We start from the raw sequence: 57,009 nt of genomic DNA, 5'->3' as shown, positions 1-57,009 counted from the left end.
TTGCCATTCTGGGCGGTGTTCGGGCGTATCGCGCCGTTTGGGGTCAGCTTGTGCCTGTCGTCGATTGGCTACGGCACGCTCACTACCTTTATCACCCTCTACTACCTCAATCGTGGCTGGCAAGGCGCGGCGTACTGCCTCACGGTATTTGGCGTGTGCTTTATCCTGTCGCGCCTGGTATTTATCTCGGCGATCAGTCGTTTTGGCGGGTTCAGCGCCGCCATCGCCTGCATGCTTATCGAGACCCTCGGCCTCACCTTGTTGTGGCTGGCGCCCTCCACCGGTGTGGCGTTGATCGGCGCAGGACTGACGGGCTTTGGTCTGTCGCTGGTGTACCCGGCGCTGGGCGTGGAAGCCATCAAGCAAGTGCCCAACAGCAGCCGTGGCGCGGGATTGAGTGCGTATGCGGTGTTTTTTGACTTGGCCCTGGCGATTGCCGGGCCGTTGATGGGTTTTGTGGCGCTGAACCTGGGGTACGGCTGGATCTTCTTCTGCGCGGCGTTGCTGTCGGTTACGGCGTTGGGTGTGACTTTACTGCTCAAGCGCCGCGCTTACTGATCAGCCGTCTGCAAACCCGCACGGGTGGACGTGCCAAGGGTACGAGTGAAAAAGCGCCCGGCTTCGGAAATCAGATCGCGGTGAATGCCTTCGCGGTCGACGCCATCGGCGTCAGTGCAGATCGCCGGCATGGCTGCCAGTTGGTCACTGTCGCACGGCGCCATGAACACGAAGTGCCCTGCCCCGGCCAGCAGCTTGAAATTCGGCGGCTCAGGTAATTTGCGCGCGAGTGCTGCGGCGTTCTTGTCCACGGCCACCAGCTTGTCGCCGTCGCCGCTGTAGAGCAGCACCGGCACATGCACGTCGGCCAAGGTGTGACGGCCGAACATCAGGCTCAACGGCGCCATTAGCATCAAGGCGTGGATGCGCGGGTCGGATTGGGGCTGTAAGTCGTCACGGTCCACCACCAACTCGCCTTTGGTGGTGCAGGCGTCGCGGTCTTCCGGGCGTTCCTGGCAATAGCGGCGCAGGCGATCGAAATCCGGCTTGGCGCCAGCCAGGATCAACGCGGTTTCGCCACCGGCGGAATAGCCGATTACCCCCACCTGGTTGATGTTGACGAACGGAGACAGCATCGGATCCGCCAGGGTGGCGGTGATCGCTTCGGATATCTGGATCGGCCGCCCGTACAGGTTGCTCAGCGTGCCCAGACGGCTATGGTCCTTGTAGTTGTCGCCAGGATGCAGCACCGCCACCACCACAAAGCCTTTGCGCGCCAGGGACGTGGCCAGGTCGTGCAGGGCCAGCGGCGTGCCGGTGTTGCCATGGGACAGCATCAGCATCGGGAAACGGCCGATGGCGATCTTGGAATCTTCGGTGGCGGCGACGTGATAGGCACCCAGCTGCGTGGTGTGCTCAAGGCCGGTTGACGGATAGAACGCCACGGCTTTCATTGGTTGCAAGTCGAGCGGATCGAGAAACGTCATGCGATGAAAGCCGACGCTCCAATGGGGGTGCGGCGCAGGCGCGGCGTGCACTGAAATCAGGCCGCCCAGCAGGGAAAGAACCATAACAGCACAAAGACGCATCATGGGGATGTCCACCTTTGCTGCGTGAGAACCGACATGTCGAATGAAAAGTCCAGGGCATTGACCCCATGCTTGCACAAGCTGGGCCACATCAAAGAAGACAGCGGGAAAACGAAAAAACTCCGTACTCCGGTCGCGTTCAGACGATCAGAATACAGAGTTTAGACACTCGGCTTCAGATTGAAACCGAGAGGAGGCGATATTTACTAAAGCCTTACGCGGCAGCGAACAATTGTTCGTTGATCAGTACGTTAGCGTCGCTCAGGGACTTGCTGCGCACTTCATCACCATAGGCCAGGCCTTCGGCCCGCACGATTTCGATGTTGGTGATGCCGAGGAAGCCGAACAGCAGTTTCAAGTAGCCTTCATGGGCAGCGCCCGACGCTTGACCGGCATGCAGGCCGCCGGCAGTGGAAACGATGATGACTTTCTTGTTGCCGCACAGGCCTTCCGGACCGGCTTCGGTGTAACGGAAAGTCTGACCAGCGACCGCGATACGGTCGATCCAGGCTTTCAGTTGGGTCGGGATAGTGAAGTTGTACATCGGCGCACCGACCACAATGGCGTCGGCAGCGAGGAATTCAGCCAGGGACGAAGCGCTCAGTTCAGCTTCGTGTTTTTGCGCAGCGTCGCGCAGTTCAGCGGCCGTGCCCAACGCACCCAGGGTGGCGCCGGAGAAGTGGTTGATGGCGTCGCTGGCCAGGTCGCGGTAAGTCACTTCCACACTCGGCTCAGCCGCTTGCCAGGCTTTAACTACACCAGCGCTGAGCTGACGGGAAGCCGAGTTGTCGCCGAGGATGCTGGAATCGATATGCAACAGTTTCATGATGGATCTCCGAGGTGGGATCGACTAGGGCGATCAGATGGCGGTGATGCTACGCATGAAACGAATAGTCGATAAGCCGCCTGTAATGCGATAGTTTGTCCCACTGACAGGACAATAGGCTCACCATGCAAGACCTCAACGACCTCTATTATTTTGCCAAAGTCGTCGAAGCCGGCGGTTTCGCAGCCGCCGGTCGGCTGCTGGGCATCCCCAAGTCACGGTTGTCGCGGCGCATTGCCGAGCTCGAAGAGCGCCTGGGCGCACGCCTGCTACAACGCACCACGCGCCAGTTGACCCTCACCGCCGTCGGCGAACGCTACCTGCGCCACTGCCAAGCGATGCTGCTGGAAGCCGAGATGGCCGATGAGGCCGTGGCCAGCATGTCCAGCGAACCCCGTGGACGTCTGCGGGTGACGTGCCCGGTGGGGCTGGCACAGAACATGATGCCGGACGTGGTGGCCGGGTTTCTGGCAGCACATCCTCAGGTGCAGTTGGAAATGACCCTGGTCAACCGCCGAGTCGACCTCGTGGCCGAAGGCATCGATGTGGCGCTGCGAGTGCGTGAGCAAGGCGATGAAGACGCGCTGCTGGTCACCAAGCGCCTGCGCCCGGCCCAGACCGTCCTGGTTGCCAGCCCGAACTTCATGCATGGCCGATCTATCAGCACCCTTGATGACCTCAAGCAGCTGCCGATACTCGGTGCATTGGAGGCGGACCGGATGGTGCACCAGCGCATCCTCGATCCCCAGGGCAACCCCCACGACCTGATCATGGAAGCACGCCTGGGCGTTGATGACTTCAACGTGCGCAAGGCCAGCGCCATCATGGGCCTGGGCTTTACCGTGCTGCCAATGATGTACTGCGAGGAAGAATTGGCCAACGGCCACTTGGTGCAACTGCTGCCGGAATGGTCACTGCCCGGCGGTTGGTTGCAGGCCGTCTACCCACACCGGCGTGGTGTGCTGCCGGCCATTCGTGCCTGGATCGATTACCTGGAAGAAGGCTTTAAAAGCTGCGGAGACCGCCTGCTATGAAGATGACCGAAGCGCAAGTCGCCACCTTTTGCCTGAGCCTGCCCGGCGCGCGGGAGGACTACAAATGGGGCGGCGTGCGAGTGTTCTCGATTGCCGGCAACAAGATGTTCGCCCTGCAAAACCTGCGCGGCGACTCGTTGGCGTTCAAGGTCGACAAGGAACTGTTTCTCGGCCACGTGGACCGCCCCGGTATCCACCCCGCGCCATACCTGGCGCGTGCGCAGTGGATCATCATGAACACGCCCTACCCGCTGGGCGCCGAGGAACTGCGTGGCTTGTTGCAGCGCTCCCACCAACTGGTGGTGAGCAAGCTACCCAAGCGCACGCAGATTGGTTTGTTGCTAGAGGACTGACAATAACGTGCCGCCAAGGAACAACTGGTCCAACCAGAACACTTGGTGCAACAGCACAATCACCCAGAACAGCACCTGGAAAGACACCTTGCGCGTCTTGTGCCGGAACACCTGCTGAGCAATCAACGCCCCGGGCCAACCGCCGGCCAACTCAACGGCGTGCAGGATGTTTTCCGGGGTGCGCCAGCTGTCGGTGCGCGCCTTGCGTTTATCACTCCAGTACAGGAAAAACGCGATCACGCTGACCACGCCATAGGCCACCAGCGGGATCACGGTTTCGCCGCGCTGCCACACCAGCACCGACCCCAACAGCGGCGCGGCGCACAGCAGCACAAAGATCGCCGCCTTCAAGCGCGGGTGCTGGATGATCATGCCGTTGCCGCCGCCCAGTCGATCCAACCGAACTGCCAAGTCGCCAGGATCAGTAGGCCAAACCCGATGCGGTACCAGGCAAACGCCGCGTAGCTATGGCTGGCGATGAACTTGAGCAGGCCCTTGACCGCGATCATCGCGAAGATGAACGAGGTGATAAACCCAATGGCAAAGACCGGCAGGTCCGCTGGCTGGAACAGGTCGCGGTACTTGTAGCCCGAGTACACCGCAGCACCGACCATGGTCGGCATGGCGAGGAAGAACGAGAACTCGGTAGCGGTCTTACGCGACAGGCCGAACAGCAGGCCGCCGATGATGGTCGAGCCGGAGCGCGAAGTGCCCGGGATCATCGCCAGGCACTGGGCAAAGCCTACCTTGAGTGCATCTTTCCAGGTGATGTCGTCGACGGTCTCGGCATGCACTTCATGCTCGCGGCGCTCGGCCCACAGCATGATGACGCCGCCCACCACCAGCGCTGTGGCGACAGTGATCGGGTTGAACAGGTAGTGGTGAATCAAGTCGGCGAAAATCACCCCAAGGACCACGGCCGGCAGGAACGCAATCAGCAGGTTGATCGTGAAACGCTGCGCATTGCGCTGGGTTGGCAAGCCGGTGACAACGTCGAGAATCTTGCGCCGAAACTCCCAGACCACCGCCAAAATGGCGCCGAGCTGAATAATGATGTTGAAGGCCATCGCACGTTCACCGCCGAAATCGAGCAAGTCGGCAACGATGATCTGGTGGCCGGTACTGGAGATCGGCAGGAACTCCGTCAACCCCTCCACTACGCCGAGAATCAATGCCTGAATGGCGGTCCAAAAATCCATGCTTCCCCCAAAGGTCATGCGCTATGGCACGCCTTGTTAGTCTTTTTTAATGGTTCACTGACGACGAGCGCGCTGAAGGCCCAGTGTTGATGATGATCAACACCAGTCTGCAAAAATTCTGTGAAAATCAGGCAGTACTCAGGTTTTTCGATTACGGGCCGAAAGCCTATCAGACAAGGCGTAAAAGTCGATGCGACGCCCACAATTATAAAAAGCCCGGAGTGACAGGACGATGAACAGTTTGCGCAATATGTCGATCAGCCGACGCCTATGGCTGATCCTGATAGTCGCCGTGCTGATGCTGCTGGCCCTGGGTTTGCTGATGCTCAAGCAGATCCATGACGACCTTTACCAAGCCAAACGCCAACAGACCCAACACGTGGTCCAGACCGCCAGCGGGATCTTGACGTTCTATCACGGCCTGGAAGCCACCGGTGTGATGACCCGTGACGCCGCCCAGAAACAAGCCCTGAGCGCGGTGCGGGGGTTGCGTTACGACCATGACGACTATTTCTGGATCAACGACCTCACGCCCGTGATGATCATGCACCCGGCCAACCCCAAGCTCGATGGCCAGAACCTTTCGGCTATCCGCGATCCCGATGGGTTTGCCGTGTTCAACGAGTTCGTCAGCCTGGCAAAAGCCAAGGGCGCCGGGATCGTCAACTATCGCTGGCCCAAGCCCGGCGCACAGGCCCCCGTGGCCAAGACTTCCTATATCCAGCTGTTCGAACCCTGGGGCTGGATTATCGGCTCCGGCGTCTATGTGGACGACGTGCAGGCCGAGTTCAGCGGCCAAGTGTGGAAAGCCTCCATGATCGGCCTGGGCATTGCGCTGGTGATGGGTCTGCTGGTGTCGCTGATTGCGCGCAGCATCGTGCGCCCGTTGCAGGCGGCGGTGAATGCCATGGGCAATATCGCCAGCGGTGAAAGCGACCTGACCCGCAGCCTTGACACCCACGGCCGTGACGAAATCACCCAACTGTCCCAGCACTTCAACAGTTTCACCGCCAAGCTGCGTCAGGTGGTAAGCCAGTTGCAGGTGTGCGCGAACGCCTTGGGTCAGTCCTCTACCGACCTGGGCAACAACGCCAGCTCGGCCCATGACCGCAGCCAGCAGCAATCGCAGCAGATGGAACTGGTGGCCACTGCCATCAACGAAGTCACCTACGGCGTGCAGGACGTGGCCAAGAACGCGGAACATGCCGCAAGCGAAATGCGCGATGCCCAGGCCCAGGCGCACCAAGGCCAGGTCAATATCGACAGCAGCCTGCAACAGATCGACCAACTCTCCAGCACCATCAGCCAGGCGGTGGAAGTGATCCGCACGCTGTCCAGCGAAAGCACCCAGATCGGTGGCGTGCTGGAAGTGATCCGCTCCATCGCCGACCAAACCAACCTGCTGGCCCTGAACGCTGCCATCGAAGCGGCTCGCGCCGGGGAGCAAGGCCGAGGGTTTGCGGTGGTGGCCGACGAAGTGCGCCTGCTCGCCCAACGCACGCAAAAGTCCACCGCCGAAATCCAGGTGATGATCGAGCGCCTGCAAGGACACTCGGAAGCGGCGGTCAAGGTGATCAGCGACAGCCACAGCGCCTCCCAACTGACCATTGAGCAGGCAGGTCAGGCCGGTGCCAGCCTCACTGCGATTGGGCAAGCATTGCACAACCTCAACGGCCTGAACGCGTCCATCGCCAGTGCCACCCTGCAACAGGCCCATGTGGTGGAAGACATCAACCAGAACGTCACCCAGGCGGCGGGCTTGTCCCACAGCACGGCACTGGCAGCGGAACAGTCCAGTGTGGCCAGCGCGCATTTGCGCGGGTTGAGCGAGCAGCTCGACGGCCTCTTGCGCCAGTTCAAGGTCTAACACTGCTCCAAATGTAGGGGGGGCTTGCCCCCGATGGCGATATATCAGTCTGCATAGGTGCAACTGACCTTTCGCTATCGGGGGCAAGCCCCCTCCTACATTTGCCCTACTGTGTTTTGAAGATTGCTGGCCTGTGGTTACAATCCCCGCCCTCTCCCACTCCCCCAAGGAACCGCCATGTCCGGGCTTGAATTGTTCGCCGCTGCCCTGGGGGTGATCGCTGTCTGGCTGACGGTCAAGCAAAACCCATGGTGCTGGCCCATCGGGCTGGTGATGGTGTTGCTGTACACCTGGGTGTTCTACGACGTGAAACTCTATTCCGACATGCTGCTGCAGGTGGTCTACGCCGCGCTGCAAGTCTATGGCTGGTGGCAGTGGACCCGCGCGGGCGAGGTCAAGCAAGGCCGCCAGGTCACGAGCCTGGGGGTGCCGGCAATCATGACCAGCCTCGCGATCGGTGCGGTGGGCAGCCTGCTGCTCGGTGCCGCCATGGCCCACTGGACCGATGCTGCGCAACCCTGGCTCGACGCGGCCCTCACCGGCTTCAGCCTGGTGGCGCAAATGTGGATGGCGCAGAAACGCGTGCAATGCTGGCCGTTGTGGATTGCCGTGGATGTGATCTTCGTCGGGCTGTTCCTCTATAAAGGCCTGTACCTCACCGCCGGGCTCTATGCCTTGTTCACCGTGATCGCCGTGCAGGGCTGGCGTGAATGGCGCGCCGATCCGGCGTTGCGCACATGAAAGTAGTGGTTTTGGCGGGGCCCGAATCCAGCGGCAAAAGCTGGCTCGCAGCGCAGTTACACGCGCACTTTGGTGGGTTGATGGTCGGCGAGTATGTGCGCTATTTCATTGATCACCATCAGCGCGATACCTGCCTGGCGGATATCCCGGCCATCGCCCACGGCCAACTGGCCTGGGAAGACGCGGCCCGCGCCGAACAACCTCGCCTGCTGGTTCTCGACACTCATCTGCTCACCAACAAGCTGTGGAGCCAGACCCTGTTCGGCGACTACCCGGCGTGGCTCGACGATGAGTTGTTGGCACGTCATTACGACCTGCACCTGTTGCTCTCCCCCGAAGATGTGGAGTGGACGGCCGATGGCCAACGCTGCCAGCCGGAACTGGAGGATCGTCGCGCGTTTTTCCAGCAAAGCCTGGACTGGATGCATCAGCATCAACAGCCGGTGGTGGTGATTCGCGGGAATTGGGAGGAACGCTGCAAAGCCGCGTTTGCTGCGGTAAAACAGCTGTTGCAGTGAGCGAGCTTGTCGAATCGTCGCATCGCGCGAACCGGGTGGCGAAGCCGCCCAAAAACAAACACCGCGATCTGCCTGGCAGACCGCGGTGTTTGTTTTTGGGAACCGAGACGTTTAGTAGCCCAGGGAAAGCCCAGTATTACGACGCGGGTCGTTAGCCCCGTAGAAGCGATTGTTACCCACCGGCTTGCCACCCAGGGAAGGCGCGCCTACCAGGATCGCCGCCAAGTGGTTGGCATCCTGCGGCCCTGCAAACTTATGGCCCCAGCTTTCCAGAAGCTTCTGGGTATCCGGGCTGACCGCAAAGGTCTCAAGGTTGGTGGTTTCCGGCATCCACTGCTGGTGGAAACGCGGCGCATCCACGGCTTCCTGGATGTTCATCTTGTAGTCGATCACGTTCAAAATGGTCAGCAGGGTCGCGGTGATGATGCGGCTGCCACCCGGCGTGCCCACCACCATGACGGCCTTGCCATCCTTGGTCACGATGGTTGGGCTCATCGACGACAACGGCGCCTTGCCCGGGGCGATGGCATTGGCTTCACCCTGCACCAGCCCGTACATGTTCGGCACGCCGACCTTGACGGTGAAGTCGTCCATTTCATCGTTGAGAATCACCCCGGTCTTGCTCGCCATCACGCCCGCGCCGAACCAGTCGTTGAGGGTGTAAGTGACGGACACCGCATTGCCCCATTTGTCGACGATGGAGTAGTGGGTGGTGTTATTGCCTTCATGGGGCGAGACCCCCGGTTTGATCGCCTGGGAATCACCGGCCTTTTGCGGCTCGATAGCATCACGCAGCTTGGCGGCGTAGTTTTTATCCAGCAGATGCTCGATCGGGTTCTTCACGAAATCCGGGTCGCCGAGGTAGCTGTTGCGGTCCACATAGGCGTGGCGCATGGCTTCGATCTGGTAGTGCAGGCCTTGGGCCGAGTGATAGCCCAGGTCGGCCATCGGGTAGCCTTCGAGGATATTCATGATCTGGCAGATCACTACACCGCCCGAGCTCGGCGGCGGCGCGGAAACGACGTGGTAACCCCGGTAGTCGCACTCGATGGGCGCCAGTTCGCGGGTCTTGTACTTGTCGAGGTCGGCCTGGGTGATGATGCCTTTGCCTGCCTGGCTGGAATCTACCAGGGCCTTGGCGACCCAACCTTTATAGAAACCGTCCGAACCTTTGGCGGAGATTTCCTTCAGGGTCTTGGCCAGGTCTTTCTGCACCAGTTTCTGTCCGACCTGCATCGGCTGGCCGTTGTGCAGGAAGATGGCGCGCAGGTCCTTGTCTTTTTCGAACTCGCCGGTTGCGGTGTGCAGCAGGTCGATGTCGCCTTGTTCCAGGGCGAAACCGTTTTCTGCCAGCTTGATCGCCGGGGCAATCACCTGGGCGCGCTTGAGGGTGCCGTACTTGCTCAAGGCCAGTTCCATACCCGACACGGTCCCCGGCACGCCTACAGCCAGGTGACCCTTGGCGCTGAGGCCTTCGATGACGTTGCCGTCCTTGTCCAGGTACATATTGGCGGTAGCCGCCAGCGGGGCTTTTTCGCGGAAGTCGAGGAAGGTCTTGCGCCCGTCCGCCAGTTGCACGGTCATGAAACCGCCGCCGCCCAGGTTGCCCGCCGCCGGGTACACCACCGCCAGCGCATAGCCTACGGCAACGGCCGCATCCACCGCGTTGCCCCCGGCCTTGAGCACATCCACGCCCACATGAGTTGCCAAATGCTGAGCCGTCACCACCATGCCATTTTCACCGGCCACCGGAGCTTGGGAAGCAGCTTGTACACCACTGACCGTCAACACCAGGGCAGTGGCAATCAAGGTACGGCTGAAGGGTTGGTATTTCATCCATGGCTACTCGGGTTGTTGAGATGCACCAAAATAGCTCGTCGGCAATTTAATCCCCAGCGCAATGGCGTTTTTATTACAGAACTTGTCGGTCATAGAACGGACCGAAAAAAGCCAATCTTTAGCTGACCCACTGCAATCGTGGGACAAGCTCCCCTCCCACACTTTTTTAACCGCGTTTAATCAGTGAGCGCCGGGGTTGGCTCGCAGAGTTGCGGTGGTGCACACCAATATCCGCTACCATCCCGGCCACTTCGTCGAGGGCGGGATCTAGGTCAAGAAGGCCTCGGTGATGAAAGACATGGTCGAAGGCAACCCATTGGCAGCGTTCTGCGCCGAGGTGTTGCCTCTGGCGCATGAAGCGGTGATTACCAAGCAGTACGCCAGCGCGCAGCTCGCGCCTACAACAACTGCCGACTGTATAAAAACCATAAGTCACCGCCAGGAGACACCCAATGCCCAGTGCGAATCCAGTGCCCGCGAACACAGTCGCCGACCCGGTCAACACGCTTTACCACAAGATCACTTGGAAGCTGATTCCCTTCCTGTGCTTCTGTTATCTGGCCGCGTACCTGGACCGAATCAACATCGGCTTCGCCAAGCTGCAGATGCTCGACCAACTGCACTTCAGCGAAACCGCGTTCGGCCTCGGCGCTGGCCTGTTCTTTGTCGGCTACATCATCTTTGAAGTGCCGAGCAACCTGGTGCTGGAGCGGGTCGGCGCGAAGATCTGGATCGCACGCATCATGATCACCTGGGGTCTACTCTCGGCCTGCACCATGCTGGTTACGTCCACGCCCCAGTTCTACATCCTGCGTTTTTTGCTCGGCGCCGCCGAAGCCGGGTTCCTGCCGGGCGTGCTGTACTACCTGACCACCTGGTTTCCCACCCATCGACGCGGGCGCATCATTGCGCTGTTCATGATCGGTCTGCCGCTGTCCAGCGTGATCGGCGGCCCGCTGTCCGGCTGGATCATGGGCCACTTCGACCACGTGGGTGGCCTGCGCGGCTGGCAGTGGCTGTTCCTGATCGAAGCGGTACCCAGCGTGTTGCTCGGCGTGCTGACCTTCTGGGCACTGCCCAACACCTACCAACAAGCCAAATGGCTGTCGGATGAAGAAAAAGCCCTGCTGGAAAGCGAACTGCGCAAGGACGACGCCGATGGCGCCGGCAGCAAGCACAGCTTCCGTGACGGCTTCTTCAACCTCAAAGTGTGGATGCTCGGCGGTATCGACTTCTCGATCCTGCTCAGCGCCTATGCCATGGGTTTCTGGATGCCGACCTTTATTCGCAACGCCGGGGTCACCGACACCTTCCATATCGGCGTGCTCACCGCACTGCCGAGCGTGGCCGCGCTGCTGGGCATGCTCTTGATCGGCGCCAGCTCCGACAAACACCGCGAACGCCGTTGGCACATCATCGTGCCGTTTTTCATCGGCGCAGCGGCGATGGCCGCCAGCACGTTCTTCACCCATAACGTCGCGGCCACCGTCGCCCTGTTCGCGGTTGCCTCGGCCACAATCATCGGCGCAGTGCCGGTGTTCTTCAGCCTACCGGCGACCTTTCTCAAAGGCACTGCGGCAGCCACCGGCTTTGCCCTGGCGTGCTCGTTGGCGAATATCGCAGGCCTGGTGAGTAACTCGTTGATGGGGGTGGCAATCGACGTGACCGGCAGCAGCGCGGGCGCCTTGTGGTTCTTTGCCGGCTGCCTGATTCTCAGCAGTTTCCTGGTCATCGCCTTGCCGGCGAAACGGGTGAATCGTTGATAACACGGTCGCGTAATGACTAGCAGAAAGGCGCAACGCTGGGCACGCAAAACGCTAAAGCGGTGTTGAGATAGATCGACAGTGATTTCGGGCTGGCTGCCCTCACATGGATCACGCGGCCAGTATCGTTAAAACCAGTGAAATAAAATGCATTTTAAACCGTAGGAACAACCCGAACTCTCGGACCACACAGGGAAGACTTCGCCTGTCAGAAGCCTCCCTACTTCTTATCCGAGAGATCAGTTTTCATGACATCTACTTCCGCCATCGTCGATCACACCTCCCGCGCCCAAGCACCTTTGCTGCATTCGCAAGCTGTGCAGCCTATTCAGCGTTTGCAGCAAGCGCGCCCTGAAAATCAGAGCCCCCTAAGGCAGGAAAAATCGGAGGAACACGCCAACCTGGACGACCGAAAATCATTGCTGGATGCCTTGGGCAAAACCCTGAACAGCGCCTCCACTGATATGCCGGATCTTGATCTGACCCGCTTTGCAGTCTCGCCACACTCTTCGCTGGGTCGCGAACTTAAACTCATCAACCCGGCGCACGTCAGCTTGAACTGGTTTATCAAACACCAAGGCTGGATAGCCCCAACAAACAAAGAAGCGCTGCAGAATCTTTACGACGCAATCACCTACGCGCCCCCTCCACAACCCGCTCACCGGGACTACTGGGGAATGTTGTCGCGCGAGGTGCCCCTGACACTGGAGCAGCGTCAACGAATCAATGAGATTGTCGAGGGCTGGCTGGACAAAACCAAGGGAGGACTCATCGAGAACCTGGTGGGGCTTGCGACGACAGATGCACACACGCTTGACTCGTTATCCAAAATGACCGGCGTTCAAACCAGGATTGGGAGTACCACCCAAACCACGAAAACCTTCGGGCCCTACACCCAAACCGAAACATGCACCGAGTCCCCCCTATACGCCCAGACTTATCCCGCCTGGATAATGGGCACTAGTCGGTCGTGCTCAAAGAAAATCACCGCTGAGCCACGCTACGCGTTGTATCGACTGCTGTTGGAGCCCAAAGCCATTGAGCTAGGCAAAAAGCTGGAGGCCGAACTCGGCGTCTTGCCCACAGTGACAAGTGCCGCTGAACTGGTCCTTAGCGCACTGGTGTTATCCGTGATGCCTCAGCTCCCCACCACACGCAACTTGATTGGCAATGATTTTGCCCTTGATGCGCCTGATCATTTACGCAAGTCACCAGAAGCCATCGTCGAAGCACTGGACCTCTACCTGCTGCGCACCCATCAACATCTGAAGGCCGATAACGTCCGCACAGTCAGCTACTTGATGCTGTCCCGTATCGCCCCACAGTTTCTAGTCAAAGACCTGCCTGACTCGTTGCTGTATGGAACCCATCAGTGGGCCACATTCAGCGCCGCTGTCTCACGCATCGAGCACTCCGCGCCTGGCACAAGCGCCACCATGAATTATCAACAAGTGATGAACTATGACGCGACGACACCGATCACGGAGCAGGACAAGGCCTTCGCCACCATTGCTCTAAGAGACGCCTTAGTGGACTGGGCGATTACCAACGGTCGACTCGACAAGCGCGCCGATAACAACTATTCAGAGTCCGAGATACAGCAGGCACACCAGGATTTTCAACATCAGCCCTCATCTCTGGTCCGAGCGGGCCAACAACTGGCCACCCCCCTCCCAAACCGCGAACAGATTGCCCTGAATGACCTTAAACGGGTCTTTGGCAATCAAATCGATTTTACCCGCAAAGTGCTGCAAGCCACGCCGGACAATCTGGAGTCCGACAAGAACCATTTCTACAGCCTGCTGGACGTGCATATGTCGGGAAAACTCCAGGCAGGTATGTGGCGATCAATCAGTTCCGACTTTTCCATGGCCCCCATCGAGAAGGAACTCCATCGGCTTCATAGCATTGAGTGGCTGTTCACCCAGACATTCAACAACTACTACACAGACCTGCTGCAGGGCCACACCGCGGTGGTCCGAAACCTGCTCTCGCAGCTTCCAGAGGAACATCGAAGCAGCCTGCAATGGGGCGAGCAGAAATTTTATGCGTTGAGAAAAGCCGTTACCTCGCACTATGCCCACCTCATCCCCAAGGCCGAAAAAGAAGCCAGCAAAGGTCGACAAGGGTTCATCATTCGCTCCGAACACCAGTCAAAAGTCACCTACTATGAAGTCTTCCCACAGCAAGGGAAAATCCAGATCCGCACCGATCTTCCAGCAGAGTGGCCTGAAGGTATCAACACCAGGGCCGTGGGTAACGTGGAGAACAATATCCGGCAACCGTTTGATTGGGAGGCTTACAACAGTGGGACTCCGCCTCGCGAGAATGAATTTTCTGAGGTGGTGATCGAGCACATACCAACGCCGGATAAGTGGCAACGTGGCGCCAGCGACAAGACACCCGACCTCTCCTTCCTCGGCGGAAAAAGTTTTGATCTGGCCAGGACAGCCGCGTCCAAACATCTGGCCTACGATGAGGAAACCCTGCGTCAACAGGCTAGTGGCGAAAGTGCCGTCGAATTAACAGAGCGCTATGAGAAGGCCGGAGCGGCAGCGGTGCTGAGCTTGGTACCGTTTGCAAATACGTTGAAGCACGCGATCAATGGTGAAATAGCAGAAGCCTTCACCGGTTTTATTATCGACGGCGTATCGACCGCCATACCTGTTTCGCAACCACTTCGTGCATTCGCCCACAGCATCAAGTCCAGCAAAACCCTGTTTAACATGCTGAGAAAAGCCAGACACTCTACAGATGATCTGGTCGGGTTGCTGGGCAGCGCAGGCAAGACAGCGAAACCCTTTTATTCCACCATTCCGTCGTTTGGCGGCTTGCGACCGACAAGCAATGGCCTGGTCCAGAGCTTGGGTGTCAGCACGGCGGTCAGGATCGGAAGAACCGAGGGGGTGGACGCCGCCGGTGGTGGTGCACGTACCCTGGCCAAAATCATCGACGAGAAGTGGTACCCCGTGGACGCAGCCTCCGGCAAGGCTTACGGCACCCCCATCGAAGGCTTTGCACCGGAGGGTGGCATTGGCTTTTTTGAGCGACCCGCTTCGCCACAACGCGATCCGGATGCGCTGGCACAATATGAAGCCAACGTCATCAACGCTAAGTACTCGGAACCAACCAGCTTCCCGGAAGGTTTCAAACATCTGAGCCCCGATACGGTTCCTGGCTACAAGCCGTCCATGGGGGTACAGGAAATCGAGGACCTTATTGCAACGTCCAACTTTTCAACAGAGCAAATCGGCAGTCTTGTGCGCCAGCGAGAAAGACTTTTGTTGGCCCATACTCAACGCAGCGCACAGATATTCCAGCGTGAAGTCACCGCCGCCGGTGGAACCACCCGAGGCATGCCGCAAACGTATTACCTGAGCCAGACCAGCCCTGACATTGCCGGTGAATGTGCGGCCCTTTCCACCGCCATGGGCCTGGCGCTGCTCGAAGGCAATGAAGACACGCTGCTCGACAACCTGGTATTTGCCATGGCAAACCCGGAAGCTGAAAACTCAGCCAAATTCATCAGAAACCTTTCAAGCCTGCAGTCCACCGTCGGCAACGAGTTGGGATTTCATAGCAGTGCCGTGGGTAACCCGATTTCTTATAAGTCGGTCATTAAAGAATTGAGCGAAGCCACTTCCTCAAAGACGCTGATGATCAGCAGCACTAACCATGGAATGCTTGCGGGCGTGAAGGTCGACCCCACCGGCACCACCCCGAAGAGCTGGTTTTTTTACGACCCCAACTACGGCAAAGCGATATTCCCCACACAAGAATCAATGGCCAAGGGCCTGGAAAAGACCCTTAGCAACGGCATCACCGGCAAAAACCTCGATGCATTTGGTACGTTCCTGACCGGAAAAAAATACAAAGTCAGTGCCTTTGATGCCGACGTGGTTGCCAGCAAATTCAATATCGATCGTGTCAGGGGATTAACCCAACCTATCTAATAAAACCCCGTCTATTTGCGCACGGCCAGGCAAAACGCTTTCAACACCCTAGCCGTCGCGCAGGGCATATGACTTGATTGGGAGAACCACGGCCTTTGGGCCCGGCCTCCATACAATTATTCAATTAATGGCGCTAGAATCAGCGCCATTCTTGCACCCGCCCCCCTGACACGAGCCCCTCCATGAGCTTTGATTTCGACACGATCCACCCTCGCCTCGGCACCGGCAGCACCAAGTGGAACCGCTACCCGGCCGACGTGCTGCCAATGTGGATCGCCGACATGGACATCGCAGCGCCGCCCGCCGTGCTGCAAGCCCTGCACGAGCGCCTGGACCAGCAGATCCTCGGCTACAGCGTGGCCGGCCCGGATGTGCGTGAAGCCATCGTGGCCGACCTGTGGGCAAAGTACGCCTGGCGCGTGCAGCCCGAAGAGTTGCTGTTTTTGCCCGGCGTCGAACCCGGTTTCAATATGGCGCTGCATGCCTTTGTAAAACCGGACCAGCCGGTGGTACTGCAAACCCCAAACTATCGTCCGATTCGCCTGGCGCCAGGCAACTGGAACCTACCGCGCATCGAAGTGCCGTTCCAATCGACCGACGGTGAATACATCACCCCAATGCCCGCCATGCGCGAAGCACTGACCGGCGCCGGCGCCTTGCTGTTGAGCAACCCGCACAACCCCATCGGCAAGGTCTTCCCCCGCGAAGAGCTGCTGGCATTGGCCACTGCCTGTCTGGAAAACGATGCGCTGATCATCAGCGACGAAATCCACGCAGAACTGTGCTTCGACGGTCGTCGCCACATCCCCACCGCGAGCCTCAGCCCGGAGATTGCACAGCGCACCATCACGCTGATGTCGGCGAGCAAGGCCTACAACGTGGCCGGCTTGAAGACCTGCTTTGCCGTGATCCAGAACGCCGAGATCCGCGAGCGCTTCAACCAGGCCCGCTGCGGCATGGTCGACAGCGTCAGCCCCCTGGGCCTGGAAGCCACCCGCGCGGCCTACAGCCAGTGCGGCCAATGGCTGGAAGCATTGAAGCAGTACCTGCAAGCGAACCGCGATTACCTGCTCGACGCCGTGCAAACGCGCTTGCCGGGCGTGGTGATGCATGCGCCGCAAGGCACCTTCCTTGCTTGGCTCGACTGCAGCGCCCTGGGCTTGGATGACCCGCAGCAGTTTTTCCTGGAACAGGCCAAGGTCGGGTTGAGTGCGGGTATCGAATTCGGGGATGACAGCCAGCAGTTCGTACGCCTGAACTTCGGTTGCCCGAGGGCGATGCTGGAAGAGGGTCTGCAGCGCATGGAGCGCAGTTTGCGCAACCGCTGAAGCGCGCAAAAAATGGCCCCCGCTGCAAAGGCGGGGGCTGGCGTTTACAACTTGGCGATAGACACTTCAGTGGACTTCACGAAGGCAATCACTTCGCTGCCCACTTTCAATTCCAGGTCACGCACCGAACGGGTGGTGATGACGGACGTCACGATGCCGGACGCGGTTTGCACGTCGATTTCCGACACCACTTCGCCCAGCAGAATCTCTTTGATCACGCCCTTGAATTGGTTGCGCACGTTGATCGCTTTAATGGTCATGTCGGGTTTCCTTTTGGCTGTTGGGTCAATCCGCACGAATGCGCAGGCCCTCAAAGTGCGCTATCCGAGAGAACATTAAAAGGAATATATAACTCTTTATTTATTCCATAAAAGCATATGAAAACTGTTGCCCAGGAAACATCGGTTCAACAATTTGCCACCTCCTGCAACAACCACACATGCCCCTGACCCTGTAAATCCGGGCTCCTGCCCGATGGCACAGAGACTGCATATTCCTGTAAAGCATGATTGAACGCACCCAATCAGTTTTCTGAATATAAGAAAAACCTTCTCTCAACGCCTTGTCCGGAGCTGTTCCATGAAACCCTTCACCCAACGTCTACTCGGCGCCTGCGCCCTCGCCCTATGCCTGCAACCGCAGGTATTCGCGGCCGAAACCGACCCCGCCGAAGTCAACCTCGACTACGCCTACTACTCGCCGGTCAGCCTGGTGCTCAAGCACTTCGGCTGGCTGGAACAGGCCCTGCCCCACAGCAAGGTCAGCTGGGTACTGAGCCAAGGCAGCAACCGGTCCCTGGAATACCTCAACAGCGGCGGCGTGGATTTCGCGTCGTCCGCCAGCTTGTCCGCCGTACTGAGCCGGGCCAACGGCAGCCCGATCAAATCGGTGTATGTCTACAGCCGCGCGGAATGGACCGCACTGGTGGTGCGCAAGGACTCGCCACTCAACAGCGTCAACGACCTCAAGGGCAAGAAAATCGCCGCCACCAAAGGCACCGACCCTTACCTGTTCACCCTGCGTAGTCTGCAACAGGCCGGGCTGAAAAAAGACGACGTCGAGTTGGTGCACCTGCAACACCCGGACGGCCGCACCGCTCTGGAAAAGGGTGACGTGGACGCCTGGGCCGGTCTCGACCCACACATGGCCGCCAGTCAAATCCAGGCCGGTTCGCGCCTGCTTTACCGCAACAAGGACTTCAACAGCTATGGCGTGGTGAGCGTCACCGAGAAGTTCGCCAAGACGCACCCACAGACCATCACCAAGGTGTTGGGCGCTTATGAAAAAGCGCGTGACTGGGCAGTGAAGCACCCGGATGAATTCGCCAAGTTGCTGGCCGACGAATCCGGGCTGCCATTGGAAGTGGCCAAGCTGCAATTGTCGCGCACTGACCTGAGCACGCCGTTGTTGAGCGCCAAGGATGTGCAGTCTTCCAAGGCGGCGGCGCCGATTCTGGTGTCCGAGGAATTGGTGCGCCGTGGGGTGAATGTGGACCAGGTGATCGATCAACTGATCGACCCTTCGTTTGGCCAAACCCTGCCGCAGCAGTAAGGGGCGTTTGATGAGCAGCAAAAGCCAAGCATTGCCCCTGCCGGTACCCGTGGTCAGCCAGCGCAGCGCCTGGCCACGGCGGTTAAAAGGCCTGGTCTTGCCGGTGCTGATCCTGTTGATCCTGGAAGTGGTCGTACGGGTGGGCTGGCTGCCTTCCTACCAGATGCCTGCACCCAGCGAGATCGCCGTGACCCTCACCGACCTGGCCGAAGGCGTGTTGTGGAAACACATCAGCGCCAGCCTCGCACGGGTGCTGCTGGGCTTTGCCATCGGCGCTAGCCTGGCCCTGGTGTTCGCCGCCTGGGTCGGTTTGAGCCGTGAAGCCGAAGCCTACCTGGAGCCGACCTTTGCCGGCCTGCGTTCGATCCCGAGCCTGGCCTGGGTACCCCTGTTGCTGCTGTGGCTGGGCATCGATGAAACCTCCAAGGTTGTGCTGATTGCCATTGGCGCGTTTTTCCCGGTGTACCTCAATGGCGTCGCGGCGATTCGCGACATCGACCGCAAGCTGGTGGAAGTCGGGCAAATGTACGGTTTCAGTCGCCGCCGCCTGGTGCGGCGCGTCCTGCTGCCCGCCGCCCTGCCCGGCCTGTTCACTGGACTGCGCAGTGGTTTGAGCCTGGCGTGGATGTTCCTCGTGGCGGCCGAGCTGATAGCGGCGACTAAAGGTTTGGGTTACCTGCTCAGCGATGGGCGGGAAACCTCGCGACCCGACATTGTGCTGGCCGCCATTATCGTGTTGGCGCTGCTGGGCAAGGTCAGCGACGGCCTGCTCGCGGCGCTGGAGAAACGCTGCCTCGCCTGGCGCGACACCTTCACTGGCCAAGGAGCGCAACAATGAGTGCGCCGTCGTTATTGGACATCCATGTGGTGCGTAAAAGCTTCGCCAGCACCACCGTATTGAAAGACGTGCGCCTGGCCTTGCAGCCTCGCGAAGCGGTCAGCCTGCTGGGCCCCAGCGGCTGTGGCAAAAGTACCTTGCTGCGGATCGTCGCCGGTTTGGAAACGGACTTCCAGGGCGAACTGCGCAGCCCCGACGGCCAAGTGGCCTTTGTGTTCCAGGAACCGCGGCTGATGCCATGGCTCACGGTAGAACAGAACATCGGCTTCAGTGATGACAACCACTACGACAAAGCCTGGGTCTCACAGTTGATCGAGGAAGTCGGCCTTAAGGGCTTCGCCCAGGCGCTGCCCAAAGCGTTGTCAGGTGGGATGGCGCAGCGGGTGGCGATCGCTCGCGGCCTGTATTCACGCCCCCAGGTGTTGTTGCTGGATGAGCCGTTCAGCGCGGTGGATGCCTTCACCCGCATGAAACTGCAGGACTTGCTGCTGCAACTGGCGGCGCATCACGCCATCGCTTTATTACTGGTGACCCATGATGTGGACGAGGCGCTGTACCTGAGTGACCGGGTGCTGGTGATGGACAACCGGCCCAGCAGCATTCGCCAGGAACTGGCGGTCGACTTGCCGCATCCGAGGGATCGGCGTGACCCGCTGCTGGCGCAGATCAAGGCGCTGGCCTTGACCGAGTTGCAGCGGGCCCATGTGATCTGAGGACTACTCGTAACCCGAGACGAGCGAGCCTTTCATGGCCCACAGGTTGTTGTGGCGAGCCCGCTCGCCACAAAGCGCATCACGCCTTGCGCAGGCTCACCCAATAACGCGTTCGGTATTGCACGTCCAGCGCCAAGGTCGAGGCCAGCAGGTTGAGAATGCGGTCGGTGTCATCCAGGCGGAAACTGCCGGTCACCCGTAGCGTTTCCAGGCGCGGCTCCCAGCGCAACACGCCAGGGCGATAGCGCTCCAGCTCCCTGAGGAAATCCCCCAGTGGCTGGTTCTGCGCGGTCAGTACACCGTCGCGCCAGCCCAGTTGCAGCACATCAAACAACGCCCGGGCACCCAGGCCGCCGGCCTTGAGCGGCGCTTGCTGGCCTGCTTGCAAGGTCGCCATCTGGCCGCTCAGGTCGCGCACCTGAACCGTGCCCTTGAGCACCGAGACCAGACAACCGGACGCCAGTTGCCGTATGCACACGTCAGCGTGACTGACGAGCAATTGGCCGTAGCGGGTTTGCACCGTCATCGCCGCCGCGCCCGGCACCGTCAGCGCCAGTTCACCGTCGACCAAGCTGACCCGTCGATGGGCCATATCTACGTCTACCGCCGTCGCGGTGTTCAGTTGCAGGCTGGCACCATCGGCCAGCGGCAGGCGCTTGCGCTCGCCAGTAGCGGTACGCAGGTCGGCACGCCAAGTGTCGATGGGTAATTGGCGGCTGATCAGCCACGCCGTCGGCAACAGCGCCGCCACACCCAACGCGCGCTTGAGCACCGCACGCCGTCCAGGTTGCGGGCGGTCGAGGCTGGCCATGGCCAGAGCCTGAGGCAAAGCGCTGAAGCGTTGGCGCAGGGATTGGGCTTTCTGCCAAGTCTGTTCATGCTGTGGATGGCTGTCGCGCCAGTGCTGTAGCGCGGCATGATCACGCTCGGTGGCGGCGCCGGACTCCAGCAGCGCCAGCCACTGGGCAGCAGCGCGGGCGACGTCGCGGCTCACAGCTCCACCAGCAGGCAATGTTCATACGCCTGGGCCATGTAGCGCTTCACCGTACGTTCGGACACCTCAAGCCGTTCGGCAATCTCGCGATAGCCCAGGCCCTCCAGCTGGCTCCATAAAAAGGCGCGGCGTACAAGCACCGGCAAGCCATCGAGCAACTCATCCAGGGCTTGCAGGGTTTCCAGCATCAGCCAGCGCTGTTCGGGGGACGGCACGCAAGCTTCGGGCAAGCTGGCCAGGGCGTTCAGATACGCCTGTTCCAGGCTGCGGCGCTGATGGAAGTTCACCAGCAGGCGCTTACCGACCGTCACCAGATACGCCCGCGGCTCCTGCATCTGTGCAATCGGCTGCGCACTGGCCAGTACGCGCAGAAACGTATCCTGACTCAGGTCGGCCGCATCCCAGGCATTGCCCAGGCGCCGCCGCAGCCAGCTTTCCAGCCAACTGCGATGGTCGCGGTATAGGCTCGATAGCGTCAGTTCGGGGGCGTGCGTGGGGACAACAGCATCATTCATGGCAACAACCTGCACGGCGCGATTGAGTCTCAAATGAGATTCATTCTATTTAATATCGTGCCGGGACACCATGATCTTTTCAACCTCGCGTTTACAGCATCGCCGCCCTCTGCCGCAGCAGGTCAATAAACAAGCCCAGTTCGCGGCTCACCCCCTCGCCCTTGCGCAACAAGATGCCAAACGGCGCCAGCCGCACGTCCAGGGCCACCGGCAGCGCGACCACCAGGCCCATTTTCAGATAATCACGCAAGGCACTTTCCGACAGCACCATCACCGCGTCCGTCAGTTGGATCAACTGCTGCATGGAGTACACCGAGCTGCATTCGATGATGTCCGCCGGGCTTGGCAGCGCCAGGTCTTGCAGGGCCTGGTCGAAACCGATGCGCGCCGGGCTGGTTTGCGGTTGCAGGATCCACGGCCAGTCGCGCACCAGCTCAGCCAGGGATAGCCGGCCGCGTCGGACCAATGGGTGGCCGGCATGCACCACCACCAGCAGGCGCTCGTTGCCCAGGGGTTCGAAGCTGTAGTGCTCGCTGTCGGTGGCGGCGGTGCGCCGGGAGATGGCCAGGTCGATGCGCCCCTGCTCCAGCAGTTGGATCACCTGGTCGCTGGTGTCGCCCATGATGCGGATACGCAGTTGCGGGTTGAGCGCCTTGATCTGCGCAATGCAGTCCATCACCAAGTCCGGCGCGGCGCCCATGATGGTGCCGATGGACAAATAGCCATACCCGCCCTGCTGGCGCGCCATCAGGTCTTCGGCGCAACGGTCGAGGCCACTCAGCGCCGACTCGGCAAAGTTGATCAGTTGCTGGCCCAGCGCCGTTGGCCGCATCCCCCGTGGCAAGCGCTCGAACAGGTCGCAGCCGAACATGTCTTCAATCTCGCGCAGCATGCGCGTGGCCGCCGGTTGCGACATGTTCAGGGCCTGGGATGCACGGTGCAGGTTCTGACTGGAACTGAGCGCTACCAGCATATGCAGATGCTTGTAGCGCAGGCGGTTGAACAAGCTGCGGGAGAGGACGGGACTACTCATAAATTCCTTATTACCGATACCCTGAGGGTATCACTTGTAAGCGAGATTCGATTTGTAGCGTATTGCTCGGCCGCCGTACAGTCCGTTCCATAAGAACAAAACAACGGACTCCATCATGAAAACCCTGCCCGCGCCCCTGCTCGCCAAGATTTCCTGGCGACTGCTGCCCTTCCTGCTGCTGATGTACATCATGGCGTTTCTTGACCGTGCCAACGTCGGCTTTGCCAAACAGGCCTTCCAGGCCGATACCGGCTTGAGCGATGCCGCGTTTGCCTTCGGCGCCGGTGTGTTCTTCGTCGGCTACGCGCTGCTGGAAGTGCCGAGCAACCTGATCCTGCACCGTGTCGGCGCCCGCCTGTGGATGTGCCGCATCATGGTCAGTTGGGGCCTGATTTCGGCGGCGATGGTGTTTGCCCATAACGAAACCAGTTTCTACGTGCTGCGTTTTTTGTTGGGCGTGGCCGAAGCCGGATTCTTCCCCGGCGTGATCCTCTATCTCACCTACTGGTTCCCCCAGGCCGTGCGCGGCAAGGCCATGGGCTTCTTTTACTTCGGCGCTCCCCTGGCATTCATTGTCGGCAGTCCGTTGTCCGGCCTGCTGCTGGAGATGGACGGTTTCGGCGGTATCCACGGCTGGCAATGGCTGTTCGCCGTGGAAGGTTTGATGGCCAGCGCCGTGGGGATCTGGGCCTACTGGTACCTGGACAACCGCCCCGCCGACGCCAAGTGGCTGAGTGTGGATGAGCGCCAGCAAATCCAGACCTTGCTGGACACAGAAGACCAACACAAAACCTCCCACGGCCGCAGCCTGCTCAACGTGCTGTGCCAGCCGTCGGTGCTGTACCTGTGCCTGGTGTATTTGCTGATCCAGGCCAGCGTGTACGGCGTGGTGTTTTACCTGCCAACCCAAGTGGGCGGCCTGCTCGGCACCAAGGTCGGCTTGATGGTTGGGCTGGTCTCGGCGATTCCCTGGATCTGCGCACTGTTTGCCGCCTGGTGGATTCCCGGTTATTCCGACCGCACTGGCGAACGCCGCCGCACCGCTTGCCTGACCTTGTTGATGGCCGCCGCCGGCATTGCTTGCTCGGTGACCTTCGCCAACCCGCTGCTGGGCATGCTCGCCTTGTGCTTTGCCGCCTCGGGTTTTATCGCGGTGCAGCCGGTGTTCTGGACCTTTCCTTCCAGCTACCTGGCCGGCAGTGCCGCTGCTGCGGGCATTGCGCTGATCAACTCATTCGGTGCCCTCGGCGGCTTCATCGCGCCGATCATCAAGCACTGGGCCGAAGGCGCCTTCCATTCTCCGGCAGCCGGTTTGTACCTGCTGTCCGCCACCACGGTACTGGCTGCATTGCTGGTACTGGGCATCCATTCACCCGGCCGCACTGCATCGAACACGCCGGCCACTGTTTAACGTCAGGAGTCACACCATGGGTCATCTCACCATCAAACACGTGCGCGCTTTTGTATTGCGAGGCGGCGGCGCCGATTACCACGATCAGGCCGACGGCCACTGGATCGACGATCACATCTCGACGCCCATGAGCAAATACCCCGAGTACCGCCAGAGCCGCCGCAGTTTCGGCATCAACGTACTCGGCACGCTGGTGGTGGAGATCGAAGCCAGCGACGGCACTGTCGGGTTTGCCGTGACCACTGGCGGCGAACCGGCGGCGTATATCGTCGAGAAACACCTGGCGCGCTTTATCGAAGGCGCCCGCGTCACTGATATCGAAAAGATCTGGGACCAGATGTACCAGTCCACCCTCTACTACGGTCGCAAGGGCCTGGTGATCAACACCCTTTCCGGCGTCGATCTGGCGTTGTGGGACTTGCTCGGCAAAATCCGCCAGGAGCCCGTGCATCAGTTGCTCGGCGGTGCGGTACGCGACGAATTGCAGTTCTACGCCACCGGCGCCCGCCCGGACTTGGCGCAGAAGATGGGTTTTATCGGCGGCAAGATGCCCCTGCACCACGGCCCCAGCGAAGGCGAAGAAGGCCTGCGCAAAAACCTCGAACAGTTGGCCGACATGCGCGAAAGGGTCGGCCCGGACTTCTGGCTGATGCTCGATTGCTGGATGAGCCTGGACCTCAACTACGCGACCAAACTCGCCATCGGTGCCCATGAACACGGGCTCAAATGGATCGAAGAAGCCCTGAGCCCGGACGATTACTGGGGCTACGCAGCCCTGCGCAACAATGTGCCCAAGGGCATGCTGGTGACGACCGGCGAACACGAAGCCACTCGCTGGGGCTTCCGCATGCTGCTGGAAATGGGCTGCTGCGACATTATCCAGCCGGATGTCGGCTGGTGCGGCGGCCTCACCGAGCTGGTGAAAATCTCGGCCTTGGCCGATGCCCACAATGCGATGGTCGTGCCCCACGGCTCGTCGGTGTACAGCTACCACTTCGTCGCCACCCGCCATAACAGCCCGTTCGCCGAGTTCCTGATGATGGCGCCGAAGGCCGATAAAGTGGTGCCGATGTTCCACCCGCAACTGCTCGGCGAACCGGTACCGGTGAATGGCCGCATGCGCTTGTCGGTGCTCGACAAGCCCGGTTTCGGCGTAGACCTGAACCCGGATTGCCAACTGCACCGTCCGTACAATCGCTGAGGAAAACGCCATGAATATGCCCCGTAATGGCTTCAAGGCTGCCCTGGCCAAGGACGCCACCCAATATGGCATCTGGGCCGGTTTCGCCACCGGCTACGCCGCCGAGATCGTCGCTGGCCTCGGTTATGACTGGATGCTGATCGACGGTGAACACGCGCCCAATACCGTGCCCAGCGTGCTCAACCAACTGCAGACGGTGGCGCCCTACGCTACCGCGCCGGTGGTACGCGCGGTGAATGGCGATGCCAGTCTGATCAAGCAACTGCTCGACGTCGGCGCCCAGACGCTGATGATCCCCATGGTGGAAACCGCCGAACAGGCTCAAGCCCTGGTGCGCGCCATGCGTTACCCACCCCATGGCGTTCGCGGCGTCGGCGGCGGTTTGACCCGCGCCACACGCTGGGATGGTGTGGCGAACTACCTGCAAACCGCCCACGAGGAGCTGTGCCTGATCGTCCAGGTGGAATCACGCCTGGGCGTGGAAAACGTCGCAGCCATTGCCGCCGTGGAAGGCGTGGACGCAGTGTTTATCGGCCCCGCCGACCTCTCCATCGGCCTCGGCCACGCCGGTAACCCCGGCCATCCCGAAGTGCAGGAACGCATCAAGTACGCGGTGGACGCCACCCTCGCCGCCGGCAAGGTCAGCGGCATCCTGGCGCCCAACGAAGACGACGCGCGCCGTTACCAAGCCTGGGGTTGCCGCTTTATCGCAGTGGCCATCGACATCAGCCTGTTACGCCAGAGCGCGTTGGCCACCCTCGCCCGCTATCGCCCGGTTGCCGACGCGCCCACACCATCACGTACTTACTGAGGAGCTGCCCATGTCATCCGTTCCCGTGTACCAGAACTTCATCAATGGCCGCTTCGTCCCCAGCGAAGCCCATCTGGATGTACTCAATCCGGCCAGCGGCGCCTTGCTGTCCAAGGTGCCCGCCTCTACCGCCGCTGACGTCGACCAAGCCCTCGCTGCGGCGCGCGGTGCGCAAAAAGCGTGGGCGCGCAAGCCGGCCATCGAACGCGCCGGGCACTTGCGCCGCATCGCCGCCAAGCTGCGGGAAAACGTCGCACACCTGGCGCGTACCATCACCCTGGAACAGGGCAAGGTCACTGGCCTGGCCGAAGTCGAAGTGAATTTCACCGCCGACTACCTCGACTACATGGCCGAATGGGCGCGGCGCATTGAGGGCGAGATCATCACCAGCGATCGGCCCAACGAAAACATCTTCCTGTTCCGCAAACCCTTGGGCGTAGTGGCGGGCATCCTGCCGTGGAATTTCCCGTTCTTCTTGATCGCCCGAAAACTGGCCCCGGCGTTGCTCACCGGCAACACCATCGTGATCAAGCCCAGCGAAGAAACCCCGAACAACTGCTTTGAGTTCGCCAAGCTGGTGGCCGAGACCGACCTGCCCGCCGGTGTGTTCAACGTGGTCTGCGGCGACGGCCAGGTCGGCGGCGCACTCACCGCCCATAAAGGCGTGGACATGATCAGCTTCACCGGTAGCGTCGCCACCGGTTCGCGCATCATGGCCGCCGCTGCGCCAAACATCACCAAGCTCAACCTGGAACTGGGCGGCAAGGCTCCGGCCATCGTGCTGGCAGACGCCGACCTGGAGCTGGCAGTTAAAGCCATTCGCGACTCGCGCATCATCAATACCGGGCAAGTGTGCAACTGCGCGGAGCGGGTATACGTTGAGCGCAAGGTCGCGGACCCGTTCATCGAGCGCATCAGCGCGGCCATGTCAGCCACGCGCTACGGCGACCCGATGGCCATGGCCGACGCGGAAATGGGCCCACTGATCAACCGCCAGGGCCTGGAAAACGTCAACCGTAAGGTGCGCACCGCACTGAGCCAGGGTGCCACGCTGATCAGCGGCGGACAGATTGCCGACCTCGGCGCGGGCTTTCACTTCCAGCCGACCGTATTGGCCGGGTGCCGCGCCGACATGGAGATCATGCGCGAAGAAATTTTTGGCCCGGTGCTGCCGATCCAGATTGTCGACGACCTCGACGAAGCCATCGCCATGGCCAATGACTGCGATTACGGCCTGACCTCATCGATCTACACCCGCGACCTCGGCAAGGCCATGCACGCGGTGCGCGAGATCGACTTTGGTGAAACCTACGTCAACCGCGAAAATTTCGAGGCCATGCAGGGCTTCCATGCCGGGGTGCGTAAATCCGGGATCGGCGGCGCCGATGGTAAGCATGGCCTGTACGAATACACCCATACCCATGTGGTGTACCTACAGAGCTGAGGTGGTGAAGCGGGCCCGTGCGCGTTAGCGTGCTGGCCCTTCCTGAGAAAATCCCACAAGGATTGCGCAATGCCTCTGATGCCTTACAGCGGCCCCATCATCGATAGCCACTTGCACCTGTTCGACCCGCGTCGCCCCCAAGGCATTCCGTGGCCCGAGCCGGGCAATCAGCTGTATGCCGCCCATTTACCGAGCGATTATTGGGCCTTGGCCAGCTCACACAATGTGGTCGGCGCCATTGCTGTGGAAGCCAGCCCATGGCGTGACGACAACCGCTGGTTGCTCGAAACCCTACGCAGCGACCCGCGTATGCTCGGGTTCGTTGGCAATCTGGACCCGCTGCACGCCGACTTCGCCGCCGACCTCGATGCCCTGGCGCAAGAGCCGCTGTTCCTCGGCTTGCGCTACGGCAACCTGTGGGACCGCGACCTGCTGCAAGACCAGACGCGCCCCGGTTTTATCGACGGTCTGCGCCAACTGGCCGCCTGTGGTCGGGGCCTGGACAGCGCCAACCCGAACCCGCGTTTGATCAAGGGTTTGTTGCACCTCAGCGATACGCTGCCCGAGCTGCGCATCATCGTCGACCACTTGCCCAATGCTCAGGTACCGGCCGGTGAAGAGGCGGCGTATCACGCCGACCTGTTGCACCTGGCGCAGCGGCCGAACGTGTTCGCCAAACTCGCGGAAATCCCACAGCTCGGCCCCCAAGGTCTGATCGTCGATACGGCGTTCTACAACGACCGCCTGGCGGTGTTGTGGGAGGCGTTTGGTGACGAGCGCTGCTTCTTCGGCAGTGACTGGCCCAACAGCGATCACCTGGCCGATTTCGCCACCACCCTGGGGCTCGTAAAAAGCTGCATGGCGGACAAATCCGAGGCGGTGCAAGGCCAGTTTTTTCTGCACAACGCAGTGCGTATCTACACCCCGACCCATGGAGCGCCGTGATGCAGACCCGTGCCTTTCGCATGAACCTCAACCCGGGCCAGGCCGATGAATATCGCCGACGCCACGACGAAATCTGGCCGGAGCTGGCCCAAGCCCTGCTGGACGCCGGCGTGGTGGACTACCGGATTTTTTTTGACGAACCCGCCAACACGCTGTTCGCCGTCCTCACCCATGAAGACGCCCACGGCCTGGATGAGCTGCCCGGCACCGCGCTGATGCAACGCTGGTGGACCTACATGCAGGACATCATGCCCAGCCACGCGGATGCCTCGCCGATCAGTGTCGACCTGCTGCCCATGTTCCACCTGGCCCGCCCCTGATCTAACTGACCCACACAACAATAAAAAGGATTCGACTACGTGGAAATCATTCTCCTCGGTGTGATTCTGCACTTCATCGGCGGCTTCGCCTCCGGCAGTTTTTACATCCCCTACAAAAAGGTCCGCGGCTGGGCCTGGGAAAGTTATTGGATCACCGGCGGCCTGGTGTCCTGGTTGATCGTGCCGCTGATCGCCGCGCAACTGACGGTGCCGGGCTGGGTGGACATTCTGCGCAATGCCGACACCAGCACGCTGCTGTGGACCTATATGTTCGGCGTGTTGTGGGGCATCGGCGGGCTGACCTTCGGCCTGACCATGCGTTATCTGGGCCTGTCCTTGGGCATGTCGCTGATCATGGGCCTCACCTCGGCCCTCGGAGCGTTGATGCCGGCGCTGTACCGCGACCTGTTCACCGATGCAACCGAAGGCACCTTGACCTCGATGCTGGCCTCCCAGGGCGGGCATTGGGTGTTATGGGGCGTGGCGGTGTCGCTGGTCGGTATCGCAGTGTGCGGCAAGGCTGGATTGATCAAGGAACGGGAAGTGTCCCAGGCGGTGAAGTTCGCCAGTGTCAGCGAATTTTCCCTGGGCAAGGGCATGCTGGTGGCAGTGATTTCCGGGGTGCTCAGCGCCTGTTTCAGCTACGGCATTTCTGCCGGACGCCCGCTGGCCGCCGCGGCGGTGGAACATGGCGCCAACAGCCTGTTCCAGAACAACGTGACCTTTATGGTGATCATGTGGGGCGGCCTGACCACCAACGGCATCTGGTGCCTGTGGCTGAACTGGCGCAACCGTACCTTCCATAACTACACCGATCGCAGCACGCCGCTGCTGGGCAACTACCTGCTGGTGGCCATCGCCGGCACGCTGTGGTTCTTGCAGTTTTTCTTCTACGGCATGGGCGAAAGCCGCCTGCAGAACGACGCCAGTTCCTGGGTGCTGCACATGTCATTCATCATCATCGTGTCCAACTGCTGGGGCCTGTATTTCCGTGAATGGCACGGCACCAGCGCCGCTAACAAGGGCGTACTGGTGGCCGGGATCGCGGTGATCCTCGGCGCCATCGCCATGGTCGGTTACGGCAATTACCTCGGCTGATGCCGCTAATTTTTGAAGGAGTGTTTTTATGTTGCTTGCAGACAAAACCGTGATCATCACCGGCGCCTCCCGTGGCATCGGCCGCGCCGCCGCCCGTGAATGTGCGCGCCAGGGCGCCCGTGTGGTGATCGGCCACAGTGGCAGTGGCCAAGGCACCGAGGCGGCGTATTCGCTGATCGAAGAGATCAAGGCGTTTGGCGGCCAGGCCGTTGAAGTGGGGGGCGATGCGGCCGACCCGGACACCGGCGACAAGCTGGTGGCCGGCGCCGTGCAAGCCTTTGGCAGTGTCGACGTGTTCGTCAACAACGCCGGCATCTGCCCGTTCCACTCATTCCTGGATATGCCCCGCGAGGTCTATCTGAAAACCGTCAACACCAACCTCAACGGCGCCTACTTCGCCGTGCAGGCGGCGGCCAACCAAATGAAAAACCAGGGCCGTGGCGGCGCGATCATTGCCGTCAGCTCCATCAGCGCGCTGGTCGGCGGCGGCATGCAAACCCACTACACGCCGACCAAGGCTGGCCTGCATTCGTTGATGCAGTCCTGCGCAATTGCACTGGGGCCCTATGGCATTCGCTGCAACTCGGTACTGCCGGGGACCATTGCCACCGACATCAACAAGGAAGACCTGGCCGACGAGGAAAAGCTCGCCTACATGACCTCGCGCACGCCGCTGGGTCGCTTGGGCGAACCGGATGATGTGGCAGGGCCGATCGTGTTCCTCGCCTCGGACATGGCGCGCTATGTGACCGGCGCCTCGCTGCTGGTGGATGGCGGGTTGTTCGTTAACCTCCAGTAAAGCCGCACCCTCTCAAACACCCAAGAACCAATGTGGGAAGGGACTTGCTCCCTCCCACAGGGGGTCTCTGTGTGCCTGAAATTTGTGTTGTACCTGATAAAAACAACAATCCCAGGAGTACTTCCATGCGCACCACCCTCCCCCTGGCCCTGCTCTGCAGCGCCATGTCCACCTGTGCCTTCAGCGCCGGCCTGCTCGATCCCAACTCCCCGGCCATGCTCGGCGACTGGAGCGGCCTGCGTCCCCAATTGGCCGAACAAGGCTACGACTTCACCCTCAAATACGTCGGCGAAGTCGGCTCCAACCTGGGCGGTGGCTACAACTCCCACACCACCGCGCGCTGGAGCGACCAGTTGATCCTGGGCGTGAACATGGACCTGCAAAAACTCCTCGGCTGGCAGGACGCGACCTTTCGCATCGGCATCGGCGAGCGCCATGGCAAGGACATCACCAACGACCGCGTGCACCAACCCAACGCCACGGGCCTGACGTCCACCATGGAAGTGTTCGGCGGCGGCAACGCCTGGCGGCTGTCGCAGTTCTGGTACGAGCAAAAGTTCTTCGACCGGAAATTCGCCCTCAAACTCGGTCGCTTCGGCCATGGTGAAGACTTCGATCAGTTCCCCTGCGAATTCCAGAACGTCACCCTGTGCGGTTCCCAGGAAGGTAACTGGAACGGCGTGTGGAACAGCTTCCCGATCAGCCAGTGGGCAGTGCGCGCCAAGTACCAATTCACCGATGAGTTCGCCATGCAGGTCGGCGCCTACGACAAGAACCCTGGCAACGCCGAGGCCAGCAATGGCTTCAAGCCGTTTATCAGCGGCTCCCAGGGCACCAGTTTCCCTATCGAAGCCATCTGGAAAGGTCAGATCCAAGGCCTGAATTCGGAGTACCACGCCGGTTACTACTACGCCAACGCCGACACCAAGGACATGCTCAAGGACGCAGACGGGAACTACGCTGCCAGCTCGAAAAAGCCCTATCGGATGTATTCCAGCAACAGCGGCTGGTGGCTGTCGGGCCAGCAACAATTGACCACCGTCGGCGGCAACAGCCAGCGCGGGCTCAACGTATTCGCCAACCTGACGGTGAATGACCCGGACAAAAGCGTGATCAAGAACCTGATCCAAGTCGGCCTGATCTACCGCGGCCCGTTCGATTCACGCCCGAACGACACCATCGGCCTTGGCGCGTCGAAGTTGCAGGTCAGCGACCGCTATACCCGCAACACGCAGACGCTCAACGCGGCCAATGGCGTCAGCGATATCGACGATCCGCTTTACGTGCCCGAGCAGCGCCGCGAGTACAGCTACGAGATCAACTATGGCGTGCAGGCGACCCAATGGCTGATGGTGCGGCCTAACCTGCAATACGTGAAATACCCCGGCGGGCTCACACAAACCAGCGGCGCGGTGGTCGGTGGCGTGCAGTTTATTGTTGATTTCTAGATACCCGTGCCAGCGCGCCCCTCAAAGACCGCGCTGGCGAAGCCATTGCAAAAAGCCCTTCTTGACCGGTACCACTGGCGCGTCTTGGGTCAGCACCTGAGCGGCGTGCAAGCGGAAATCCAACAGGGTTTTCATGGCGTCGGCGATGTCATGTCGCGCGTCCAGGCACGGCGTCAGGTACGCCTTCTCGATGCGGTACAACGTGCAGAACGTCTTGGCGGTGAAGTCCGCCAAGGCCGCTTGCTCAGTCAGAATCCCCGCTTCGCCGATCACCTCGCCGGGGCCCATGCGCCCGGCTTCGAACGCGTGGCCGCCCTTGATCAGCATCACCGACACCACACCCGACTCGACGATAAACAAATGATCGCTGACCTCCCCCGCCGGCAGGATCATCTCGCCGGCGCGATAGGTGTGCAGGGTCATGTTCTGGCTGAAGGTGTCCTTTTCCTCCTGGCGCAAAGTGGAGAAAATCGACGAACTGTCCAACAGTGCCCGCGCCGGAGAGGTCGGCACTGGGGTCGCGCTTTCGACGGCGGACAACAGGCTCACGCCCGCTGCCTGCAGGTGCCGGAACGCCAAGTCGTAGAGTTGGTTGCGCACTTCGCGCTTGAGGGTCATGGTCGGCACGAACCCGCTGATTTCATACTCCACGCCGCCACTGGCGGAAGTCTTGAACGCCACACTCGGCGCCGGTTTGGCCAGCAGCGGACGGCAACCCTGCATGGCCCGCTCCAGCGCTTCGATCACCGTTTGCGGCCGTGCATGGGGGCTGACCTGCAGGCTGACCGCCAGGCCAAACATATCGGCCGGGCGCGAAAAGTTGATGATCTTGGCCTTTGCCGCCAGGGAGTTGGGAATCACCGCCATGCTGCCCTGGGAGGTTTGCAGGCGCGTGGCGCGCCAGTCGATGTCCGTGACCCGGCCTTCAGTGCCGTCGATGGAAATCCAGTCATCCAGTTGATAGGGCTTGGTGGTATTGAGCACGATCCCGGAAAACACATCACTCAAGGTGCTTTGCAACGCCAGGCCGACAATGATCGCCACCGCGCCGGACGTGGCCAACACGCCCTTGACCGGCAGATCGAGCACATAGGCCAGCGCGGCAATGATCGCGATCAGGAAAATCACCGCGCCCATCAAATCCTGCAACAGCCGCCCGGTGTGGCCAACCCGCTGCATCATCAACGCACCGAGCAACACCGTCAGCGTGCGCGCCGCGAACAACCACCAACCAATCTGCAACGCCGTGGCGGCCATGTGCAACGCGGTGTTGTCGGCGTAGGGCGCGACGAGCATGGGGTTCATGCCGTCGTTGAACAGCACGGCACTGAAGACTGCAAAGATCACCAACCGCGCTGCGAGTTTCCAATTAGCCAGGTTGGCGGAGATAAGTCGCCACACGGCGATGTCGATAAGGATCAGCGCCAGGGCGCACAGCATCGGGTGATCGGAGATAAATGAGGGCATCCAGGCGACTCCAGGGCGAATGACGGGAAGATCGCATGAATTGAGAACACTGGAAAACAAAATGTAGAAGCCGGCTTGCCAGCGAAAGTATCGACTCGGTGTGCCAGGGACACCACGGTGATGCTATCGCCGGCAAGCCGGCTCCTACCCTCTTGTTTACGGCTAACTGTCAGGCATGCATCTGCCCAAATTTACCCGATTGGAAATCCGCAAACGCCTGATGAATCTCCTGCTCGGTGTTCATCACAAACGGCCCGTGCCCCACGATGGGCTCGTCAATCGGTTCGCCGCTGAGCAGCAGCACCTTGGCGGCGTCGTTGGACTCCAGGACCAGTTGCGTGCCATCGCGCTCAAACAACGCCAGTTGGCCTTGGCGCGCGACTTCTTCGCCATTGACCAGCACGGTGCCGCGCAGGATCACCAGGGCGGTGTTGCGCCCGGCGTGCAAGTCCAGGGTCACGGGCTTGCCGGCGTTAAGACGCAGGTCCCACACGTCAATCGGCGTGAAGGTGCGTGCGGGGCCTTTGGCGCCGTCGAACGCTCCGGCGATCAGGCGCAGGTGCCCGGCGTCATGGGGCAGAGCAAGCACGGGAATATCGCCATCGACAATGGTCTGGTAACCGGCGTCGGCCATTTTGTCCTTGGCGGGCAAGTTGACCCACAGTTGCACCATCTCCAGCGCGCCGCCTTTACGGGCAAACGCTTCGGAGTGGAATTCTTCATGGAGAATGCCTTTTGCGGCCGTCATCCATTGCACATCGCCGGGGCCGATGGTGCCGCCTGCGCCGGTTGAATCGCGGTGCTCGACTTCACCGTCGTAGACGATGGTCACGGTTTCAAAGCCGCGATGGGGGTGTTGGCCTACGCCGCGACGTTGTTCGGTGGGGGAAAATTCGGCCGGGCCGGCGTGGTCCAGCAGCAGGAATGGGCTGATGTGTTTGCCCAGGTTGTCGTAGGAAAACAGTGTGCGCACCGGGAAACCGTCGCCGACCCAATGGGCGCGAGGGCTGGTGTAGATGCCGATGAGTTTTTTCATGGTGATCCTCCAAAGTGCATACACCTTAAAACCGATAACAATTGAGCGGTAGACGGCTAAAACACCCTAGAGCGTCCTATTGATGGAACGGAGTACCAGTGCCCCACCATAAAAACCGCGTTAATGATAATGACTCGTAGTAATATCCACCCTCTCCCGCTCAACCTTCCGAGGGCCGCAATGCCGTTTGCCCCTGCGCCTGTCGCACCGCGCGTGCTGGTGGTGGATGACCACCGCAAAATCCGCGAACCCTTGGCCACTTACCTGCGTCGCCACACCTTCGATGTGCGCACCGCCGAAGACGCGGCTGGGATGTGGCAATTGCTCAAGACCCAGGCGTTCGACGTCGTAGTGCTCGACGTGCTGCTGCCGGATGGCGATGGTTTCGAGCTGTGCAACCAGTTGCATCGGCGCAGCAATACCCCCGTGATTCTGTTGACCGCCCGCGATACCGCCGCCGACCGCATCCGCGGCCTGGACCTCGGCGCGGACGATTACGTGACCAAGCCCTTCGAACCCCGCGAACTGGTCGCACGCATCAACAGTGTGCTGCGCCGCCAAGGCCGCAACACCGGGCCGGCCGCGCCCAGCGGTGGCCCACAGGCTTATCGGTTCGCTGGCTGGCAGTTCAGCGTGAGCAGCGCCACGTTGTGCCGCGACGCCAGCCCGGCAATCCAGCTCAGTACAGCGGAAAGCCGTTTGCTGCAGGTGTTCCTTGCCCACCCCAATACGTTGCTGCCCCGCGAACGTTTGATCGACCTCACCGCTGCCGCCGACAGCGACGTCAGCGACCGCGCCATCGACCGCCAGGTCAGCCGCCTGCGCCGCAAGTTGGCCCACGGCGATGCCACGCCGGACCTGCTGCGCACTATCTGGGGCGGCGGCTATCTGTTGGCGGCCGAGGTCAGTGAATGCGCGCCCTGAACAGGCTGTGGCCGCGCACCCTGGCGCGGCAATTGAGCCTGTTGTTGCTGCTGGCCTTGCTCGCATCCAACGGCATCGCGATGTTGTTTTTGCAACGCACCGGCAGCCTGATCCACCCACTGTCGCGCAGTTTCAGCCTGGAGCGCCTAGGGATTGCCCACCACACGGCAATCGACCTGACGCCCACTGAAACCGAGCACCTGCTGGCCGGGATGAGCCACGACGACACGCGCTTCTGGATTGCACCGACGCCCGAAGTGGCGCCGTTTGAACTGCGCCCGGAGGAGCAGAGATTGGCCAGTGAGCTGCGTCGCCAATTGCACCTGGATGACGCGGCCGCCATCGGCATGCAGTTGGAACGCATCAGCGGTGCCGACGCCCGCACCCATGTGTTCAGCCCCGCCGGCTGGGCGCCGTTGCGCTTGCGCAGCAGCGTGCCACTGCCGAACGGTACCTACCTGAATGCCGTGCAATACCCCGCCGGCGCCTATGAATGGGGCCGCGTGCTGGCCTACAGCCTGCCGGTGACAACGCTGCCAGTGCTGCTGATCGTGATGTTTTTCATTGCCCGCGTGGTGCGCCCGATCAAGACCCTGGCCCAGGCCACGGAGCGCGTCAGCCGTGGTGAATGGATCGCTCCGCTGCCGGAAATCGGCCCACAGGAAGCCCGCGACCTCACCGCCGCCTTCAACACCATGCAGGCCAATCTTGCCCGGCACGTCGAAGGCCGGACGCGGATGCTTGCAGCGGTCAGCCACGACCTGAACACGCCGATCACCGAACTGCGCCTGCAAGTGGAATTGCTGGAGCCCGGCGACGCCCGGGATGACATGCTCGAAAGCCTCGCGCAATTGAGTGCGATGGTGCGTGAAACCCTGAATTTCGTGCGCGATGACGCGGTACAGGAAGCGACCGCCACGATGTCGATGAGCGGCCTGTTGGATGACCTGGCCAAGCGTTATCAGCGCATGCGGCAACCTGTCAGTTGGGCGGGTGCGCCACACCTGATGCTGACCTGCCGGCCTCTGGCGCTCAAGCGCGCGCTGACCAACGTGATCGACAACGCCCTGCACCACGCTGGGGATGCCCACCTGAGCTTGATCCAGGAAGATAACGGCTGGCTGCGCATCGAGGTGCTCGACCACGGCCAAGGCTTGCCCGAGGCCTGGCTGGACAAAGTCTTCGAACCCTTTGTGCAACGCGGCGTCAGCGACGGTGGCGTGGGGTTGGGCCTGGCGATTGCACGTTCGTGCATCCAGGCCCATGGCGGCGAACTGGTGTTGCAGAATCGCCCACCGGCCGGCCTGTGCGCGGTGGTGCGATTGCCGGCGGCACTTTAGAAGTTGAGCGTGGCACCCATCCACAGCGTACGACCGTAGTTCACCGTGCCGTAGGTTTCATCGTCCAAACGCTTGTCGGTGAGGTTGTTGAGGGAGGCGTTGAGGGTCAGCGAGTCGCTCACGTCGTAGGAGCCGCCCAGGTCGGCGGTGGTGTAGCCCGGTGCGGGTTCGTCGGTGATGGTGTTGCCGGTTTCTTCGCCGTAGTAACTCAGCGACGCCCAGGCCTGGGTGCGGTCGTTGATGCTCCACTCGGTGCGCACATTGGCTTTCTGCTTCGGCGTGAGAGCCAATGGTGCACCTTTGTTGGCGCCGCTCTTCTGCTCGGAATCGGTGTAGGTGTAGTTGGCCTTGAGCAGCACGCTGGCGTTGATATCCCATTGGCCGTTGAGCTCGACGCCCTGGATGATCGCTTTGTCGACGTTGACCCGTTCCATGATGGTGTAGCCGTTCCAGCGCTGGTCGGTGGTGACGGTAGACAGCTTGTCCTGGAAGTCGTTGTAGAACAGCGTCACGCCGCCCGACAGGTCATCGCGGTTGCTCCACAGCGCAGAGACTTCGTAGTTGGTGCTGGTTTCGGGCTTGAGGTCCGGGTTGCCGAACATCACGAAGCGGTTGCGGCGCAGGTAAGCGTAATCCTCGACCACGGCACGCAGTTCCGGCGCCTTGAAGCCACGGGCGATGCCGCCCTTAAGGGTCCACTGATCGGTGGCGCGCCACACGCTGTAGATCCGCGGGCTCAGGTGCGCGCCGTACTCTTCGTGCTCATCCAGACGCAGGCCGGTGGTCAAGGCGAAGCTGTCGGTGACTGACCATTCGTTTTCGGCGAACAGGGCTTTTTGCACCACCGAGAATTTATAGTCGACGCGATCACCCAGGCCCTGGTTCCAGTCGGTCAGCTCGCTTTCGTTCCATTGCACGCCCACGGTGCTGACGTTATGGGCGGTGGGCACCACCAGTTTGGCGTCGAATACGGTGTTCTTGATTTCGGGTTTGCGCCCGTAGATATCGGTCTGGGCCGGGGTGGCCTTGCCTTCGCGGGTCGAGGTTTCCTGGGACAGGGCGATGTCCGAGGTTGCCCAGCCCCAGCGGCCTTGATGGGACAGGGACCAGTGATCGCGGTTGTTTTCCTGCTCGCGAGTGGCCCAGTTGGCGCTCATGCCGTCGCCGTTCTTCAGGCGCGTGGCACCCGCTTCCAGCAGGATGTCGTGGTCAATATTAGGAGTGAAAGCCAGGCGCGCGGTGAGGTCGCGGTGGTCGGCCTTGCTGAAGCCATTGGTCTGTTCGATGTCATCGTCGGCCTGGCGATCGAGGTAACGGCCCCACACCTGCAAGCCAAGGAAATCTTGCTTGAGCGGGCCGCTGAGGTAGAACTGCGTCTGGCGCGCATTGCCCTGGTCGCTGTGCTGGCGGGCTGAGTAGTCATAGCCGATGGAGCCGCCCCAGGTCGGCGAGACCTTGCGGGTGATCACGTTGATCACACCGCCGATCGCATCCGAGCCGTACAGCGACGACATCGGCCCCCGCACCACTTCGATCCGCTCGATGGCGGCGGCTGGTGGTACAAAGCTCTGTTCATAGCCACTGTTGCCGTTGACCCGTGACTCCCGCGCGCTCTGGCGTTTGCCGTCAACCATGATCAAGGTGTAATCGGCCGGCATGCCACGGATGGAGATGTCGGTTTCATTCGCCCCACCGTTGACCGTCACGCCCTCCACATCCCGCACCGCGTCGCCAAGGTCGCGGTAGGACTTGCGGCGCAATTCCTCGCCGTCGATCACCGTCACCGAGGCCGGCGCATCCTCCACACTCTGGGCATAACCGGCGGCCGTCACCACCACGTCGTTAAGTTCCAGGGCAACAGGTTCGTCGGCATGGGCGCTGAAGCTGCTGGCGACCAGCAGAGCCAGGGGCGTAACGCGAAAGGCAGGAAGCATGGGCGTAGACCTTAGGATTAGACTCAAAAGAGAATCGTAATCATCTAGCCCCGATTAAATTGGACAAAGTGTGACAGCTCAAGCCACCGGCACCAGCGCCACACGCCGTTCACGCAGTAGATGAAACGCCACAAACGCCATCACCGCAAAACCCGCCTGGATCATGATCATCGGTAAGGCACTGCCGTCGCGCAGTTGGCTCAGCAGCAGGCCACTGCAGGTGGCGCCGAACATCTGCGCAAAGCCCATCAGGCCTGCCGCTAACCCGGCTCGGTGCGCGTTGGGCATCACCCCGCCCGTGACCGCGCCGGGCAACACCAGCCCGCCGCCAAGCGTCGCCAGGGCAATGGGAATATCCAACCCCAACACCGACAAGCCGAACAGCCCGTAAATCACCGCCGCCAGCACCCCGCCGAGGGCTACCAGCGTCACCCCCATCGCCACAATCCGCTGCGCCCCCAGGCGCAGGATATTGCGCCGGGTGTAGGTGGACCCGACGATCAGCATCGACACGATCACGCCAAAATTGATGCCGTACTCCAGGCTGCTTAAGCCGAGCAGGTTGATAAACACCGCAGATGATCCGGCAATCACCGCGAACATCGCGCCGTAAGTGCACGCCAACGCCACGGCGAATGCGCGGTATGGGCGGCCCTTGAGCAAATCCAGGTACTGCCCGCCGAGGGTGCGCCAGTGGCCGGCCTTGGGGTCGAGGTAAGGGTTGCTTTCGCGAAAGAACAGCAGCACCAGCAGCAACACCACACTGCCGATCACCAGCGCCAGTAGGATCGGCGCACGCCAGCCCACCACGTTGATCAGCAGTCCGCCGACCATTGGCGCGACGACGATCGCGTAGAGCATGCCGATCATCGTCAGCGCCAGGGCCGGCCCCGCTTCGACCTTCCACACATCGCGCACCACCGTGCGCGCCAACACCAGCGCCGCACAGGCACCGAGGCCTTGCAGCACGCGGGCGGCGATAAATTGATGCATGTCGCTGACCAGCAGCATCGACATAGTCGCCATCACATACAGCACTAACCCGCCGATCAATACCGGACGCCGGCCGATGCGATCCGACAATGGCCCAAACAGTAATTGCCCCAGTCCAAACGCTGCGACAAAGGCAGACAGCGCCATCAGTGCCGACCCCGGCGGCGCCACCAGCGCCTGCTCAATGGCGCCGAGGCCGGGGATGATTAATTGGGTCGAGACTTCGCCGAGTGCCGTTAAGGCCACCAGTAGCAACAGCAAGCTTCGCGACGGAACCGAGGCATTCGACATGGGGATTATCCGGGGCTGGCTTAATTTATATTTCGACCATAATATGCGTAAAAAATTATGTCCATAATTTTTTGCCCACTGGTCAGCCCCTGGAGCCCGACATGAACCCTCTTCCCCTGCGTCTTTTCTCGCCCCTGGCTTTGCTGATGATCCTCAGCGGCTGTAACAGTCAGGCCGACACCGCCGCCCAAGCGCCCCAACCGCGCCCGGTACTCGTCGCCAAGGTCGAAGCTGCCGGCACGCAACAAAGCGCCTACACCGGTGTGGTCGCGGCGCGTACGGAAAGCGACTTGGGCTTTCGCGTCAGTGGCAAGGTGATCGAGCGCAAGGTCGATCCCGGCCAGCATGTCTCTCGTGGCGACACCTTATTGGTACTGGATATCGGCGACTTCGAATTGGCCCTGCGCTCGGCCAAGAACCGCGTGAATGCCGCCCAGGCACAACTGCGTCAGCGCCGCGATGATGCCAACCGCTATGAACGCCTGGCGAGTACCGGTGCTGTGTCGCGGCAGATCTACGACCAATCGGCGACCAACCTGCGCGTCGCCGAAGCGGAATTGGCCTCGGCCCAATCCGACGCCAGCCAAATCGAGAACCGCCGCACTTACTCAGTGCTCAAGGCCGACGGCGACGGCATCATCACCGACGTACGCGTCGACCGCGGCCAAGTGGTCGCCGAAGGGCAGATCGTCGCGCGGCTGGCCCGTGATGGCGCCCGCGAAGCCATCGTTAACCTGCCGGAAAACCAGCGCGACCTGGCCTCGCAAAAAGCTCTGGCCTTCCCGTTCGGCGCCCCTGACCAGGCGGTAGCGGCCACGCTGCGCGAACTCTCCGCCAGTGCCGATCCCGTCACTCGTACGTACCGCGCGCGCTATGTGCTGCACGGCGCCGTCGACCGCTTCGCCCTCGGCTCAACCATCACCGTGCGCCTTCAAGGTAACGGCCAGATGCAACAGACCCGCGTGCCCATTGGTGCGCTGCACGATACAGGGCAAGGCACCGGGGTGTGGGTGGTCGGCGCCGATAACACAGTCGCCTTTGCCCCCGTCAACGTCGCCAGCCTCGGCCAGGAAGATGCCCTGCTCAACAGCGGCGTGAACCCGGACACCGTCATCGTCGCCCTTGGCGCCCACCTGCTGCACAGCGGGGATGCGGTGCGCCTGCTGCCCGCCCAGGCGCTGGCCCTCAACCGCAAACAGGACCAATGAGCATGCGCGGCATCAACCTCTCTGAACTAGCGGTCAAGCACCGTGCGGTCACGTTGTTCCTGATCATTGCGATCCTTGCCGCCGGCATTTTCTCGTTCGGCAAACTGGGGCGAGCCGAAGACCCATCCTTCACCGTCAAGGTGATGACCATCACGGCCGCCTGGCCCGGCGCCACTGCCCAGGAAATGCAGGAGCAAGTCGCCGACCGCCTGGAAAAACGCCTGCAGGAGTTGGATTACTACGACCGCGTCGAGACCATCGCCCAGCCAGGTTTTGTGTCGATGCGCATGACGTTCCTCGAATCCACCCGCCCCGGCGAGATTCAGGACTTGTTCTACCAGACCCGCAAAAAGCTCAGCGATGAAGCGTCGAGGCTGCCCAAGGGAGTGATCGGGCCGTTTTTCAACGATGAATATTCCGATGTGTACTTTGCGCTGTACGCCCTGGAGGCCGAACACCTGCCCCATCGCCAGCAGGTGCAAATGGCTGAAGAGCTGCGCCAGGGTTTCCTCAATCTGCCGGGGGTGAAGAAGGTCAATATCCTCGGCGAGCAGGCCCAGCGGATTTTCGTCGAGTTTTCCTATGAGCGCCTCGCGACCCTGGGCATCAAACCCGACCAGATCTTCGCCGCCCTCGCTGCGCAAAACGCTGTGGCGCCGTCGGGCTTTGTGGAAACCGCCGGTGCCCGCGCCTATATCCGTATCGACGGTGCCTTCGACAGCCTGGCGCTGATTGAAAACGTGCCCCTGGAAGTCAACGGCCGACTGCTGCGCATTGCCGATGTGGCGACCGTCAACCGAGGTTATGAAGACCCGCCCAGCTACCGTATCCGCCATCAGGGCGACCCGGCGCTGATGCTCGGTGTGATCATGGAGAAACACTGGAACGGCCTGGAACTGGACAAGCTCCTCAAGGACCAGGAAGCCCGGATCCAGGCAGACCTGCCACTGGGCGTGAACTTCGCCAAGGTCTCCGACCAGGCGAAAAACATCAGCCTGGCGGTCAATGAATTCATGCTGAAATTCTTCGTCGCCCTCGCAGTGGTGATGATCATCAGTCTGTTGGCCTTGGGCTTTCGCGTGGGCCTGGTGGTGGCGGCGGCAGTGCCACTGACGTTGTCCATAGTGTTCGTGATCATGCTGGTCACTGGGCGTGAGTTCGACCGCATCACCCTCGGCGCGCTGATTATCTCCCTCGGCCTGCTGGTGGACGACGCGATCATCGCCATCGAGATGATGGTGGTGAAACTGGAAGAAGGGTTTGACCGCATCCACGCCGCCACTTACGCCTGGAGCTCCACCGCCGCGCCGATGCTGACCGGCACACTGGTGACCATCATCGGCTTTCTGCCGGTAGGATTTGCGCGCTCGGCCGCCGGGGAATACGCCGGCAATATCTTCTGGATCGTCGGCTTCGCGCTGATTTCATCGTGGCTGGTGGCGGTGGTGTTCACCCCGTACCTGGGCGTCAAGCTATTGCCGAACATCAAACCGGTGCCCGGTGGCCACGACGCCATCTATGCCGGGCGCTACTACCAGAAACTGCGTGCGGTAGTGGAGCTCTGCGTGCGCAGGCGCTGGTTGGTGACCGGGCTGGTGGTGACGGCGTTTGTGCTGTGCGGACTGGGCATGGGGGTGGTGAAGAAGCAGTTCTTCCCCAACTCCGACCGATCCGAGCTGATTCTGGAGGTGTACATGCCGCCCGGCAGCGCCTTCAAAAGCACTGAGGCAGTCGCGGCGCAACTGGAAAAAGCGCTGATGCAAGAACCCCAGACGAGCATGGTCGACACCTACGTGGGCGGCGGCGCGCCACGGTTTTTCCTGTCGCTGAACCCTGAATTGCCCGATCCGGCTTTCGCAAAACTGATCGTGCAGACCCCGGACTCCCACGCACGCGATGCCCTCAAACTGCGCATGCGTGAGCGTATCGCGGCAGGCGAATTCCCTGCGGCGCGGGTGCGCGTCACGCAATTGCTGTTCGGTCCACCGGTGCCCTTCCCGGTGGTATTCCGTGTGTCCGGCCCGAATCTGGAAGTGCTGCGCGGCTTGTCAGAAGACGTGCGCAAAGTCGTCGCCGCTAACCCGTTGACCAAGGACGCCTTCCTCGATTGGGGCGAGCGCACCAGCGGTTATCGCCTGGTACTCGATCAAGACCGCCTGCGCCTGCTGGGCTTCACGCCCAACGAGGTCAAGTCCCAGCTCAACGCCCTGCTCAGCGGCAACCCGATCACCGAGGTGCGTGAAGGCAACCGCACCGTGTCCGTGGTGGCCCGCGCCCAGGGCAACCAACGCGAGAACCTCGGCAACCTCAACAACATGACCCTGACCAACAGTGCCGGCACCTCAGTGCCGCTGGCCCAGGTCGGGCATTTCCAAGCGGTGATGGAAGAGCCGATCCTCAAGCGCCGTAACCGAGCGACCACCGTGGAAGTGCGCGCCGACATCATCGACGGCGTGCAACCGCCCGACGTCGAAATGGCGGTCTACAAAGACCTGCAACCGCTGATCGCCAAGCTGCCAGCCGGCTATCAACTCAACATCGGCGGACCGGTGGAAGAAAGCGCCAAGGCCAACGTCGCCCTGGCCGCACTGTTTCCGATCATGATCCTGCTGACCCTCACAGTGATCATGTTCCAGGTGCGCTCCTTCGGCGTGATGTTCATGGTCTTCGCCACCGCGCCCTTGGGCTTGATCGGGGCTGTGCCGACGCTGCTGCTGTTCAATCAGCCGTTCGGGTTCAACGCGATATTGGGGCTGATCGGCATTGGCGGCATTCTGATGCGCAACACATTGATCTTCACCGACCAGATTCGCCAGAACCAGGAACACGGCATGGCGATTCGCGAAGCCATCGTCGAAGCCACGGTGCGACGTGCCAGGCCCGTGATCTTGACCGCACTGGCCGCGGCGCTGGCGTTCATTCCGCTGACGTTGTCGGTGTTCTGGTCATCCCTGGCCTACGTGCTGATCGGCGGAGTGCTGGTGGGCACCGTGTTGACGCTGCTGTTTTTACCAGCGCTATGCAGTTTGGTACTGGGGCGGCAGAAGATAAAAGCTGTCGAAACTTCCCACGCAAGCGCCGGATAAGCGCTACTCCCCGCTGCGAAAAACGCCTGCAAAGTCCCTCGCCTGAATACACAGTGCGAGGGATTGCAGATGGTTTTTTTCGTTAAGGCCCTGATTATTGCGACGACTCCTCCAAGGGATACACACTATTGCACCCCCAGAGGGAACACCCATGAAGTCACGTGAAATAACCATTATCAATAACGGTATACGTGAATGCGCAGTCGTCGAATACGCGGGAGGAAAGCCAACGCTTAGTCTATTACTAAGTAATGGCGAACGGAAAACGTACACCGCATTAGACCTGTTCGAAAGCTTTGGCTTATTGAGAGCAGACTTGAAAGATATTAGATTTTTGTGCAAAGGCGCAAAAATCAATGTTCACACGTCTGGAATGTCTTCACAGATGTCGAATGGTCTTGTCGCCTACGAGATGACTATGGGAAACCCTGATGGTGAACTCACCAGTATTTTTGCTTATGAGGAAAGCGACCTCACCAACGATATTCAGGAGCAACGCGATTTCTGCCAGCGCTGGTCCGAGTCAATTAAAGACTAAAAGCCCCAACCCCTGTGGTGAGCAGGCTTGCCCTGCGCAGGGCAAGCCTGCTCACCACAGGGGTTCACTCATTAAAATGAACCCTTTGCGTGGCAGTCCGAGCTTGAGGGAGGTGGTTACTTCAGTTTCCGGGATTAAATTATTCGCGCAAACCCGTATCAGGTATTTCTCGATCTGCTCAAACGAAAAAATTCGCTGCCTATCATAAAAATTTGACCCTGAAGACATTTCGGACTTAACACCTTTTAAGTACGGCGGTAGTTATTTAGGACATTCAGCGCCTAACCCAAACAGGAAATAAAATGAACGCGCAAGTGATAAAAGTAGTCATCGGCGAGCAGAAATTGGAGGTCACGGTAAGATACGACCTCGACAAACGGGTAATGACATTTTCTGAAGCCGATAACTTTAATAAGGTTTACCGTGAAAAAGACATTTATGCTTGCTTTGCTAAAGTCAGAACCGATTTCCCTCATATCGTATTTCTCTGCAAGGGCGCAAAGATAAACGTTATGCCATCGAGGATGGCGTCTCAAATGAGTGCCGGGCTTGTCGCCTATGAAATGACACTGGGCAAACAGGCATCTCGTGAAGACATCGTTCATATATTCGGCTATGAGGAAAACAATCTTACGAACAACCCAAAAGAGCAAATCGATTTTTTTAAAATGTGGTTGGCGTCCTTAAATTCGCAAGACTATGAAAAATTCAACTGAGCGTTTTTCCATCTGGCCACTCACATTTCAGGTATCGCAGCCACTCTCTGGTGAGCAGGGGTTCACCGATCAAAATGAACCCCGTACCGGGTCAAATCACCGCTTCGCCAACTCCATAATCATCCGACTCAACAAGTAAACCCGAGGCGCCACGCTCTCCACCTCCGCGTACTCGTCCGCCGTATGGATATTGCCTCCCACAATCCCAAACCCATCCAACGTCGGCGTCCCTACCCCGGCTGACAAACTCGCGTCCGCCGCGCCGCCGCTGCCCTCAATCGTCAGCTTCTTACCCAACTCCCCATAAATTCCTTGGGCAATCGCTACCAACTTGTCCGACTCCGCCGTCTGCGGCATCGGCGGCAGGCCGCGTTTGAGGGTGGTGGTCACTTCGGTTTCCGGGATCAGTTTGTTCGCGGAAACCCGCACCAGGTCTTTCTCGATCCGATCAAACTCTTCCGGCAATGCCGCGCGGACATCTGCCTTGGCGGTGGCTTGGTCAGGAATCACGTTGGTGCGGTCGCCAGACTTGATTACGGTGAAGTTGATGGTGGTTTTCTTTTCTTCATCACCGAGCTTGCCCAGTTGCAGGATCTGATGCGCGGCTTCCATGGCGGCGTTGCGGCCCAGTTCGGGGGCGACGCCGGCGTGGGCGGCTTTACCTTTGACTTCGACCACCGCGGTGGCGCTGCCTTTGCGCCACACCACCAGGCCGTCGGCGGGGCGGCCGGGTTCCAGGTTCAGCGTGACGTCGTGGGCCTTGGCGGTGTTGCGAATCAGCTCGGAGGCGATGTCGGAGCCGGTTTCTTCGCTGGCGTCGAGGAGGAAGGTGATGCGCTCGTAGTCTTTGAAGCCCTGATTCTTCAGGACTTTGAGCGCGTAGATGCCGGCGACGATGCCGCCCTTGTCATCCATCACGCCAGGGCCATAGGCGCGACCGTCTTTGATATGAAACGGGCGCTCGGCCGCGGAGCCTTCCTTGAACACGGTGTCCATGTGGGCCATCAGCAGAATCTTCGCTTTGCCGGTGCCTTTGAGGGTCGCGATCACATGGCTACTGTTGGCGGCGGCATCCGGTATGCGTTCGATGTTGAAGCCCAACTGCTTCAACTCATCCACGGCAATGTCGCTGACCTGGGTCAGGCCCGGTCCGTAGCCGGAGCCCGAGTCGATATTCACCAGGCGCTCCAGCAGTTTCAGGGCCTCGGCCTTGTACTGTTCGGCATCCGCCTGGATCTGTTTGTGGGGTTCGGCGCTGTAGGCCGGAAGTGCGAAGGACAAGGCCAGCGTGGCGGCCAGGAGGGTACGGGGGAAGGCGAAGCGCATAGACCGATCCTTGTTTTTTGTTGAGGTGCAGCCACCCTACCCCACTAAACGGAGCGCAACCAACTCCCGTGCACCGCGCTGACACGGTTGCGCCCGCTGCTCTTGGCTTCATACAGGGCCTGGTCGGCATCGTTGAGCCAGCCGGTGGAGTCGACATGTTCCGGTTGATACCGCGACAGGCCGATGCTCAAGCTGGCACGCAGAGTTGGGTCCTGGGCGTACGCCAAGGCATTGAAGCGGTCACGCAAGGCATCCATCACTTCGGTGGCATGGTTGAGCGGCATTCCCGGCAGGATCACGCAGAACTCATCGCCGCCATAGCGCCCGGCCAGATCGGTGGCGCGCAGGTTCTGGCGCAGTATTTTGCTGAGTTGGCGCAGGACGATATCGCCCGTGACGTGGCCGTAAGTGTCGTTAATGGTCTTGAAGTGGTCGATGTCGATCAACGCAATCGCGGCGCCCTGCTGCTCGCGACGGCAGCGTTGGAACTCGATTTCCAGATGATCTTTCCAAGCGCCGTGGTTGAGCAGACCGGTCAGGCTGTCGGTGCGACTCAGGGCGAGTAATTCACGTTTGTGCTGGGACAGATTCACGGCCTGGCGGTAGCAGATCCAGCCAAGCGCCAGGGGATAGAGCATCAGAATCGGCAAGCATGCATAGACTTGAGCTTGGGTGGTCGTGGCTACAAAGGCCGGCGCGAAGATCAGCAACGAGGTGCCGATGCCAAGCGCTTGCGCCACCCACCCCGCCAACATAAGGCGCGGGCCGCCGAGGGCGACGTTGTTCATGGTCATCATCGACAGCGTGGTTATGCTGGGCAGTGGGTTGAAGTGCATGGCCCCAACCCAGAACCCGCCGCAGAACGAATCGAACAACACGTTGCGGTGTTCACTGCGCAGCATGTTGGCGGTTCGTAGAGACAGTCGGTACGCCAGATGAGGCCAGACGACGGCGTTAATCAGCATCCACGCCCATACCCACACAGAGGGGTTAAGTGGATACATGCCAAACACCACACACACCAAACCGAGCGTCAGCCCCAACGTGCGGGATTTATACAAGCGGGTAGCAAGCGGAAGTCCCTTTCCTCCGGCGGCTGGCATGGTTGGGTGTCATCCTGGATGAATGCCTGGAGTCTATCAGGGCGCCATTAATTCGCCACTACCACTCATAAGCTCATTCCACGGCGCAAATGCACGAGCCAAAGCGCTTAGTGAGAAAAGCCCCGGGCCAGCATCAACGCCACACCCAGCAGCAACACCGCCGTGACCCGCTGCAACAACACGCGGCGTTTGGGGTTTTCCAAGACGTGCTTGATGCGCTGGCCGAAGTAGCAATACAGACAGCCACTGGCAAATTGCAGCATCAGGAACGTCGCGCCGAGGATCGCGATATCCGCCGCCGAACTGTGCTCCCCTGCCCCGGCAAACTGCGGGAACACAGCGCTGAACATGATGATGGTCTTGGGGTTGGAAAACCCGGTCAGCAGCCCTTTGCCGAACAGGCTACGTGAGCCCTCCACGGCGCCGGCCTTGCCGATCGCCACACCGCTGCTGGTCCACTGCTTGTAGGCCAGGTAGAGAATGTAGGCCACACCGACAAACTGGATGGTCTGGGTAATGGCAAGGTTGCCCTTGATCAGCTCCGAGAAGCCCACGGCAAATATCAGGATCGAAATCAGGTAAGACACGCTGGCGCCGATCTGCGCCGGGATCGAGCTGCGCAAACCGTCCTTCAAGCCCAGGCTCAGCAGCAACAGGGTCATGGGGCCAGGGCTGAAAGTCATGGTGGCGCAGAACAGCAGGAAATAGAGAAACGAAGACAGCGTTAACGCAGTGGTCATGGGCCAGGGCCTTGAGTAGGTAGAAACGAAAGCCGTGGGACGGGCACACCGGCGCCCGCCCCGGTATCCATCAGGCGACAGCGATCTCGGTGGTCAGGGATTCGCGGTACATCACCGCCAGCTCACCAAGGGCGGCCTTTGCGGTCTGGTTGCGGGTTTCGAAGGCCACCAGGCCTTTCCAGTTGGTTTCGACAATGGCCTGCACCACGTCGGCGTAATCGCAGTTGCCGTCATGAATACCAAAGTGCTGGTCCTGCACACCATTGTTATTGCTGAAGGAAATACCCTTGATCAGGTGGTGATACTTGCGCACCACCTCGGCCGGCAGACCGTTTTCGATATTGGCGTGGCCCGCATCGAGGAAGAAGTACACGTTGGGGTGGGCCTGCAGACGCTCGAACACAAAGGCGTATTCGGCTTCATGGGTGAAGATGTAGTGGAACGGCCGGTAATTGACGTAGTTCGACAGGTTCTCAAGGTAGATGTCCACGCCCTTGGACTCGGCGTAACGCGCCAGTTCCTGGACCGACTTGAGGTAGTGCTCCAGGGCGACTTTCTTGGCCATCAGCACCATTTTTGGCTCGACGATGCAGCCACCGTGGATGATCAGCGGCGCGCCCAGGCGGCTGGCAATATCAACTTCTTTCTTCACGTATTCGACGGCCGCCACGCGAAAGGCGTCCACATCACTGCCCAGCGGCGCCTTGAAATTGCCGTGGTACACCGGTTTCACACCAGTGGCCGCGATCTGCTCCTGCAGGCTGGCGATGCGCTCATCGGTCCAGTCATCGACCATTTCGCCGAACAGGCTGCCATCGATATACCAGTGGGTGCACCCGCCTTCGATGGCAGTGTCCAGGCCCTTCTCGGCGGCCAGGTATTTCTGGTGGGCCACACCGGTACAGAACGGCACGGCGGCGTTAATCAGTTTGTTTTCCATGAAGCGATTCCTTTCGTGATGGAGCGTTACAGTTCAATGGCCATGAAATCGGCCTTGGTCACGCCGCAATCCGGGCATGTCCAGTCTTCCGGCACCTCTTCCCAAGGGGTACCGGCCGGGATTCCGTCTTCAGGAATGCCCAATTCTTCTACGTACATAAATCCGCAGGGCGCACACATATAAGTCTTCATGAAAATGCGAAATCCATGGTTCGCTGGTAGGAAAGTTCGCCAATTCCGGGCGAGATGGCGCGCAGTCTAGGGGAGCGGCATTGCACAAGGCAGGTGAAGTGATGCCTAATCCGGCCTAACTTCACCGGTAAAATCACCAGCAAACACAAGGAAGGTTTATGTTTGTATCCGCCATCGCCTTTGTGGACGGCACGCCGAAGGTGCAGCAGATCGTCGAGGCGTTCAGCCAAGCCATCGAAAACGGCGAATGGGCGCCCGGCAGCAAATTACCGTCGGTGCGCGAACTGACCCAGACCCTGGGCGTCAGCAAGTTCACCCTCAATGAAGCTCTGGACCGCCTGCGCGGGCGCCACCTGCTCACCTCCAGCCAGGGCCGTGGCTACTTCGTGGCGATGGACAGCGCGCGCCCGGCATCGGTGGCGTGGGTCGACCTGCTGCCCCAGGACCTGCTTAGCGTGTTGCGTCGCCCGTTGGTCACCGCAAGCGGCGAACTGCGCCCTGGCGGCGGCCACCTGCCGGAAGAATGGCTGGACGCCGATGCTATCCGCCAGGCCATGCGCAGCGTGGTGCGCGCGCCGTCGCTGCGCATCGCCGGGCTGGGCACACCGGCCGGACTACTGCCGTTGCGCCAGGCCCTGCAACAGAAGCTGCACGGCGAAGGTTTGTCGGTGCCGGTGGAGCAGATCATCACCACCCCCAACACCGTGCAGGGCCTGGACATGCTGATGCGCCTGCTCGCCCGTCCCGGCGACACGGTGCTGCTCGACGCGCCGTGCTACTTCAACTTTCACGCCAACCTGGCGTTGCATGGGGTCAAGGTGGTGACGATCCAGCGCCGTCCCGATGGTTTCGATTTCGCCGCCCTCGAACAGCTATTGGCCCAACACCGTCCCAGCCTGTACCTGACCACCAGCGTGCTGCATAACCCAACAGGTCACTCCTTCAGTCCCAGCCAGGCGTTTCGGCTGTTGCAACTGACCCAGCAGTATCACTGCCATATCGTCGAGGATGACCTCTACGGCGACCTGCACCCCAACCCGCCACCGCGCCTGGCTGCCGTCGCCGGCCTGGAGCAAGTCACCTATCTGTCGGGGTTCTCGAAGATTCTGAGCGCCAACACCCGCGTCAGTTTTGTGGTGGCCGCACCGCAACTGGCGGCCAATTTGACCAATATGAAGTTAATGAGCGGCGGCGTGACTTCGGAGCTGTTCGAGCAGATCGTCTACCGCATGCTCAGCGAAGGCAGCTACGCCAAGCACCGCAAGCGCATGGTCCAGCGCTTGATGGAAGCCGGTGGCCGCGTCGAGCAATGGCTCAAGCGTTGCGGGTGTGAATTGCCGATGGCGTATGAAGGCGGGATGTTTATCTGGGCGCGGCTGCCGCCAGGGGTCAACGGCGAGCTGTTGGCTCAGGAAGCCTTGAAACGCAGCATGGTGCTGGCGCCGGGCGCGCTGTTTGGCTACGACCCGGCCCATCGCGATTCGATGCGTTTCAACGTGGCCCACAGCGATGAGCCACGGGTGCAACGGGTGTTTGAAGCGCTGTTGCGCCAGAGTATCGGGCAGGATCACGCCCCTGCCTGAATCAACCTACGATATCGCCGCGTTGCAGTTTGCCCTCCACGACAAGGACAAAGTTCGCCTCACCAGGCTTGCCGGTAATCTGTAACGCGCTCATTTCCAGAACCGGGTCATACACAAGCTTTGCCTCACCGACGGCGCCGGAAAATTCGCTGACAAAGCTCAGCGCTGACTTGCCCAGTGCTGCCGTAAGGCCAGACACATCGACCCGGTCTTCGCCACTGACAAAGTCCATGATCCGGTCGAGGGCGACCTCAGTCGATTCACGGGTATGCCCATAGACGAATACGTCCTTGCCCTTTTCTCCCCAAAGTATGTCGGCCCCTTCTGCTCCGTATAAACGGTCGTCGCCCTCGCCGCCTTTCAGCGTGTTGGCAACTTCATTGCCCACCAGCAAGTCATTGCCGGCACCGCTGATGACGTTCTCAAGGGTTGTCCCGTACGCGATAGCGATATTGCCCTTGAGGCCGCCCACATCGGAGAAGGTCCCTTCTTTCAAGCTGATTTGCTGATCTTGCCTGTAGCCGGAGAAGTCCAGCGTATCAACACCACCGCCATCCCAAATGGCAGCCACCATCTTGTCTTCAGGGGCATGAACACTCAGGAAGTCTCGATCCGTATTGGCGTTGAAACCATAGGTAGTGTCATTTTTGCGGGTGTCACGGTTGGCACCGTATTTCTTCTGGTAAGCGCTGATATCGTCCAGTTGCGGCGCCGACGACATGAAGCCGCGGTGGTGCATGTACGTACTGCGCTCGCCTCTGTAGCTCATGACGGTATGACTACGAGAGTCCTCTGAGGAATCGACCTGCCCTGGCTTCAACCCGGCGGCACCGTACGCCCCTGGATGGCTAAGGCCCATAGCGTGTCCCAGCTCATGAACAACGGTGCGCCGACCGGAATTACCAAGGGCCGCGTTGGCCACCGCAGACTGGGTTTTTGTGTTCACAAACCAGACATCACCACTGTTTTTATTGCCGGGATAAGGCAAAAAAGCATGGTTGGTGTAGGAATAGGGACGGCCATTGCGATCGATCATATGGCCGTAATTGCCGATCGTGATATGCCCCTCGCTGCTGGGACTTCTTGCCCCTTGGGTAAACCTGACGTTGGCGACATCTTCGATAGATTGCAAGCTGAGCCGGGTCTGTTGCCGCTGGTGCTCGCCAATCGGAGTAAACCCGACTCTGCCGAACCGTCGTGTATCCGCGCCGGCAGGCGGGACACGAAACTCGTAGGTCACATCGGTACGACCGTCACCATTCTTGTCCGGCCAACCAGGGCTCTGTCGCCAGAGCTGTTGGGTGGCGTCCTCCGACGACTTGGACGGCAATCCGTTGTGCTCGATGCCCTCACCGCGTTTATCGCGCTGCAGGAAGTGTTGGAGGTTCTGGAAGGTAGTGCTGGTGTGGGAGGAAATAGTCGTCATGCTCATACTCTGATCAGGCGAGGAAGGTCCCCGGATCATCAGCATTGCGCCTGAGCTGCGATGTCAGGCTTGTGCGCAACCACCAAGCGTTCGCGCTGATAACAGCCTGGCAATCGACGCTCCAGACGGTAGGAAATAATCACCGCCCCGCGCGTCCCTTGAGCATGCAGTGATTGACCCGCACGACGCTGGCGTGCGGCACACCCTACCCGGCGCAGCACCTCTATCGGCGATGGGCCAATGACCGCACGCAACGATCCCCCAGGCTCTGCACGCCCTGCACCAACACCACCAGCACAATCACCGTGACTACCATGATCTGGTTGTTGAAGCGCTGGTAACCGTAGCGGATAGCGAGGTCGCCCAAGCCGCCACCGCCGATCACCCCGGCCATGGACGAAAAACCGATCAGCATCACCAGGGTCAAGGTCACTCCGGCCACCAGTGCCGGCAAGGCTTCGGGCAACAGGACCTTGAGGATCACATGGCGAATATCACCGCCCATGGCCACGATGGCTTCGATACGACCCTTGTCCACTTCATCCAGGGCGGTTTCGACAATGCGCGCAAAGAACGGAAACGCGCCAATAGTGATCGGCACCACGGCGGCGGTGCTGCCCAGGGTGGTGCCGACGATCAGGCGCGTCAGCGGGATCAGCGCGATCAACATCACCACGAAGGGCAATGAGCGCCCCAGGTTGATCACCCCGCCCAATACCCGGTTGAGGCGCGGCAACGGTAACAAGCCATCGCGTCGGCTGATAAACAGCAACACGCCCAGAGGCAGGCCGATCAACAGGGTGAATAGCCCGGCCAGCAGCACCATATAGAGGGTTTCGCCGGTGGCGTTGAGCAGCAACTGCAGGATGTCGTTCCAATCGGTTTTCATACGGCCCTCACCACTTGCGGGCTCGGCGTCAGCGAGCGGCCCAGGCGCGAGGATGGGTCGGCCTGCAACTGCAGCAGCGTGCCACTTTCCACCACGCGGCCATCCGCCAGGGACACCGCGCTGTCACAGATCGCCTTGACCACGTCCAGTTCGTGGGTGATCAGCACGATGGTCACGCCAAGCTGTCGGTTGATGTCGCGCAACAGCTCAAGAATCGAGGTGGTGGTTTCCGGGTCGAGGGCGCTGGTGGCCTCATCCGACAGCAGATACGCCGGCCGCGCCGCCAATGCACGGGCAATGCCCACGCGCTGCTTCTGTCCGCCAGACAACTGTGACGGAAACGCCTGGGCCTTGTCGCTCAACCCCACCAACGCCAGCAGCTCTGCAACTCGCGCCGCACGTTCGGCCTTGGGCACATTGGCGATTTCCAGCGGCACCGCGACGTTATCCGCCACGTTGCGCGAATGCAGCAGGTTGAACCCTTGGAAGATCATGCCGATGCGCTGGCGTTGCTGGCGCAGTTGCTTGTCGTTCAGCAGGGTCAGGTCCTGGCCATCCAGCAGGATGCGCCCGGATGTGGGCCGTTCGAGCAGATTCAGGCAGCGCAGCAAGGTGCTTTTACCTGCGCCACTGCGCCCCACAATGCCAAAAATCGCGCCGTCGGCGATCTGCAACGACACGTTATCCAGCGCCGCTGGCTGGCCGTCGGCGTAGGTTTTGCTGACGCCCTCGACAACGATCATTCGACGGCCACCGGAATCACCGAACCGGCGTATTTCTCAGTAATGAACTTGGCCACCGCTGGCGAACGCAGATCGTTGGCCAGTTGTTGGATGCGCGGGTCTTGCAGCAGCTTCGGTGTGGTCACCAGGATATTCGCGTAGGGGTTGCCCTTGGCCTGCTCCAGGCCCAGTGCATCCTTGGCCGGTTCCAAGCCAGCTTCAAGGGCGAAGTTGCCATTGATCACAGCCAGGTCTACATCGTCCAGAGCGCGCGGAATCTGCGGCGATTCGATTTCCAGAATCTTCAAATGCTTGGGGTTTTCGGCAATGTCCTTAGGTGTGGCCTGGTCCTTGGAAGCGTCGTTGAAACCGGGCTTGAGCTTGATCAAGCCATTGGCTTGCAGCAGGTACAGGGCACGGCTGAGATTGGTGACATTGTTCGGCACAGCGACGGTGCCTTTGTCCGGCACCTGAGCGAAGTTGGTATGGCGGCGGGAATAGATGCCCAGTGGCTCGATATGCACGGTGGCGGCCACCGCGAACTTCTGGCCCAGGGCCTGCTCCTGGGAATTGAGGTACGGCAAGTGCTGGAAGTAATTGGCGTCCACATCGCCATGGGCCAGCAATTCGTTGGAATTCACGCCGCTGGGGATTTCGATGATCTTCAGGTTCAGGCTCGGGTCGAGCTTCTGCACGTATTCAAGGATCTGTGCATGGGGAATCGGGTCAGCGGCCACGCGCAATGCATCAGCGGCCGACACACTGAATGAGGCCAGCAACGCCGCCAGGGTAAGGGTGGTGGTTTTCAACATGGATGATCTCCTGATCAGGCGGACAGTGCGTGGGGTAACGTGGCGTCGGCGTAGAAGCGTTGGGCGACATCGGGGTGGGAGCGCAGGCGGCCCTTGAGGTAATTCCAGCCCACGTCACGCAGCAACGGGTTGCGCGGATCGCTCTCCGGGCCATGGGCGTCGCGCAACAGTTCGGGCGTCAGTTGGTACACCGGCACCACCGCGTCCAGTTGCGCACCAAGGAAAAACGCCAGGGACAAGCGCTCGCTGCCCACCGGCGGAGACACCACCCGGTGCACGGTGGCGCGCAGGTAACCGTTACTGGCCAGTTCAAGCAGCTCGCCGATGTTGACCACGAGGGTGTCGGGGCGCGGCGCGGCATCGATCCAACGGCCCTCTTCCACTTCCACCTGCAAACCGGCCTGCTGGTCTTGCAGCAGAAAGCTGAGGAAACCCGAGTCCTTGTGTGCGCCCACGCCTTGGCGACTTTGCTGGGCGTGGCGGCCGGGGTAGCGGATCAGCTTGATGTGTTCGTTGGGTTTGTCGCCATACAACGCGTCGAAAGCGTTTTCCGGCAGGGACAAGGCCTGGGCGAAGGCGCGCAGCAGGCGCAGGGCCATTTGTGTCATCGCCTGTTGCCAGCCCAGTACCAGCGGTTTGAGTTGGGGTAACGCGGTCGGCCATTGGTTGGGGCCTTGCAGGCGTGCCCAGGCGGCCGGGTATTGATCCAGCGCCAACGGCTCTCGTTCTGCGCCGACGTCGAACTGTTCACGCAGGTCCGGCTGGCCACGGGTGATCTCGGACGCCGCGCGGTTGTAACCGCGAAAATGCGGCGAATTGAGCATGCCCACCGCCAGCTTGTCGGCCTCGGGCAAGGCAAAAAATGCGCGCGCCTGCTGCTGCACCTCGGCCAGCAGCGACGGGTCGATGCCGTGGCCGGTGAGGTAGAAAAATCCGATATGCCGCGCTGCCAGGCGCAGCTCATCGAGAAACTGCTGGCGCTGCTGCGGGCTGCCGTCGAGTTGCGACAGGTCCAACAGCGGCAAGGTGGTGATTGACTGCACGTGGGCCATCGGCGGCTCGCTCCTTGAACAGAATCCGTTAGAAGCATCCAAGCTAAACGATCTTAAAAACCCCCAATAAATATCTTTTTGGAATTAGCTTAGGCGCGCCGTAGAGCCTTCCCGCGCCCCCTGGCCCCTGCGACAGTCAAGCCATTGTTGTTCGTTGACCAACCTTGTTACACACCATATAGTGTGCCCACAAACAGAACAGACCACTACATAGTGTGCAGTATCGGTATTTACCGACCACACTATGCGCACTATTTCAATGCCTAGTAGCCTGCAAATCGCATATTTTTTGGACGGCTTTACAGGCCGTCAAAACAGAACAGAAGGGAGTATTTCAATGCTGAGTTGGGATGAAGTCGACAACGAAGACACCGGTGCAGCGGTGATCAAGGGCGCCAACGCCGGCCACGCCAGTGAAGCCAACATGGACCGCCTCGACGGTGCCGGCGCCGCTGCCGCGCTGGAAGCACGCCATGTGACTGCCAACGACTCCGCCGCCATCGTGCGCGCCAAGGCTGCCCTGGACAAACTCGACGTCGCCGAAGGCCTCGCCGAACTCGAAGG

At 60.6% G+C, this 57,009-nt stretch carries 51 protein-coding genes and 2 pseudogenes (1 of these 53 only partly in view); 30 read left to right on the top strand and 23 right to left on the bottom strand.

The features are described from left to right. A protein-coding gene (locus BW43_RS02470) for an MFS transporter (RefSeq protein ID WP_032891143.1) crosses the window boundary here: on the top strand, positions 1-558 show its end. 618 nt of this gene lie to the left of the window's left edge; only the last 558 of its 1,176 coding nucleotides appear in the window; its start codon lies off the left edge, out of view; the stop codon is at positions 556-558. Here BW43_RS02470 and BW43_RS02475 read toward each other — a convergent pair. Beyond that, positions 552-1,589 (bottom strand): dienelactone hydrolase, encoded by a 1,038-nt coding sequence (locus BW43_RS02475; RefSeq protein ID WP_032891141.1) that lies wholly within the window; start codon positions 1,587-1,589, stop codon positions 552-554. The genes BW43_RS02470 and BW43_RS02475 overlap by 7 nt on opposite strands. 211 nt (positions 1,590-1,800) lie before the next feature. Beyond that, the gene (locus tag BW43_RS02480; RefSeq protein WP_032891140.1) at positions 1,801-2,412 is read right to left on the bottom strand and encodes an FMN-dependent NADH-azoreductase; all 612 of its coding nucleotides are present in this window, start codon (positions 2,410-2,412) and stop codon (positions 1,801-1,803) included. 125 nt (positions 2,413-2,537) lie between these two features. Between BW43_RS02480 and BW43_RS02485 the strand changes: the two genes are divergently transcribed. Then, complete coding sequence (locus tag BW43_RS02485; RefSeq protein ID WP_032891139.1) at positions 2,538-3,446, top strand: LysR substrate-binding domain-containing protein; 909 nt, start codon at positions 2,538-2,540, stop codon at positions 3,444-3,446. Further along, the gene (locus BW43_RS02490) at positions 3,443-3,799 is read left to right on the top strand and encodes an MmcQ/YjbR family DNA-binding protein (RefSeq protein ID WP_012723994.1); all 357 of its coding nucleotides are present in this window, start codon (positions 3,443-3,445) and stop codon (positions 3,797-3,799) included. The genes BW43_RS02485 and BW43_RS02490 overlap by 4 nt, the downstream gene beginning before the upstream one ends. Here BW43_RS02490 and BW43_RS02495 read toward each other — a convergent pair. Beyond that, entirely contained in the window at positions 3,788-4,171 is a 384-nt protein-coding gene (locus BW43_RS02495) for a DUF1294 domain-containing protein (protein ID WP_032891498.1), read from the bottom strand. The genes BW43_RS02490 and BW43_RS02495 overlap by 12 nt on opposite strands. Beyond that, positions 4,168-4,998 (bottom strand): undecaprenyl-diphosphate phosphatase, encoded by an 831-nt coding sequence (locus BW43_RS02500; protein WP_032891138.1) that lies wholly within the window; start codon positions 4,996-4,998, stop codon positions 4,168-4,170. Before BW43_RS02500 ends, BW43_RS02495 begins: the two co-directional genes overlap by 4 nt. Before the next feature lie 232 nt (positions 4,999-5,230). On the opposite strand from BW43_RS02500, the gene BW43_RS02505 reads away from it, so the two are divergent. The 3 genes from BW43_RS02505 (at position 5,231) to BW43_RS02515 (ending at position 8,124) form a co-directional block, all read left to right on the top strand. After that, positions 5,231-6,865, top strand: coding sequence for a methyl-accepting chemotaxis protein (locus BW43_RS02505; protein ID WP_032891137.1), 1,635 nt, complete (start codon positions 5,231-5,233; stop codon positions 6,863-6,865). 177 nt (positions 6,866-7,042) lie between these two features. After that, the gene (gene pnuC, locus BW43_RS02510; RefSeq protein WP_032891136.1) at positions 7,043-7,606 is read left to right on the top strand and encodes a nicotinamide riboside transporter PnuC; all 564 of its coding nucleotides are present in this window, start codon (positions 7,043-7,045) and stop codon (positions 7,604-7,606) included. Next, complete coding sequence (locus BW43_RS02515) at positions 7,603-8,124, top strand: AAA family ATPase (RefSeq protein ID WP_032891135.1); 522 nt, start codon at positions 7,603-7,605, stop codon at positions 8,122-8,124. The genes pnuC and BW43_RS02515 overlap by 4 nt, the downstream gene beginning before the upstream one ends. 111 nt (positions 8,125-8,235) lie before the next feature. On the opposite strand, the gene ggt is transcribed toward BW43_RS02515, so the two are convergent. Continuing rightward, the gene (ggt, locus tag BW43_RS02520) at positions 8,236-9,960 is read right to left on the bottom strand and encodes a gamma-glutamyltransferase (RefSeq protein WP_032891134.1); all 1,725 of its coding nucleotides are present in this window, start codon (positions 9,958-9,960) and stop codon (positions 8,236-8,238) included. A gap of 217 nt (positions 9,961-10,177) precedes the next feature. Here ggt and BW43_RS29140 point away from each other — a divergent pair. The 4 genes and pseudogenes from BW43_RS29140 to BW43_RS02535 form a co-directional block, all read left to right on the top strand. Next, positions 10,178-10,393 (top strand): annotated as a pseudogene (locus BW43_RS29140) (isochorismatase); the annotation flags it as partial. A 22-nt stretch (positions 10,394-10,415) separates the two neighbouring features. Next, positions 10,416-11,726 carry an MFS transporter gene (locus BW43_RS02525; protein WP_032891133.1) on the top strand — a complete coding sequence of 437 codons (1,311 nt, stop codon included), beginning with the start codon at positions 10,416-10,418 and terminating at the stop codon, positions 11,724-11,726. Between the two features lie 248 nt (positions 11,727-11,974). Then, positions 11,975-15,679 (top strand): hypothetical protein, encoded by a 3,705-nt coding sequence (locus tag BW43_RS02530; protein WP_032891132.1) that lies wholly within the window; start codon positions 11,975-11,977, stop codon positions 15,677-15,679. Between the two features lie 182 nt (positions 15,680-15,861). Then, the gene (locus tag BW43_RS02535) at positions 15,862-17,007 is read left to right on the top strand and encodes a MalY/PatB family protein (RefSeq protein ID WP_032891130.1); all 1,146 of its coding nucleotides are present in this window, start codon (positions 15,862-15,864) and stop codon (positions 17,005-17,007) included. Between the two features lie 44 nt (positions 17,008-17,051). On the opposite strand, the gene BW43_RS02540 is transcribed toward BW43_RS02535, so the two are convergent. Next, the gene (locus tag BW43_RS02540) at positions 17,052-17,267 is read right to left on the bottom strand and encodes a molybdopterin-binding protein (protein ID WP_003173733.1); all 216 of its coding nucleotides are present in this window, start codon (positions 17,265-17,267) and stop codon (positions 17,052-17,054) included. 319 nt (positions 17,268-17,586) lie between these two features. Here BW43_RS02540 and BW43_RS02545 point away from each other — a divergent pair, with 319 nt between their 5' ends. From BW43_RS02545 to BW43_RS02555, 3 genes are read left to right on the top strand one after another with little or no spacing between them, the layout of a single operon-like run. Then, positions 17,587-18,558, top strand: a complete 972-nt coding sequence (locus tag BW43_RS02545) for an aliphatic sulfonate ABC transporter substrate-binding protein (protein ID WP_032891129.1) — start codon at positions 17,587-17,589, stop codon at positions 18,556-18,558. Positions 18,559-18,568: 10 nt separating this feature from the next. Further along, complete coding sequence (locus BW43_RS02550) at positions 18,569-19,396, top strand: ABC transporter permease (protein ID WP_032891128.1); 828 nt, start codon at positions 18,569-18,571, stop codon at positions 19,394-19,396. Then, complete coding sequence (locus tag BW43_RS02555; protein WP_032891127.1) at positions 19,393-20,109, top strand: ABC transporter ATP-binding protein; 717 nt, start codon at positions 19,393-19,395, stop codon at positions 20,107-20,109. Before BW43_RS02550 ends, BW43_RS02555 begins: the two co-directional genes overlap by 4 nt. A gap of 79 nt (positions 20,110-20,188) precedes the next feature. On the opposite strand, the gene BW43_RS02560 is transcribed toward BW43_RS02555, so the two are convergent. From BW43_RS02560 to BW43_RS02570, 3 genes are all read right to left on the bottom strand, one after another. Beyond that, positions 20,189-21,103 (bottom strand): FecR domain-containing protein, encoded by a 915-nt coding sequence (locus tag BW43_RS02560; RefSeq protein WP_032891126.1) that lies wholly within the window; start codon positions 21,101-21,103, stop codon positions 20,189-20,191. Continuing rightward, positions 21,100-21,618 (bottom strand): sigma-70 family RNA polymerase sigma factor, encoded by a 519-nt coding sequence (locus BW43_RS02565; protein ID WP_032891125.1) that lies wholly within the window; start codon positions 21,616-21,618, stop codon positions 21,100-21,102. The genes BW43_RS02560 and BW43_RS02565 overlap by 4 nt, the downstream gene beginning before the upstream one ends. A 91-nt stretch (positions 21,619-21,709) precedes the next feature. Then, the gene (locus tag BW43_RS02570) at positions 21,710-22,651 is read right to left on the bottom strand and encodes a LysR family transcriptional regulator (protein ID WP_032891124.1); all 942 of its coding nucleotides are present in this window, start codon (positions 22,649-22,651) and stop codon (positions 21,710-21,712) included. 115 nt (positions 22,652-22,766) lie between these two features. On the opposite strand from BW43_RS02570, the gene BW43_RS02575 reads away from it, so the two are divergent. From BW43_RS02575 to BW43_RS02615, 9 genes are all read left to right on the top strand, one after another. After that, positions 22,767-24,062 (top strand): MFS transporter, encoded by a 1,296-nt coding sequence (locus BW43_RS02575; protein ID WP_032891123.1) that lies wholly within the window; start codon positions 22,767-22,769, stop codon positions 24,060-24,062. Positions 24,063-24,078: 16 nt separating this feature from the next. Further along, positions 24,079-25,263, top strand: a complete 1,185-nt coding sequence (gene rhmD, locus BW43_RS02580; protein ID WP_032891122.1) for an L-rhamnonate dehydratase — start codon at positions 24,079-24,081, stop codon at positions 25,261-25,263. Between the two features lie 10 nt (positions 25,264-25,273). Continuing rightward, positions 25,274-26,074, top strand: a complete 801-nt coding sequence (locus BW43_RS02585) for an aldolase/citrate lyase family protein (RefSeq protein WP_032891121.1) — start codon at positions 25,274-25,276, stop codon at positions 26,072-26,074. 10 nt (positions 26,075-26,084) lie between these two features. After that, the gene (gene aldA / locus BW43_RS02590) at positions 26,085-27,518 is read left to right on the top strand and encodes an aldehyde dehydrogenase (protein ID WP_032891120.1); all 1,434 of its coding nucleotides are present in this window, start codon (positions 26,085-26,087) and stop codon (positions 27,516-27,518) included. Between the two features lie 69 nt (positions 27,519-27,587). Beyond that, positions 27,588-28,463 (top strand): amidohydrolase, encoded by an 876-nt coding sequence (locus BW43_RS02595; RefSeq protein WP_032891119.1) that lies wholly within the window; start codon positions 27,588-27,590, stop codon positions 28,461-28,463. After that, entirely contained in the window at positions 28,463-28,783 is a 321-nt protein-coding gene (gene rhaM, locus BW43_RS02600; RefSeq protein WP_177326465.1) for an L-rhamnose mutarotase, read from the top strand. Before BW43_RS02595 ends, rhaM begins: the two co-directional genes overlap by 1 nt. A 39-nt stretch (positions 28,784-28,822) precedes the next feature. Further along, on the top strand, positions 28,823-29,881 hold the full coding sequence (gene rhaT / locus BW43_RS02605; protein ID WP_032891118.1) for an L-rhamnose/proton symporter RhaT: 1,059 nt from the start codon (positions 28,823-28,825) through the stop codon (positions 29,879-29,881). A gap of 28 nt (positions 29,882-29,909) precedes the next feature. Continuing rightward, entirely contained in the window at positions 29,910-30,680 is a 771-nt protein-coding gene (locus tag BW43_RS02610; RefSeq protein ID WP_032891117.1) for an SDR family NAD(P)-dependent oxidoreductase, read from the top strand. 125 nt (positions 30,681-30,805) lie between these two features. Continuing rightward, a complete protein-coding gene (locus BW43_RS02615) occupies positions 30,806-32,128 on the top strand; it encodes a carbohydrate porin (RefSeq protein ID WP_032891116.1) in 1,323 nt (440 codons plus the stop codon). Between the two features lie 21 nt (positions 32,129-32,149). Here BW43_RS02615 and BW43_RS02620 read toward each other — a convergent pair whose 3' ends face one another. Beyond that, positions 32,150-33,595 (bottom strand): mechanosensitive ion channel family protein, encoded by a 1,446-nt coding sequence (locus BW43_RS02620; RefSeq protein WP_032891115.1) that lies wholly within the window; start codon positions 33,593-33,595, stop codon positions 32,150-32,152. 169 nt (positions 33,596-33,764) lie between these two features. Continuing rightward, complete coding sequence (locus BW43_RS02625; protein WP_032891114.1) at positions 33,765-34,631, bottom strand: pirin family protein; 867 nt, start codon at positions 34,629-34,631, stop codon at positions 33,765-33,767. A gap of 180 nt (positions 34,632-34,811) precedes the next feature. Here BW43_RS02625 and BW43_RS02630 point away from each other — a divergent pair, with 180 nt between their 5' ends. Both BW43_RS02630 and BW43_RS02635 read left to right on the top strand, forming a co-directional pair. Then, on the top strand, positions 34,812-35,555 hold the full coding sequence (locus BW43_RS02630; protein WP_032891113.1) for a response regulator: 744 nt from the start codon (positions 34,812-34,814) through the stop codon (positions 35,553-35,555). A gap of 20 nt (positions 35,556-35,575) precedes the next feature. Next, positions 35,576-36,895 (top strand): ATP-binding protein, encoded by a 1,320-nt coding sequence (locus tag BW43_RS02635; RefSeq protein ID WP_032891494.1) that lies wholly within the window; start codon positions 35,576-35,578, stop codon positions 36,893-36,895. Here BW43_RS02635 and BW43_RS02640 read toward each other — a convergent pair. Further along, positions 36,892-38,829 carry a TonB-dependent receptor domain-containing protein gene (locus tag BW43_RS02640; protein ID WP_032891112.1) on the bottom strand — a complete coding sequence of 646 codons (1,938 nt, stop codon included), beginning with the start codon at positions 38,827-38,829 and terminating at the stop codon, positions 36,892-36,894. The two genes, BW43_RS02635 and BW43_RS02640, sit on opposite strands and share 4 nt — an antisense overlap. Before the next feature lie 78 nt (positions 38,830-38,907). Then, complete coding sequence (locus tag BW43_RS02645; protein ID WP_032891111.1) at positions 38,908-40,113, bottom strand: MFS transporter; 1,206 nt, start codon at positions 40,111-40,113, stop codon at positions 38,908-38,910. Positions 40,114-40,214: 101 nt separating this feature from the next. Here BW43_RS02645 and BW43_RS02650 point away from each other — a divergent pair, with 101 nt between their 5' ends. The 4 genes from BW43_RS02650 (at position 40,215) to BW43_RS02665 (ending at position 45,661) form a co-directional block, all read left to right on the top strand. Next, on the top strand, positions 40,215-41,321 hold the full coding sequence (locus tag BW43_RS02650) for an efflux RND transporter periplasmic adaptor subunit (RefSeq protein WP_032891109.1): 1,107 nt from the start codon (positions 40,215-40,217) through the stop codon (positions 41,319-41,321). 2 nt (positions 41,322-41,323) lie between these two features. After that, positions 41,324-44,407, top strand: coding sequence for an efflux RND transporter permease subunit (locus BW43_RS02655; protein ID WP_032891108.1), 3,084 nt, complete (start codon positions 41,324-41,326; stop codon positions 44,405-44,407). 151 nt (positions 44,408-44,558) lie between these two features. After that, the gene (locus BW43_RS02660; RefSeq protein WP_032891106.1) at positions 44,559-44,945 is read left to right on the top strand and encodes a hypothetical protein; all 387 of its coding nucleotides are present in this window, start codon (positions 44,559-44,561) and stop codon (positions 44,943-44,945) included. A gap of 302 nt (positions 44,946-45,247) precedes the next feature. Continuing rightward, on the top strand, positions 45,248-45,661 hold the full coding sequence (locus BW43_RS02665) for a hypothetical protein (protein ID WP_032891105.1): 414 nt from the start codon (positions 45,248-45,250) through the stop codon (positions 45,659-45,661). Positions 45,662-45,757: 96 nt separating this feature from the next. Here BW43_RS02665 and BW43_RS02670 read toward each other — a convergent pair whose 3' ends face one another. From BW43_RS02670 to BW43_RS02690, 5 genes are all read right to left on the bottom strand, one after another. Next, on the bottom strand, positions 45,758-46,987 hold the full coding sequence (locus BW43_RS02670) for a M20/M25/M40 family metallo-hydrolase (RefSeq protein WP_032891104.1): 1,230 nt from the start codon (positions 46,985-46,987) through the stop codon (positions 45,758-45,760). A 44-nt stretch (positions 46,988-47,031) separates the two neighbouring features. Beyond that, complete coding sequence (locus tag BW43_RS02675) at positions 47,032-48,090, bottom strand: diguanylate cyclase (protein WP_032891102.1); 1,059 nt, start codon at positions 48,088-48,090, stop codon at positions 47,032-47,034. A 107-nt stretch (positions 48,091-48,197) separates the two neighbouring features. Beyond that, complete coding sequence (locus tag BW43_RS02680) at positions 48,198-48,830, bottom strand: LysE family translocator (protein WP_032891099.1); 633 nt, start codon at positions 48,828-48,830, stop codon at positions 48,198-48,200. A gap of 70 nt (positions 48,831-48,900) precedes the next feature. Further along, the gene (locus tag BW43_RS02685) at positions 48,901-49,770 is read right to left on the bottom strand and encodes a sugar phosphate isomerase/epimerase (protein WP_032891098.1); all 870 of its coding nucleotides are present in this window, start codon (positions 49,768-49,770) and stop codon (positions 48,901-48,903) included. Between the two features lie 26 nt (positions 49,771-49,796). Further along, the gene (locus BW43_RS02690; protein ID WP_016968943.1) at positions 49,797-49,961 is read right to left on the bottom strand and encodes a rubredoxin; all 165 of its coding nucleotides are present in this window, start codon (positions 49,959-49,961) and stop codon (positions 49,797-49,799) included. 158 nt (positions 49,962-50,119) lie between these two features. On the opposite strand from BW43_RS02690, the gene BW43_RS02695 reads away from it, so the two are divergent. Then, positions 50,120-51,544: a PLP-dependent aminotransferase family protein gene (locus BW43_RS02695; protein WP_032891097.1), complete on the top strand. Its 1,425-nt coding sequence runs from the start codon at positions 50,120-50,122 to the stop codon at positions 51,542-51,544. Between the two features lies 1 nt (position 51,545). Here the strand turns inward: BW43_RS02695 and BW43_RS02700 are convergent, their stop codons facing one another. From BW43_RS02700 to BW43_RS02720, 5 genes are all read right to left on the bottom strand, one after another. Then, on the bottom strand, positions 51,546-52,970 hold the full coding sequence (locus BW43_RS02700) for a M10 family metallopeptidase C-terminal domain-containing protein (protein WP_050442881.1): 1,425 nt from the start codon (positions 52,968-52,970) through the stop codon (positions 51,546-51,548). Positions 52,971-53,193: 223 nt separating this feature from the next. Beyond that, positions 53,194-53,859, bottom strand: a complete 666-nt coding sequence (locus BW43_RS02705; protein WP_032891095.1) for a methionine ABC transporter permease — start codon at positions 53,857-53,859, stop codon at positions 53,194-53,196. Next, positions 53,856-54,602 carry a methionine ABC transporter ATP-binding protein gene (locus BW43_RS02710; protein ID WP_081797886.1) on the bottom strand — a complete coding sequence of 249 codons (747 nt, stop codon included), beginning with the start codon at positions 54,600-54,602 and terminating at the stop codon, positions 53,856-53,858. Before BW43_RS02710 ends, BW43_RS02705 begins: the two co-directional genes overlap by 4 nt. Next, entirely contained in the window at positions 54,599-55,393 is a 795-nt protein-coding gene (locus BW43_RS02715; RefSeq protein ID WP_032891093.1) for a MetQ/NlpA family ABC transporter substrate-binding protein, read from the bottom strand. The genes BW43_RS02710 and BW43_RS02715 overlap by 4 nt, the downstream gene beginning before the upstream one ends. Before the next feature lie 14 nt (positions 55,394-55,407). Continuing rightward, complete coding sequence (locus tag BW43_RS02720) at positions 55,408-56,445, bottom strand: isopenicillin N synthase family oxygenase (protein ID WP_032891092.1); 1,038 nt, start codon at positions 56,443-56,445, stop codon at positions 55,408-55,410. Between the two features lie 337 nt (positions 56,446-56,782). Between BW43_RS02720 and BW43_RS0127820 the strand changes: the two are divergent. Further along, positions 56,783-57,009, top strand: a pseudogene (locus BW43_RS0127820) (ribonucleotide-diphosphate reductase subunit beta); the annotation flags it as partial.

The sequence above is a fragment of the Pseudomonas sp. RIT357 genome, from assembly GCF_000632245.1.
In the GTDB taxonomy this organism is placed as follows: Bacteria; Pseudomonadota; Gammaproteobacteria; order Pseudomonadales; family Pseudomonadaceae; genus Aquipseudomonas; species Aquipseudomonas sivasensis.
Note: the sequence above shows the minus strand (reverse complement) of the source record. Positions and strands in the feature narration are given on the sequence as shown.

Excerpts from the sequence above, each read along its gene's own strand:
- BW43_RS02475 (WP_032891141.1), bottom strand. The coding sequence starts at position 1,589 with ATGATGCGTCTTTGTGCTGTTATGGTTCTTTCCCTGCTGGGCGGCCTG.
- BW43_RS02480 (WP_032891140.1), bottom strand. The coding sequence starts at position 2,412 with ATGAAACTGTTGCATATCGATTCCAGCATCCTCGGCGACAACTCGGCT.
- BW43_RS02485 (WP_032891139.1), top strand. The coding sequence starts at position 2,538 with ATGCAAGACCTCAACGACCTCTATTATTTTGCCAAAGTCGTCGAAGCC.
- BW43_RS02490 (WP_012723994.1), top strand. The coding sequence starts at position 3,443 with ATGAAGATGACCGAAGCGCAAGTCGCCACCTTTTGCCTGAGCCTGCCC.
- BW43_RS02495 (WP_032891498.1), bottom strand. The coding sequence starts at position 4,171 with ATGATCATCCAGCACCCGCGCTTGAAGGCGGCGATCTTTGTGCTGCTG.
- BW43_RS02500 (WP_032891138.1), bottom strand. The coding sequence starts at position 4,998 with ATGGATTTTTGGACCGCCATTCAGGCATTGATTCTCGGCGTAGTGGAG.
- BW43_RS02505 (WP_032891137.1), top strand. The coding sequence starts at position 5,231 with ATGAACAGTTTGCGCAATATGTCGATCAGCCGACGCCTATGGCTGATC.
- pnuC (WP_032891136.1), top strand. The coding sequence starts at position 7,043 with ATGTCCGGGCTTGAATTGTTCGCCGCTGCCCTGGGGGTGATCGCTGTC.
- BW43_RS02515 (WP_032891135.1), top strand. The coding sequence starts at position 7,603 with ATGAAAGTAGTGGTTTTGGCGGGGCCCGAATCCAGCGGCAAAAGCTGG.
- ggt (WP_032891134.1), bottom strand. The coding sequence starts at position 9,960 with ATGAAATACCAACCCTTCAGCCGTACCTTGATTGCCACTGCCCTGGTG.
- BW43_RS02525 (WP_032891133.1), top strand. The coding sequence starts at position 10,416 with ATGCCCAGTGCGAATCCAGTGCCCGCGAACACAGTCGCCGACCCGGTC.
- BW43_RS02530 (WP_032891132.1), top strand. The coding sequence starts at position 11,975 with ATGACATCTACTTCCGCCATCGTCGATCACACCTCCCGCGCCCAAGCA.
- BW43_RS02535 (WP_032891130.1), top strand. The coding sequence starts at position 15,862 with ATGAGCTTTGATTTCGACACGATCCACCCTCGCCTCGGCACCGGCAGC.
- BW43_RS02540 (WP_003173733.1), bottom strand. The coding sequence starts at position 17,267 with ATGACCATTAAAGCGATCAACGTGCGCAACCAATTCAAGGGCGTGATC.
- BW43_RS02545 (WP_032891129.1), top strand. The coding sequence starts at position 17,587 with ATGAAACCCTTCACCCAACGTCTACTCGGCGCCTGCGCCCTCGCCCTA.
- BW43_RS02550 (WP_032891128.1), top strand. The coding sequence starts at position 18,569 with ATGAGCAGCAAAAGCCAAGCATTGCCCCTGCCGGTACCCGTGGTCAGC.
- BW43_RS02555 (WP_032891127.1), top strand. The coding sequence starts at position 19,393 with ATGAGTGCGCCGTCGTTATTGGACATCCATGTGGTGCGTAAAAGCTTC.
- BW43_RS02565 (WP_032891125.1), bottom strand. The coding sequence starts at position 21,618 with ATGAATGATGCTGTTGTCCCCACGCACGCCCCCGAACTGACGCTATCG.
- BW43_RS02570 (WP_032891124.1), bottom strand. The coding sequence starts at position 22,651 with ATGAGTAGTCCCGTCCTCTCCCGCAGCTTGTTCAACCGCCTGCGCTAC.
- BW43_RS02575 (WP_032891123.1), top strand. The coding sequence starts at position 22,767 with ATGAAAACCCTGCCCGCGCCCCTGCTCGCCAAGATTTCCTGGCGACTG.
- rhmD (WP_032891122.1), top strand. The coding sequence starts at position 24,079 with ATGGGTCATCTCACCATCAAACACGTGCGCGCTTTTGTATTGCGAGGC.
- BW43_RS02585 (WP_032891121.1), top strand. The coding sequence starts at position 25,274 with ATGAATATGCCCCGTAATGGCTTCAAGGCTGCCCTGGCCAAGGACGCC.
- aldA (WP_032891120.1), top strand. The coding sequence starts at position 26,085 with ATGTCATCCGTTCCCGTGTACCAGAACTTCATCAATGGCCGCTTCGTC.
- BW43_RS02595 (WP_032891119.1), top strand. The coding sequence starts at position 27,588 with ATGCCTCTGATGCCTTACAGCGGCCCCATCATCGATAGCCACTTGCAC.
- rhaM (WP_177326465.1), top strand. The coding sequence starts at position 28,463 with ATGCAGACCCGTGCCTTTCGCATGAACCTCAACCCGGGCCAGGCCGAT.
- BW43_RS02610 (WP_032891117.1), top strand. The coding sequence starts at position 29,910 with ATGTTGCTTGCAGACAAAACCGTGATCATCACCGGCGCCTCCCGTGGC.
- BW43_RS02615 (WP_032891116.1), top strand. The coding sequence starts at position 30,806 with ATGCGCACCACCCTCCCCCTGGCCCTGCTCTGCAGCGCCATGTCCACC.
- BW43_RS02620 (WP_032891115.1), bottom strand. The coding sequence starts at position 33,595 with ATGCCCTCATTTATCTCCGATCACCCGATGCTGTGCGCCCTGGCGCTG.
- BW43_RS02625 (WP_032891114.1), bottom strand. The coding sequence starts at position 34,631 with ATGAAAAAACTCATCGGCATCTACACCAGCCCTCGCGCCCATTGGGTC.
- BW43_RS02630 (WP_032891113.1), top strand. The coding sequence starts at position 34,812 with ATGCCGTTTGCCCCTGCGCCTGTCGCACCGCGCGTGCTGGTGGTGGAT.
- BW43_RS02640 (WP_032891112.1), bottom strand. The coding sequence starts at position 38,829 with ATGCTTCCTGCCTTTCGCGTTACGCCCCTGGCTCTGCTGGTCGCCAGC.
- BW43_RS02645 (WP_032891111.1), bottom strand. The coding sequence starts at position 40,113 with ATGTCGAATGCCTCGGTTCCGTCGCGAAGCTTGCTGTTGCTACTGGTG.
- BW43_RS02650 (WP_032891109.1), top strand. The coding sequence starts at position 40,215 with ATGAACCCTCTTCCCCTGCGTCTTTTCTCGCCCCTGGCTTTGCTGATG.
- BW43_RS02655 (WP_032891108.1), top strand. The coding sequence starts at position 41,324 with ATGCGCGGCATCAACCTCTCTGAACTAGCGGTCAAGCACCGTGCGGTC.
- BW43_RS02660 (WP_032891106.1), top strand. The coding sequence starts at position 44,559 with ATGAAGTCACGTGAAATAACCATTATCAATAACGGTATACGTGAATGC.
- BW43_RS02665 (WP_032891105.1), top strand. The coding sequence starts at position 45,248 with ATGAACGCGCAAGTGATAAAAGTAGTCATCGGCGAGCAGAAATTGGAG.
- BW43_RS02670 (WP_032891104.1), bottom strand. The coding sequence starts at position 46,987 with ATGCGCTTCGCCTTCCCCCGTACCCTCCTGGCCGCCACGCTGGCCTTG.
- BW43_RS02675 (WP_032891102.1), bottom strand. The coding sequence starts at position 48,090 with ATGCCAGCCGCCGGAGGAAAGGGACTTCCGCTTGCTACCCGCTTGTAT.
- BW43_RS02680 (WP_032891099.1), bottom strand. The coding sequence starts at position 48,830 with ATGACCACTGCGTTAACGCTGTCTTCGTTTCTCTATTTCCTGCTGTTC.
- BW43_RS02685 (WP_032891098.1), bottom strand. The coding sequence starts at position 49,770 with ATGGAAAACAAACTGATTAACGCCGCCGTGCCGTTCTGTACCGGTGTG.
- BW43_RS02690 (WP_016968943.1), bottom strand. The coding sequence starts at position 49,961 with ATGAAGACTTATATGTGTGCGCCCTGCGGATTTATGTACGTAGAAGAA.
- BW43_RS02695 (WP_032891097.1), top strand. The coding sequence starts at position 50,120 with ATGTTTGTATCCGCCATCGCCTTTGTGGACGGCACGCCGAAGGTGCAG.
- BW43_RS02700 (WP_050442881.1), bottom strand. The coding sequence starts at position 52,970 with ATGACGACTATTTCCTCCCACACCAGCACTACCTTCCAGAACCTCCAA.
- BW43_RS02705 (WP_032891095.1), bottom strand. The coding sequence starts at position 53,859 with ATGAAAACCGATTGGAACGACATCCTGCAGTTGCTGCTCAACGCCACC.
- BW43_RS02710 (WP_081797886.1), bottom strand. The coding sequence starts at position 54,602 with ATGATCGTTGTCGAGGGCGTCAGCAAAACCTACGCCGACGGCCAGCCA.
- BW43_RS02715 (WP_032891093.1), bottom strand. The coding sequence starts at position 55,393 with ATGTTGAAAACCACCACCCTTACCCTGGCGGCGTTGCTGGCCTCATTC.
- BW43_RS02720 (WP_032891092.1), bottom strand. The coding sequence starts at position 56,445 with ATGGCCCACGTGCAGTCAATCACCACCTTGCCGCTGTTGGACCTGTCG.